At 57.1% G+C, this 56,699-nt stretch carries 50 protein-coding genes and 1 pseudogene (2 of these 51 cut by a window edge); 25 read left to right on the forward strand and 26 right to left on the reverse strand.

Going from position 1 to position 56,699, the window contains the following annotated elements:
• Positions 1-956, forward strand: partial view of a glutathione S-transferase family protein gene (locus tag LZP73_RS15405; RefSeq protein ID WP_234235871.1) — the 3' portion only. 115 nt of this gene lie to the left of the window's left edge; the window shows 956 of its 1,071 coding nt (coding positions 116-1,071); the start codon falls outside the window, past its left edge; the stop codon is at positions 954-956.
• Between the two features lies 1 nt (position 957).
• Positions 958-1,623: a LysE family translocator gene (locus LZP73_RS15410; RefSeq protein WP_234235872.1), complete on the forward strand. Its 666-nt coding sequence runs from the start codon at positions 958-960 to the stop codon at positions 1,621-1,623.
• A gap of 48 nt (positions 1,624-1,671) precedes the next feature.
• Here LZP73_RS15410 and LZP73_RS15415 read toward each other — a convergent pair whose 3' ends face one another.
• Positions 1,672-2,562, reverse strand: a complete 891-nt coding sequence (locus tag LZP73_RS15415; protein WP_234235873.1) for a DMT family transporter — start codon at positions 2,560-2,562, stop codon at positions 1,672-1,674.
• A 186-nt stretch (positions 2,563-2,748) separates the two neighbouring features.
• On the opposite strand from LZP73_RS15415, the gene LZP73_RS15420 reads away from it, so the two are divergent.
• Positions 2,749-3,528 carry an AraC family transcriptional regulator gene (locus LZP73_RS15420; RefSeq protein ID WP_234235874.1) on the forward strand — a complete coding sequence of 260 codons (780 nt, stop codon included), beginning with the start codon at positions 2,749-2,751 and terminating at the stop codon, positions 3,526-3,528.
• 21 nt (positions 3,529-3,549) lie between these two features.
• Here LZP73_RS15420 and LZP73_RS15425 read toward each other — a convergent pair whose 3' ends face one another.
• From LZP73_RS15425 to LZP73_RS15465, 10 genes are all read right to left on the reverse strand, one after another.
• The gene (locus LZP73_RS15425; RefSeq protein ID WP_234235875.1) at positions 3,550-4,044 is read right to left on the reverse strand and encodes a nitrous oxide reductase accessory protein NosL; all 495 of its coding nucleotides are present in this window, start codon (positions 4,042-4,044) and stop codon (positions 3,550-3,552) included.
• Between the two features lie 8 nt (positions 4,045-4,052).
• Positions 4,053-4,871, reverse strand: coding sequence for an ABC transporter permease (locus tag LZP73_RS15430; RefSeq protein WP_234235876.1), 819 nt, complete (start codon positions 4,869-4,871; stop codon positions 4,053-4,055).
• On the reverse strand, positions 4,868-5,842 hold the full coding sequence (locus tag LZP73_RS15435; protein ID WP_234235877.1) for an ABC transporter ATP-binding protein: 975 nt from the start codon (positions 5,840-5,842) through the stop codon (positions 4,868-4,870). The genes LZP73_RS15430 and LZP73_RS15435 overlap by 4 nt, the downstream gene beginning before the upstream one ends.
• Positions 5,843-5,846: 4 nt before the next feature.
• Positions 5,847-7,163, reverse strand: a complete 1,317-nt coding sequence (locus LZP73_RS15440; RefSeq protein ID WP_234235878.1) for a nitrous oxide reductase family maturation protein NosD — start codon at positions 7,161-7,163, stop codon at positions 5,847-5,849.
• Positions 7,164-7,318: 155 nt separating this feature from the next.
• Positions 7,319-9,214 (reverse strand): TAT-dependent nitrous-oxide reductase, encoded by a 1,896-nt coding sequence (gene nosZ / locus LZP73_RS15445; protein WP_234235879.1) that lies wholly within the window; start codon positions 9,212-9,214, stop codon positions 7,319-7,321.
• 101 nt (positions 9,215-9,315) lie between these two features.
• Complete coding sequence (gene nosR / locus LZP73_RS15450; protein ID WP_267960215.1) at positions 9,316-11,409, reverse strand: transcriptional regulator NosR; 2,094 nt, start codon at positions 11,407-11,409, stop codon at positions 9,316-9,318.
• 384 nt (positions 11,410-11,793) lie between these two features.
• Positions 11,794-12,090 (reverse strand): c-type cytochrome, encoded by a 297-nt coding sequence (locus tag LZP73_RS15455; protein WP_234235881.1) that lies wholly within the window; start codon positions 12,088-12,090, stop codon positions 11,794-11,796.
• A 237-nt stretch (positions 12,091-12,327) separates the two neighbouring features.
• Positions 12,328-13,350: a DUF4382 domain-containing protein gene (locus tag LZP73_RS15460; protein WP_234235882.1), complete on the reverse strand. Its 1,023-nt coding sequence runs from the start codon at positions 13,348-13,350 to the stop codon at positions 12,328-12,330.
• Between the two features lie 374 nt (positions 13,351-13,724).
• On the reverse strand, positions 13,725-13,859 hold the full coding sequence (locus tag LZP73_RS21345; RefSeq protein WP_267960214.1) for a hypothetical protein: 135 nt from the start codon (positions 13,857-13,859) through the stop codon (positions 13,725-13,727).
• Between the two features lie 314 nt (positions 13,860-14,173).
• A complete protein-coding gene (locus LZP73_RS15465; RefSeq protein ID WP_234235883.1) occupies positions 14,174-15,100 on the reverse strand; it encodes a LysR family transcriptional regulator in 927 nt (308 codons plus the stop codon).
• A gap of 121 nt (positions 15,101-15,221) precedes the next feature.
• Between LZP73_RS15465 and LZP73_RS15470 the strand changes: the two genes are divergently transcribed.
• The 4 genes from LZP73_RS15470 to LZP73_RS15485 all read left to right on the forward strand — a co-directional run bounded on the left by LZP73_RS15470 (position 15,222) and on the right by LZP73_RS15485 (position 18,804).
• Complete coding sequence (locus LZP73_RS15470; RefSeq protein WP_234235884.1) at positions 15,222-16,280, forward strand: HlyD family secretion protein; 1,059 nt, start codon at positions 15,222-15,224, stop codon at positions 16,278-16,280.
• Between the two features lie 3 nt (positions 16,281-16,283).
• Positions 16,284-17,867: a DHA2 family efflux MFS transporter permease subunit gene (locus LZP73_RS15475; RefSeq protein WP_234235885.1), complete on the forward strand. Its 1,584-nt coding sequence runs from the start codon at positions 16,284-16,286 to the stop codon at positions 17,865-17,867.
• Positions 17,868-18,003: 136 nt separating this feature from the next.
• Positions 18,004-18,477 carry a GNAT family N-acetyltransferase gene (locus LZP73_RS15480; RefSeq protein WP_234235886.1) on the forward strand — a complete coding sequence of 158 codons (474 nt, stop codon included), beginning with the start codon at positions 18,004-18,006 and terminating at the stop codon, positions 18,475-18,477.
• Between the two features lie 9 nt (positions 18,478-18,486).
• Entirely contained in the window at positions 18,487-18,804 is a 318-nt protein-coding gene (locus LZP73_RS15485) for a putative quinol monooxygenase (protein WP_234235887.1), read from the forward strand.
• Positions 18,805-18,917: 113 nt separating this feature from the next.
• Here the strand turns inward: LZP73_RS15485 and LZP73_RS15490 are convergent, their stop codons facing one another.
• Positions 18,918-19,757, reverse strand: a complete 840-nt coding sequence (locus LZP73_RS15490; protein WP_234235888.1) for a mechanosensitive ion channel family protein — start codon at positions 19,755-19,757, stop codon at positions 18,918-18,920.
• A 497-nt stretch (positions 19,758-20,254) separates the two neighbouring features.
• On the opposite strand from LZP73_RS15490, the gene LZP73_RS15495 reads away from it, so the two are divergent.
• Both LZP73_RS15495 and udp read left to right on the forward strand, forming a co-directional pair.
• Positions 20,255-21,430, forward strand: coding sequence for a type III PLP-dependent enzyme (locus LZP73_RS15495; protein ID WP_234235889.1), 1,176 nt, complete (start codon positions 20,255-20,257; stop codon positions 21,428-21,430).
• A 278-nt stretch (positions 21,431-21,708) separates the two neighbouring features.
• On the forward strand, positions 21,709-22,467 hold the full coding sequence (gene udp, locus LZP73_RS15500) for a uridine phosphorylase (RefSeq protein WP_169565632.1): 759 nt from the start codon (positions 21,709-21,711) through the stop codon (positions 22,465-22,467).
• Between the two features lie 62 nt (positions 22,468-22,529).
• Here udp and LZP73_RS15505 read toward each other — a convergent pair whose 3' ends face one another.
• The gene (locus tag LZP73_RS15505; protein ID WP_234235890.1) at positions 22,530-23,282 is read right to left on the reverse strand and encodes an ion channel protein Tsx; all 753 of its coding nucleotides are present in this window, start codon (positions 23,280-23,282) and stop codon (positions 22,530-22,532) included.
• 315 nt (positions 23,283-23,597) lie between these two features.
• On the opposite strand from LZP73_RS15505, the gene LZP73_RS15510 reads away from it, so the two are divergent.
• Genes LZP73_RS15510 through LZP73_RS15520 form a run of 3 tightly spaced genes read left to right on the forward strand, consistent with a single transcriptional unit; the run spans position 23,598 to position 25,946 of the window.
• The gene (locus LZP73_RS15510) at positions 23,598-24,053 is read left to right on the forward strand and encodes an NfeD family protein (protein ID WP_234235891.1); all 456 of its coding nucleotides are present in this window, start codon (positions 23,598-23,600) and stop codon (positions 24,051-24,053) included.
• A gap of 25 nt (positions 24,054-24,078) precedes the next feature.
• Entirely contained in the window at positions 24,079-25,017 is a 939-nt protein-coding gene (locus LZP73_RS15515) for an SPFH domain-containing protein (protein ID WP_234235892.1), read from the forward strand.
• The gene (locus tag LZP73_RS15520) at positions 25,014-25,946 is read left to right on the forward strand and encodes an SPFH domain-containing protein (RefSeq protein WP_169565636.1); all 933 of its coding nucleotides are present in this window, start codon (positions 25,014-25,016) and stop codon (positions 25,944-25,946) included. Before LZP73_RS15515 ends, LZP73_RS15520 begins: the two co-directional genes overlap by 4 nt.
• Before the next feature lie 223 nt (positions 25,947-26,169).
• On the opposite strand, the gene LZP73_RS15525 is transcribed toward LZP73_RS15520, so the two are convergent.
• Positions 26,170-27,099 (reverse strand): LysR substrate-binding domain-containing protein, encoded by a 930-nt coding sequence (locus tag LZP73_RS15525; protein WP_234235893.1) that lies wholly within the window; start codon positions 27,097-27,099, stop codon positions 26,170-26,172.
• Between the two features lie 136 nt (positions 27,100-27,235).
• Between LZP73_RS15525 and LZP73_RS15530 the strand changes: the two genes are divergently transcribed.
• From LZP73_RS15530 to LZP73_RS15540, 3 genes and pseudogenes are all read left to right on the forward strand, one after another.
• A complete protein-coding gene (locus LZP73_RS15530) occupies positions 27,236-28,126 on the forward strand; it encodes a pirin family protein (RefSeq protein WP_234235894.1) in 891 nt (296 codons plus the stop codon).
• 63 nt (positions 28,127-28,189) lie between these two features.
• The gene (ycaC, locus tag LZP73_RS15535) at positions 28,190-28,816 is read left to right on the forward strand and encodes an isochorismate family cysteine hydrolase YcaC (RefSeq protein ID WP_234235895.1); all 627 of its coding nucleotides are present in this window, start codon (positions 28,190-28,192) and stop codon (positions 28,814-28,816) included.
• Positions 28,817-29,022: 206 nt separating this feature from the next.
• Positions 29,023-29,292, forward strand: a pseudogene (locus tag LZP73_RS15540) (leucine-rich repeat domain-containing protein); the annotation flags it as partial.
• Positions 29,293-29,427: 135 nt separating this feature from the next.
• Here the strand turns inward: LZP73_RS15540 and LZP73_RS15545 are convergent.
• On the reverse strand, positions 29,428-32,517 hold the full coding sequence (locus LZP73_RS15545; RefSeq protein ID WP_234235896.1) for a M9 family metallopeptidase: 3,090 nt from the start codon (positions 32,515-32,517) through the stop codon (positions 29,428-29,430).
• A gap of 380 nt (positions 32,518-32,897) precedes the next feature.
• Between LZP73_RS15545 and LZP73_RS15550 the strand changes: the two genes are divergently transcribed.
• A complete protein-coding gene (locus tag LZP73_RS15550; RefSeq protein WP_234235897.1) occupies positions 32,898-33,896 on the forward strand; it encodes an NAD(P)H-quinone oxidoreductase in 999 nt (332 codons plus the stop codon).
• A gap of 296 nt (positions 33,897-34,192) precedes the next feature.
• Complete coding sequence (locus LZP73_RS15555; RefSeq protein ID WP_234235898.1) at positions 34,193-34,597, forward strand: hypothetical protein; 405 nt, start codon at positions 34,193-34,195, stop codon at positions 34,595-34,597.
• A 152-nt stretch (positions 34,598-34,749) separates the two neighbouring features.
• On the opposite strand, the gene LZP73_RS15560 is transcribed toward LZP73_RS15555, so the two are convergent.
• The 6 genes from LZP73_RS15560 to cutA all read right to left on the reverse strand — a co-directional run bounded on the left by LZP73_RS15560 (position 34,750) and on the right by cutA (position 41,771).
• Positions 34,750-35,145: a DUF2391 family protein gene (locus tag LZP73_RS15560; protein WP_234235899.1), complete on the reverse strand. Its 396-nt coding sequence runs from the start codon at positions 35,143-35,145 to the stop codon at positions 34,750-34,752.
• Positions 35,146-35,269: 124 nt separating this feature from the next.
• Complete coding sequence (locus LZP73_RS15565) at positions 35,270-36,301, reverse strand: aldose epimerase family protein (RefSeq protein ID WP_234235900.1); 1,032 nt, start codon at positions 36,299-36,301, stop codon at positions 35,270-35,272.
• A gap of 163 nt (positions 36,302-36,464) precedes the next feature.
• Positions 36,465-37,622, reverse strand: coding sequence for a galactokinase (gene galK, locus LZP73_RS15570; RefSeq protein WP_234235901.1), 1,158 nt, complete (start codon positions 37,620-37,622; stop codon positions 36,465-36,467).
• A 202-nt stretch (positions 37,623-37,824) separates the two neighbouring features.
• Positions 37,825-39,459 (reverse strand): cation:proton antiporter family protein, encoded by a 1,635-nt coding sequence (locus LZP73_RS15575; RefSeq protein WP_234235902.1) that lies wholly within the window; start codon positions 39,457-39,459, stop codon positions 37,825-37,827.
• 144 nt (positions 39,460-39,603) lie between these two features.
• Positions 39,604-41,451, reverse strand: coding sequence for a protein-disulfide reductase DsbD (locus tag LZP73_RS15580; RefSeq protein WP_234235903.1), 1,848 nt, complete (start codon positions 41,449-41,451; stop codon positions 39,604-39,606).
• Positions 41,448-41,771: a divalent-cation tolerance protein CutA gene (gene cutA / locus LZP73_RS15585; protein WP_234235904.1), complete on the reverse strand. Its 324-nt coding sequence runs from the start codon at positions 41,769-41,771 to the stop codon at positions 41,448-41,450. Before cutA ends, LZP73_RS15580 begins: the two co-directional genes overlap by 4 nt.
• Before the next feature lie 232 nt (positions 41,772-42,003).
• Between cutA and LZP73_RS15590 the strand changes: the two genes are divergently transcribed.
• On the forward strand, positions 42,004-42,657 hold the full coding sequence (locus LZP73_RS15590) for an FxsA family protein (RefSeq protein WP_234235905.1): 654 nt from the start codon (positions 42,004-42,006) through the stop codon (positions 42,655-42,657).
• A 120-nt stretch (positions 42,658-42,777) separates the two neighbouring features.
• Here LZP73_RS15590 and LZP73_RS15595 read toward each other — a convergent pair whose 3' ends face one another.
• Complete coding sequence (locus tag LZP73_RS15595; RefSeq protein WP_234235906.1) at positions 42,778-45,870, reverse strand: efflux RND transporter permease subunit; 3,093 nt, start codon at positions 45,868-45,870, stop codon at positions 42,778-42,780.
• 1 nt (position 45,871) lies between these two features.
• Positions 45,872-46,954 carry an efflux RND transporter periplasmic adaptor subunit gene (locus tag LZP73_RS15600; RefSeq protein WP_234235907.1) on the reverse strand — a complete coding sequence of 361 codons (1,083 nt, stop codon included), beginning with the start codon at positions 46,952-46,954 and terminating at the stop codon, positions 45,872-45,874.
• Positions 46,955-47,076: 122 nt separating this feature from the next.
• Between LZP73_RS15600 and LZP73_RS15605 the strand changes: the two genes are divergently transcribed.
• Positions 47,077-47,988 (forward strand): LysR family transcriptional regulator, encoded by a 912-nt coding sequence (locus tag LZP73_RS15605; protein WP_234235908.1) that lies wholly within the window; start codon positions 47,077-47,079, stop codon positions 47,986-47,988.
• 30 nt (positions 47,989-48,018) lie between these two features.
• Here LZP73_RS15605 and LZP73_RS15610 read toward each other — a convergent pair whose 3' ends face one another.
• Positions 48,019-49,371 (reverse strand): MATE family efflux transporter, encoded by a 1,353-nt coding sequence (locus LZP73_RS15610; RefSeq protein WP_234235909.1) that lies wholly within the window; start codon positions 49,369-49,371, stop codon positions 48,019-48,021.
• 223 nt (positions 49,372-49,594) lie between these two features.
• On the opposite strand from LZP73_RS15610, the gene LZP73_RS15615 reads away from it, so the two are divergent.
• The 5 genes from LZP73_RS15615 to LZP73_RS15635 all read left to right on the forward strand — a co-directional run bounded on the left by LZP73_RS15615 (position 49,595) and on the right by LZP73_RS15635 (position 54,618).
• Entirely contained in the window at positions 49,595-49,885 is a 291-nt protein-coding gene (locus tag LZP73_RS15615; RefSeq protein WP_006086113.1) for a co-chaperone GroES, read from the forward strand.
• A 58-nt stretch (positions 49,886-49,943) separates the two neighbouring features.
• Complete coding sequence (groL, locus tag LZP73_RS15620) at positions 49,944-51,584, forward strand: chaperonin GroEL (protein ID WP_234235910.1); 1,641 nt, start codon at positions 49,944-49,946, stop codon at positions 51,582-51,584.
• 500 nt (positions 51,585-52,084) lie between these two features.
• Positions 52,085-52,984, forward strand: a complete 900-nt coding sequence (locus LZP73_RS15625) for a LysR family transcriptional regulator (RefSeq protein WP_234235911.1) — start codon at positions 52,085-52,087, stop codon at positions 52,982-52,984.
• A 104-nt stretch (positions 52,985-53,088) separates the two neighbouring features.
• Complete coding sequence (locus LZP73_RS15630) at positions 53,089-53,592, forward strand: SRPBCC domain-containing protein (RefSeq protein ID WP_234235912.1); 504 nt, start codon at positions 53,089-53,091, stop codon at positions 53,590-53,592.
• 429 nt (positions 53,593-54,021) lie between these two features.
• Positions 54,022-54,618, forward strand: coding sequence for a HEAT repeat domain-containing protein (locus LZP73_RS15635; RefSeq protein WP_234235913.1), 597 nt, complete (start codon positions 54,022-54,024; stop codon positions 54,616-54,618).
• Here the strand turns inward: LZP73_RS15635 and LZP73_RS15640 are convergent.
• Positions 54,521-55,231 carry a transposase gene (locus LZP73_RS15640; protein ID WP_234235914.1) on the reverse strand — a complete coding sequence of 237 codons (711 nt, stop codon included), beginning with the start codon at positions 55,229-55,231 and terminating at the stop codon, positions 54,521-54,523. The genes LZP73_RS15635 and LZP73_RS15640 overlap by 98 nt on opposite strands.
• A gap of 266 nt (positions 55,232-55,497) precedes the next feature.
• Positions 55,498-56,313 (reverse strand): SDR family NAD(P)-dependent oxidoreductase, encoded by an 816-nt coding sequence (locus tag LZP73_RS15645; RefSeq protein ID WP_234235915.1) that lies wholly within the window; start codon positions 56,311-56,313, stop codon positions 55,498-55,500.
• A gap of 98 nt (positions 56,314-56,411) precedes the next feature.
• On the opposite strand from LZP73_RS15645, the gene LZP73_RS15650 reads away from it, so the two are divergent.
• Positions 56,412-56,699: the 5' portion of a MerR family transcriptional regulator gene (locus tag LZP73_RS15650; protein ID WP_234235916.1), read on the forward strand. It continues 81 nt past the right edge of the window; 288 of the gene's 369 nt are visible here — the first part of the coding sequence; its start codon is at positions 56,412-56,414; its stop codon lies off the right edge, out of view.

Here is a 56,699-nt window from a genome sequence, read left to right on the forward strand (position 1 = left end):
CGATCGCCGCGCAAGCCGGCAGATTCCATCTGATCGCCTCCTGGAGCTGTCCCTGGTCACACCGCACCATGCTGCTGCGCACCCTCAAGGGCTTGCAGCAGCATATTCCCTTGCATATCACGGGCGGCAAGCGCGTCGAAGGCTATCCTGCCAACTCGGGCCACAGCTGGCGGGTCCCCGGCAGCAACAGGCAGATAGTGCATCTGCATCAACTCTATCGTCTGAGCGACCCCGCCTATAGCGGGCGGGTTACCGTCCCTGTCCTGTGGGATAGCCAGGAGCAGAGGATAGTGAGCAACGAGTCCGGCATGATCATCCGCGCCTTCGATGCCGTCAGGCTGGACGGGCGGGCATCCACGACGGCATCGCCGCCTGTCGCCCTATCCGCAACCGACTTCAGCCTGGTACCGGCCCGGCTCGTCGCCGAGATAGATGAGTTGAATCTGCGTATCTATCAAAACCTGGCGAATGCCACCTATCGGGCCGGCTTCGCCCAGAGCCAGTCCGCCTATGATGCAGCGGTAGAGAGTGTTTTTTCTACCCTGGATTGGCTGGAGCAGCGCCTGGCCGGTCAGCGTTTCTTGTTGGGTGAGGCTATCACCGAAGCGGACTGGCTGCTGTTTCCTACCCTGGTACGTTTCGATGTCGATTATTTCATCCACAGCCGCTGTTCACGCCGGCGGCTGCTGGAGTATCCCCACCTTTGGGCCTATGCCAGGGATCTCTTCAGTTGGCCTGGGGTAGCGGATACCGTCAGGTTCGAGGCCATACATATGAGCAATGTGGCAGAAAATGCCCTGGTTCCTGCCATGCCGGATGCGGATTGGTCTGCGCCCCACGAGCGCGCCGCGCTGGGGCCGGCCAAGGTCTTCTTAAGATCCGGCGCCGCCGTCAGGGTCGAGCCAGGCTCAGGCGAGCATTCAGGCAGGCGTCGGTGCAGCGGCTGGAGGGAATAGCATGGCGTCACTCATGGCCGCCCTGAGTCTTGTCTGCGTCGCCGCCATCACTCCCGGGCCCAACAATTTCATCGTCATGAATGCCGCCGCCGGGAAGGGCATCAGGGGCGCCTTGCCGGCCATATCCGGGGTGTTGTTGGGGGCATCGCTACTGGGTCTGCTCACCTGGTGTGGGGTGGCGACTCTGCTGGCAAGGCATCCGGCCGTGCAGCAGGGCATCAGCCTGGCGGGCGCCTGCTACCTGTTATGCTTGGCCGGCGGCCTGTTGTTGCGGGCGAATGCGGCGGGCAGCGGGGCCGTGCCCGGCCAGCGGCAAAGCGCCTTGCCGGACTCCTTCCCGGCTATCGCGCTGTTTCAATTTCTCAATCCCAAGTCCCTGGTGCTGCTCACCACCCTGGTGAGCGAGTTGTCCCAGGCGTATTCCGGCCTGGCGGCGCTGGGCATCCTGTTGGCGCTCTTGCTGACTGTCTCTTGTCTCTGCCTGCTGCTCTGGGCAACCCTGGGACAGGTGCTGTCGGCGCACTTGTCTCACCCTGGGAGGCGCTGCCGTTTCGACAGACTGATGGGCTTGCTCCTGGGGTTGCCTGCGCTCTACTTGCTGCTGAGCAACTTGCCTCTGAGTGATTTATGGCTGACCCACAGTGGCGCCTTCTGGCTGGGGCTGTGATCTCTGGCCTTAGCCGCCCGGCACTCACAGTGAGTCTGTGCGGGGATTCTATGCCTGGGTGGCGATGGGTTTGAGCGGCTTGACGGCCCCCTGGCGCTGGGCCAGCATGACTCCCAATAGCACCAGGGTGCCGCCCAGGTAATGGTAATGGCTGAGCCTTTCTCCCAAGCCCAGATGGGCGAGCAAGGCGGTGAGCAGCGGCAGCAGATTGACAAATATCGAAGTCCTGGCGGTGCCCAGGGCTGCTATGGCCTTCATCCAGGCCCAAGGCGCCAGGATGGAGGCGCCTATGGCGGCGAAGGCGATCAGCGGCAATGACTTTGTGTCTATGCCTATGCTGCTGGCACTCCACAGCAGTGGGCTCAATAACAGCACGGCTATACCTATCTGGACGTACACTGACTCCCAGGTGCTCAATGGCAGCGGCCAGCGTTTCAACAGCACCCCATAGAGGGCGTAGATCAGTGCGGCCAGCAGCAAGAGGAGATCGCCCTGGGTGACGCCATGGGTGAGCGTCGCCGGGTGGCCCTGGCTCAGCATGAACACCAGACCGGCGAGCGCGCAGCCGGTCCCCAGGAGGGCCAGCTTAGACAGGCGCTGCCCCAGCAGGGGGACGGCCAGTAACAGGCTGAACAGCGGCACCAGGGAGATGATCAAGGCCATGTTGGTCGCAGTGGTGGTGGTCGCGGCGAAATAGGCCAGGCTCTGGTTGAGCACCATGCCGAGTAGGGCGAGCAGGGTCAGTTTTGCCAGATGTGGGCTTATGGCCCGGCGACGGCGCCATACCTTGAGCGCCATGAAGGGACTCAGCAGCAGCAGGGCGAAGAACCAGCGATAGAAGGAGATGGCTTCCGGGGCTATGATGCCGACGGCGAGTTTGTTGACAATGGTATTGCCGGCCCAGATGACGACGGCCATCAGGGGAAATAGGTAAAACATAGGTTGCCTCAGTGAGTCGACCCGTCCGGGTCATCTGGAACAAAGCTTGTGGATTGAGATTATCTCAGGTCTTATATGATATAAATATCTGTTAACGGACAGTGTCAGTCTGAGGTCGGACATTAATGGCCCGCTCAAAGGCCTCCGCTGCCGCTGTGAATGCCGACCTTGCCCTGGAGTCCCGTTATGGCAAACATCTACCGGCCAACGCCGAGTTCACAGGCCCCAGAGGCCGATGTCTTTTTCAGTCACAGGCTATTCAGCCCCAATACCACAGTGCCCATGCATAGCCATGCCTGGGGGCAGCTGCAGTTGGTCAGTGGCGGTATTCTGGAGCTGGATGTCGAGGGCAAGCGTTATCTGTCGCCGTCCCAATATGCCCTGTGGGTCCCGGCCGGGGTGGTGCACGAGAGCTTCATGCGCCGCAGCATCAACTACTACTCCATGAACATAGTGCCGGAATTGGCCAGGTCTATGCCGGCCGAGACCTGCCTGCTGACTGTGTCGCCCATAATGCATGCCATCATAGCGGATCTGCGGCAGCGGGGGGTGACTGTGCCGCAAACGCCTGAGGATAAGAACCTGGTGAGGGTGCTGCTGGATCAGCTGGCCGGTGCCAGTGTGTCCCGGGCATTTCTGCCGAGCAGCACAGACAAGTTGCTGCAACCCATATTGGCGGCGCTGGAAGCCGCGCCGACCGACAACAAGAGTTTCGGTCAATGGGCGCTGGAGTTGCATACCACAGAGCGCACCCTGGCCCGCCGCTGTAGACAGCTGCTGGGCATGAGCTTTACCGAGCTGCGCCAGCGGCATAAGTTCATCTATTCGCTGCAGTTGTTGCGCCAGGGGGAGTCGATCAAGCAGATCGCCCTGAGCCTGGGCTATAACCAGACTTCCCCCTATATCAGCATGTTCAAGAAATATGCCCAGTGCCCGCCGGAGCAGTATCGCCGTCGCCTGAGTTAGCCCCTGAGTGTGCCGGTTCGACTAGAGCAGCGCCAGGGTGATCTGTTCGAACCGATAAAGCGTGCCGCCATAGGCCTTGGCAAAGGCCTGGGCGCTTGCCTCGTCGCCGAAGCTGGCCAGGGTCTTGCCCATGGCGCCGGTTTTGCTCGAGCCTATGACATACCAGGCGCTGCGGGCATCGATGAAATGGCTGTCCAGCGGCGCTTCCCAGGGGGATTTGCTCATGTCGTGAACATAGATCTCCTTCACCTGATGCCGATATTCGGGATCCAGCAGGAAGGTAAAGAGATCCCGGGTAGAGCAGAACTTCTTCACTGTGTCCGAGGTCTTGGTATAGAGCTCGCCCTTGGGCCCGGGAAAGGTGCCTATGAGCATGCCGCAGAGGTGGCATTCATCCGCGCGCGCCAGGGCCACGGCTTGATTGGGTTGGCTGTCTGCGCTCTGCTCGCCACAGGCAAACAACTGCATGGTCAAGAGGGTCAAGAGTAACAGTTTCAGCGGATACAGTTTTTTCATGCAGGGGCTCACAGGGTTTTACGTTTGAAGATGAGGCTGGCGATTGCCAGTGGGGCCAGGACCCAGGCAAACATGATAAGCAGCAGGGAGGCTGCCGACCAACTGCTGTTGATCGCCACCGCCAGCACACCGTTGACATCTTTGGTGTCCAGTGCCGCCAGGTTGATCAGGCGAAAGAGATCGGCCGGGTTGAACATCATCACCTGCACCAGACTCTGTTGATCCAAACCTTCCTTGATGCCGACCAGCGCCGCCAACAGGGCCAAGTCGAACACCAACACGAAGAAGAACCAGACCACCAGGGCGATGCCGGCGGCCTTGGATTTCTCGTTAACCGACAGGCTGATGACATAGGCTATGCTGGTGAAACAGAGTCCCAGCAGGGTCGCGGTGAGAATGAACAGGCCGAAGGCGGGCAAGAGCCGGCCGATCTCGGCCTGGCCGGTCAGGAGCAATGCCGAGCAGCCGAACCCCAGTATGGTTGCCAAGGTGATGATGGCGCCCTGCCCGAGAAACTTGCCGAGCAGCAGCTGGGTATGGCTGAGCGGGTAGGTCAGCAACAGCAACAGGGTGCCGGATTCCTGCTCGCCGACGAAGCTGTCGTAGCTGAGTAACAGGGCGATCAGAGGGATGAGGAATACCGCCAGGCTGGACAGGCTGGCGATGGTGGATGACAGGGATACCAGCCCCAATTCGCCCGATGCCGCCGAGCCGTAGTAACTCAACCCTATCGAGAGTATGGCGAAGATGGCGGTGATCGAGACCAACCAACGGTTTCTCAGGCCATCCTGGAATTCTTTGATGGCAACTGCAAGCACTGGACTCATTGGGGCTTTACCTCCGCCTGGGATTGGATGTTGGCACTCTGGCCGCCATTGAGGCCGCCGGCGGGCTTGGCTGTGTTGCCTGCCGCCGTGCCAAGATAATGTTGGTAGAGCCGGCCCAGATCGGCCGGCTCCAGCTGGAGATCCCTGAGTTCCGGATAGTCGAGCAGTTGTTTTACCACCGCCAGCTTGTCTTGTTCACTGACCAGCAGGTGTCCCTGGGCCACCAACAATTGGCTGAGGTTGGCATTCGCCTGCAGGGCGCCATTGAGCCCCTGGGTGCGAATGGAGACGGGCAAGTTGGCGTCCCGGCGTAACTGGGCCAGGGTGCCCATGGCAAGGGACTTGCCTCCGGATAAGATCATCGCCCTGTCTATGTGTTGTTCGACCCCGGGCAGCACGTGGGAGCAGAGTATGATGCTGGCGCCATCCCCCTTGAGTTGATCCACGCTCTGATAAAATTCCTGGGTTGCTGTGGGATCCAGCCCCACGGTAGGCTCATCCAGCAGCAGCAATTTGGGATCGCCGAGGAATGCCTGCGCCAGCCCCAGACGTTGGCGCATGCCCTTGGAGTAGGTCTTGACCGGGCGGTTCATGGCCTGGCGCAGGCCCACCTTGTCCAGCAGCTCGCCGACACTGGCCACCTCGACGGCCTTGAGGCGGGCGAAGTAGGTAAGCACTTGCTTGCCCGTGAGTTGATCGTAGAAGCTGACATTTTCCGGTAAATAGCCTATTTGCTTGCGTCCCTGCCAGGCCTGTTTGGATAAGGGATCGACGCCGAACACCTTCGCCTGGCCTTCGCTGGCCTTGATGACTCCGAGGATGATCTTCATCAGGGTGGTCTTGCCGGCGCCATTGTGGCCGAACAGACCCAGGACTTCGCCGGCTTGCAGCTGGAGGTCGATATTGTGCAAGACCCGGGTCTGCTGGTACTGCTTACCCGTGTTGTTGAGTGAGACTATGACTGAGCTCATGGTATTAGTTATGCCCCGCTGTGAGTGCCTCGACCCGAGTCGGGGCGGATATTGGGTTGGGCGCCTGCATGAGAGGGAAGCTGTCCTTGATGCCGGCCGGCTTGAGCAGCGGAAATTGACGCTGGATCCAGCGCAGGATCAGGATGGCCGGGCTGTCGAGCAACACCTTGGCCTCGGGATATTGCCACACAAGCTTGTCTATGCCGTCGTTGGGCTCGAAGGGGGTATCTCCCTTGCCATCCCGGTTGAGATCCCAGCCCAGGTAGTTGCTCCAGAAGTTGCCCTGGCCGTCCTTGCTCCATTCCTGCTCGCGATTGGAGACGTATTTCACCTGCACCGGATTGTTGCTGAAGCTGTTGCCGTAAACCTGGGTATGTTCAGAACCCGCCGTCAGGTGAATGCCAATTTCGGCCGTATCTATGCTGTTGTAGCTTATGGTGTTATAGCCAGAGTTATAGACGAACAGGCCCTTGCCTTCGCGCCCCAGCGCCTTATGCTCGGCCTTGGTCCAGACATGCTTAATCCGGTTGTGGCTTATGGTCGATGAGGTGATGAAGTTCATCAGGAACCCATAGTCTTCGCTGTTGAGGCTGCGATTGCCCGTGACAGTGAGCAGGCGTGAACTCATCAAGGCGTAGCCGGCGCGGATGTCGTAGGCGAAGTTATCCATCACCTTGTTGCTGTGGGAGTACATGTAGTGGACGCCATAGCGTAGGTCATGCATGGTGTTGTTTCGTATTATGTTGTGCTGGCTGGAGATGATGTAGATGCCATCCCGGGTCTGGCTGATATCGTTGCCCGCCACCTCGACGTCCTGCACTGTCGACAGCTGGATGCCGTTGCCCCTGTCTGCGGATCTCAATTCAGGGTTGCCGCGGATCCGGTTATCCAACACCTTGAGTTGCCGGCCTTTCTGCAGCCAGATGCCGAAGCCGTCGCCGCTGAGGCTGTTGTGGCGAATGATGATGTCGCCGGCCTGTTTGTCGGAATAGATGCCGGCATTTTGCGCCGTCAGATCATGGCCCCAGTTGATGATCTTGAGGTTCTCTATGCGTATGTTGGAGCCCAGCAGCAGCAGGGCGTGATCTTGGCCGCCGGCGTTGATGACGGCACTGCCTGGCGTGTCTGTGGTGAGGCTGATGCCGTGGCGAATGACGAAGTTGCCCCTATATTCGCCGGGCGCCAGGCGGATGATGTCCCCGTCCGTCGCCGAGTCGAGCAGGGCCTGCAGCCCGCCATTCGGGGTCGCCTCCAGGGTCTGGGCCAGCGCCAGTGCGGGCAGGCAACAGAGCAGTAACCAAGACAGGCGCAGTGTTAGCATATTAATCAGATGTAGCCCCCTGGCTGTCCGGTTTCAAAAATCATTTGGTCTCGAAAAGTGTTTCAGTGTCAAAGGGTTTGTCGCTCACTATAACAGGTGTAAACCTGAAAAAGTCCGGGTGCCGCCCGAGTCGGCGGGCGGCACCCGGGCCCGGTTTAGGCTTCTACCAGCATACGGCCGCGCATTTCCATGTGCAATGCGTGGCAGAACCAGTTGCAGTAATACCACTGCACGCCCGGCTTATTTGCGATGAAGGTGATGGAAGAGGTGGCCTGAGGGCCAATTTCCATCTGTACCCCATGGTTGGTCATACAGAAACCATGGGTCACGTCTTCCACCTGATCCAGGTTGGTGATCACCACAGTGACCTCGTCGCCCAGCTTGACCTTGAATTCGGACAGGCCGTAGGTGGGGGCGATGGAGGTCATATAGACTGTGACCTTGTTGCCCTTGCGTATGACCTTGTTATCGGCCATCAGGTTGACTCCGTCTTTCTCGGCCATGGCAACCGTCTCGGCGAACATGGGGTCGTCACGGGTCCAGAGTTTCTGCGGCTTGAGCTTGCTGCGGTGCACCATGATGCAGTCATGGGGCTCGGCGAAGGTCGGACCGTCGTGGACCAGCTTCATCTCATCGCCTGAGATGTCGATCAGCTGATCGTTTTCCGGATGCAGTGGGCCCACGGGCAGGAATCTGTCCTTGGAGAACTTACACAGGGCGACCAGCCACTTACCGTCGGCGTCACGGGTCTCACCCTGGGAGGTATGGTTGTGGCCAGGTTGGTAATGCACATCCAGCTTCTGGCGCAGGTAGTTGACCTTCTCGCCCTTGTAGGCCCTGACGGCATCCTTGACATTCCACTTGGCTATCTGGCTGTCGAGGAAGAGTGTGGTATAGGCGTTGCCTTTGTCGTCGAAGGCCGTATGCAAAGGCCCCAGGCCCAGTTCGGGTTCCGCGACTATGGCATCCCTCGGCTGGATCTTGTCGTTGAAGAGCGCGTCCAGTTTCTTGATGGAGATGACAGATACCGTCGGCGACAGCTTGCCGTTGGCAACGAAATATTCGCCATTGGGCGAGGTGTTCAAACCATGGGGCGACTTAGGCACGGGAATGTAGCGGGTGAGCTCCGACCCCTTGCGGCCGTCGAGCACGGGCACATCGTTGCCATTGTAGGTCTTGAACTTGCCGGCCTTCAAGGCGGCTTCACAACGCTCCAGGTTGAAGACCACCACATGATCCCGCTCCGAGGCGATCATGTCCGGCAGTGTCATGCCCATCTCCGAGTTATAGCAGGTGGAGGCGAAGTACTTGCCGTCGTAATCCGCATCCGTGTTGTCCAGGTTACCGTCGACCATCACCTGAAACGCCACTTCCATCTTCTCGGCATCTATGACGTTGAACAGTGAGCGGTAGCTGCTGACATCCTCCAGGCTGCTCTTGCCGTCGTTGTTCATGGGGATCTCGAACTCACCGTTACAGACCAGGTACTTGGTATAAGGCACCTTCTGTACCCTCAGACCATGGATGGCCTGGGCATTGGGTATGGTGATCATCTTGTCTGTCTTCATCACATCGCAACGAATACGGGCCACACGTGAATTGGCCTTGTCGTTGATGAACAGATACTTGCCGTTGTATCTGCCGTCTGTCATCGACATATGGGGGTGATGCGCATCGCCGGTCAGCAGATGGGCACTGTCGCCCTTGATGCGTTTACTCTCGTTGGTCAGGCCCCAGCCGGTGGCGCTGTCGGTGTTGAACACGGGAATGCGCATCAGTTCACGCATCGAAGGGACACCCATGATGCGCACTTCACCCGAATGGCCGCCACTCCAGAAACCATAGTATTCATCCAGCTCACCCGGATGCACCACAGGGCTGTTGGCCGCCTCGGCGGCGTTGGCCTTGGCCATGGTGGCGAACATGGTCGCCGTCATGGGGGCGGCGACGGCGCCGGCGCCCAACAAGGCTGTGCGACCGATAAAGTTGCGGCGTTCCGCACTCTGTAAGCCTGACTTCTTATCCTGACCTGTATCATCATTGTTGTGCATGGCTAACTCTCCGTACTCTGTTGATTTTAGGTATTACTGCTTGGTGTTCTGTGTTTTATCTTTCCCGGGACGCCACAGCGCCGGGTCTTGCTCGACTGCAATCAGTCTGTCACCCGGGTTGGAATGGGATGTTCCTGATAACGGTTTTTCTTGTAGGCCTGCTTCTTCAATGGCGGACACTTCTGGTCATTGAAATAGGTGATCTGGCAATCCAGGCAGTAGTGGCATTCGCGCATGTTGATCACCCCATCCGGGGCTATCGCCTGGATCTCGCATTCCTTGGCACAGGTCTTACATGGGCTGCCGCATTCGGGGCGCCGCTTGAGCCAGTTGAATAGGCGTACGCTGTTGCTGACGGACAATGCCGCCCCAAGGGGGCAGAGGTAGCGGCAAAACGTCTTGCGATTGAACAGGTTCAGCAAGATCAAGAAGAGTGCCCAGGCGATGAAGGGCCACTCGCGATCGAATTTCAGCAGGAAGGTGGTCTTGAACGGCTCTACCTCGGCGAACTGTTCCGCCATCGCCACCGAATCGAGGGAAATACCAAACAGCACCAGGAGAATGAGGTATTTGATCGCCCACAGGCGTTCGTGCACCGCATAGGGCAGTTCGAATTGGGGGATCTTGACATAGCGGGCGAAGGTGTTGACCAGCTCCTGCAGGGCGCCGAAGGGGCATAGCCAGCCACAATAAACCGCCCGGCCCCAGAGCAGCATGGTCACGGCCGCGGCGCACCAGAGGATGAAGATCACGGGATCGAGCAGGAAGAGATCCCAGGAAAAGTCCTTCATCAAGGCATGCAGGAAGGTAAACACATTCACCACAGACAACTGTCCGCCCCAGGCCCAGCCGATGAACACCACAGTGATCACCAGGAAGACATGACGCAAGTTATGCATGAAGCTGGGATGGCGCACCAGTACATCCTGGAAGAAGAGGATCAACAGCAGCACCAAGATCAGGCTGGTGAGCACTATCACCTGGGGCCGTTTGTCATGCCAAATCTGCTGGGTCAGTGTCAGCTCCGGCGCAGGCACTATGGCGGCAGGAGTATCGACATATTTGGCCAACATCTGGTAGTCGCCCTTGAAGCTGGTGAAAATGCTGTCGACGGCCCCTGTCTGACGTCGCACCAGCAGCTCCAGCTGCCAGTTGGCCCCGGGATCGAAGGCCTGTTGCTGGTTAATCCTGAATACCGACATTTCCTGGAAGTGCGGCGCCCCCTGGATGTAGAGGTCAGTGATGCGGTTATGATCCAGATCGCGGAACGAGATGGCATTGTCATTCTGATGTACCTGAATGCGGTCGAAAATGCCGCCACGGACATAACCCGAGCCCTTGAAGGAGTAGCCGTTGCCGAATAAGGCGACCAAGTGTTCGCCCGGCTTGAGGGTCGACATCAACCACAGGTAATCTGCCTCACCGAACAGGTTCTTGCCTATGCTGGGGACGTCGGCCAGGGTGTAATAAATTTCGGCGAAGCTATCCTGTTTCTGTGCCGGCGAGGCGGCATCTATATGTTCGGCCTCTGTGCCGACGAACGCCTTATCTACCGTTTCCCGTGTCAGATAGAGGCGGCGGATGGAGCCGTCGCCCGTGAGTTGTTGCCAGTCGGCGGGGGCGAACAGAGCCGATTTGACCGTGGAGATGGGCTGAATAATGTCGGAAGTGTGTTTGATGATCCCCAGGGACTGGGCCACCTTGGTGGCGGCCTTGGTGATGGCGGTATTCATCACCATCACTGTCACAGTGGCGCCCGACAGGCCATCGACCGCCACATAGCCTTCGTTGGTATTGCCACCCACCTTTAGCCTGTCCTGCACATGCAGGCCCTGGTATTGGCTGATGAAGTCCCAGAGTTTGTATTCGGGAATACCGGCGAGAATGATGGGTTCATGGTGCTCCAGCACCTTGGCATCCAGGTATTGCCCCTGAGGATCTATCGCCACCAGCATGTTGACGGGTTCGCCAGAGTAGGCGGGGATTCTGGCTATGTCATTGGTCTCGAAGGCGTAACCCAGGACTTGCTGATCTTTGTATATGGTCCAAACCGGGATCTCGCCTTGCTTCTCGGAGATCTGGGTGGCGTCGCTGAAGATCTCTTTGATCAAGGGCTCAGGCGCCTTGGGCGGGCTGACAAAGAGGGCGTAACTCGGTGTGCTGACCGCCAGGAGGAGCAGGATTGCAGTGAACAAGCCAAGGAAATAGTGGCATGAGGCGCGGTAGTGAGACACGAAGAAACTCCTGCAGCATTAATTTCACCCTGTGACAAAATGTCGCAGGTCGGAAGTTAATTTGCATTCTACGCGCATGACCTGGTGCATTAATGATTGAGATCAATAAATGCCATGAAAGCTAAATCTATGATAAAAGCCGTAATAATAATGTGGTTATATTGATGGCAATCATATTGAGAATATTCTTGAGGAATAGTGTCGGGGAAAAAGCCTCTGGAAATAAGTGTCGGCCGACGGGCAATTATTGGGAGTCGACAACACAAGGCCATTGAAAGCAGGGCGAAAAGGGCAGCAGCGGGATGAAACCAGACGGGGACTGCCGTCCCCGTCTGGACGGAGGGCTTATTTCAGGCTGGAGTAATAAGCAGCGACGTTGGCCACGTCTTCATCGCTCAGGGTTGCCGCCATTGGCGCCATGGTTGGATCCTGGCGCGAGCCATCCTTGAAGGCTTTCAGTTGTTTTTCAATATAGGCCGCTTTCTGGCCCTTAAGGTTGGGGTACATGGGCATGATTGAAATACCATCTGCGCCATGACAGGCGGCACACATGGCGGTTTTCGCCTTGCCTGCCTCTATGTCTGCTGCTAATGCCGGAATAGATAAGAGAGTGCCTAACAGTATAATTGCCACTTTTTTCATTTTGCGTCCTTAATTATTAGTGCATTGCTGTGTTCAACTTATAAGACTTCATTGGGGAAATCCATAACTGGATATTAAATGTGTCCGATTATTTTGCCTGTGATTAAGATCAAGGATTGTTCACATATAGCAGAATGCCTGTGAGGCGGGCCTTTGCCACAGATATGGCGGAAAAATATAAAGGCACCCAGATGGGTGCCTTTATGTCGGTGCTATCTTCTTGGATAAGCTGGGTTATTAGTTTGCCACGAAGCCTTCGGGGAAGTTGCGCTCTGTGGCTGTGCCATCGCTGACGACGACCGCTTGTTCATCGGCGTGCAGGAAGAAGGCGTTGTCTGTATCCGTTGGGGCATTGACCAGATCCGGATCGTCATTCTGGGCGACGCAGCTGTAGCCCAGGCTGTAAGTCCCGGCCACCACGAAACCAAATTCATAGTCGTGACCTATGACCTGCTGGTTGTCATCCAGCAGCTCGTTGACTCTGGCCGACGCTATGGGAGCAACCTGGGTCCCGAGATCCGCTTCGGGGCGGAAATCGGCCATGTCGGCCAATGCCGTGTCGCCAGGGTATAAGTACACAGCAGGGCTGAAGGTCGACCCCCCGGCAGCCGTTTCGCAGTCTGTCATGGTCTCAGGGCTGATTTGCCCCTTGATGCTACCTACCTCGGCCGTATTCATCAGCTGCACAGCCGTGGGTTTCAAGGTCCAGTAGGCCTTGTTGCCATGGGGGTCCTGCAGTCCTTGGCCAAGATTGAATTCGGCCACGAAGTTGTTGGCTCCCGCTGCCAGGGTGAAACTCTTGTTGAAGAATAAACGGCCCGTTCCCGGTTCGTCGGCGCCGACACCACCACAGGAGCCGTTGCTGTTGGTCACCAGGCCCTGGAGCATGTCATCCTGGGTCAAAACATGGGAGCCGTCGGCGTTGGCTGTCTCGTCATTTTGCATGTAGATGCACATCTGGTACTCACCCACTGGGACTTGCTGGCCATTGACCAGGGTCTCTATGTCGGCACCTTGAAAATCCAGCAGGTTAACTTGCTTCAGCTCGCCATTGCTGGAAACATCGAACGAGAAGGAGCCTGTGCTGTTTTTCAATACTACCTGTTTGAAGGCGATATTCACCTCTTTGGCATCTGCGGGATTATCTGAGACCCCCAGATTGAAGAAGGCCATTTCCGGTGCATTATCTTTGTTACTGCCACCGCAGCCTGCCAACAGGCTTGCCAGTGTCATTGCGATCAGTGTCTTAGAGTAATTCATAACTTACCTCATGTAGCTAACCTAAAAAAAAAAGAAAAAAGGGTTAGTCGTGCATTCCTGGTGTCCTTCTTTATCTCTATGCAACATTATCCTTGTTTGCCGCCAAGCGGCCTCGGCTAGGATAATGTGTCTGAGTGAGTAATTCTAGTCATAGCCTGGGCCTAAGCCAGTCACTGCGTGCCTTTGGCGCGGTTATTCTCCCGGGGAAAGTCACTTATCTCGGTGGAATCCTTGTTGTTTTTGTCAGCATCCTGGCTCAAAAATAACAGGGCCAATGACGCTGTCATTGGCCCTGTGCCATGCATGTCGCTGCCCTATATGCCTAATGCCTTGCCGGAGCGGGTGCTCTTGTGCGCCCGTCGACCGGTTTAGGACTAGCTTTGGCTGCCTTTGGTGGTGTCCAGAAAATCCTTAGCGCCCGAACGGGCATGCTTCGCCGCCCGCTTTTCCTTCGCCGTCATCAAGGGCTTCTTCTTGGCTTCTTTTCTGTTCTTTCGCTCTTTGCTCATGTTGGTGCTCCAGTTCAGGTTTATCTCGGGACTCATGTATGCCTGCGGCAATTCTGTCCCTTTGAATCAACAGCTTTCAATCACAAATCTTCCTATATGCTCTGAATCTGCTTGTTATTCCATCGCATTTCCAGCAGTAAAAAGCTTATCATTTATCGGTACAAAAAATGACCGCTCCTGCTTAGAATAATTATAGCTATCGGCAGCGGTTTGCTGGGTAAATTTGGTATTTAGCCCTCTACAGACCGGGTCATAGGTAACCTAGCCGTTATTTGAAAGTGGTTATACGCAGCTGTTTTTATGGCGGCTGTTTCTCAGCGGGAGATGAAGTCGGGCACTTCCAGTACCTGCTCGCCCCAACGTTTGAACAGTGAGTCATAGAGGAATTCGATGAAGACCTTGTATTTGCGTGGCAGATAGGCGCGTTGGGGGCAACACAGGCTCACCTTGGTCTGCACCATGGGATAGTCTTCCAGCAGCGGCACCAGCAGCCCCTTATCCAGGGCGTCCTGGGCTATGAAGGTCGGCACGGCTGTGATGCCCAAGCCTTCTATGGCCGCCTCCCGCGCCAGGGTGACGTTGTTGACCGTCAGCTGAGACTCTGGCTCCATGACCAGCCACTGCTTGCCATCGAAAATCTTCCAGGTCCCATCTATGTGGGCCGACAGCAACTTGATCGCCTTATGCGAGGCCAAGTCCTGGGGCACCTTGGGAGTGCCGTGGCGGGCCAGGTAGTCCGGGCTCGCCATCAGCGTCTTGTGGTTATTCACCAGGGCATAGCTCTGCAACCTAGAGTCCTGGTTGTCTATGATCTGGAATAACATGTCTATCCCTTCCTCTATCACATCCACCTTGCGATTGGTGAGTTCGGCCTCGATGCTGATATCCGGGTAGACCTGCAGGAATTGGGCGAAGATACGTCCCAGAAATAGCTGCCCCAGCTCTATGGGACAGACTATCCTGAGGTTGCCCCTGATACTCTGCTGGCTGGCGCTGAGCTGGTGCTCGGCGCTCTGCAGGTCTGAGAGTATCTTATTGATGTTATTGTAATAGTTGGAACCTGCTTCTGTGAGTTTGAGTGCGCGAGTGGTGCGGTACAGCAACTGCACCCCTGAGTCGGCTTCCAGTTCGGCCACCTTGCGGCTCACAGTTGCCTTGGTGGTGCCCAGCACCTTGGCGGCGCCGGTAAAACTGCCTTGCTCTACCACTTGGGCGAAGATCTGTACGCGATTGAGATCCATGGGAGGTTACCTGCTTATGGCTTCTATTGTTACAGCTGTGGAACAGTGGGTTGAATTTTAACTATCTAATAAATCTTGTGAGACAGTAGTAGACTATGACTCATTAATCCAGGAGTCAATCATGTCCAAGAGCAAGTTATTTATCACAGCCCCGCTACTGCTGGCCGCCCTGGTTGGCGGCGGTTATTACTGGTGGACTCAGGTGCGTTTCATAGAGACCACGGATAACGCCTACGTCGAAGCCGACATTTCCCATGTCAGCGTCAAGGTGCCCGGCTATGTGGTCATGTCCGGGGTCACAGATAATCAACACGTGCGCAAGGGCGAGTTGCTGGCGCAGCTGGAAGACAGTCAGTTCAGCGCCAAGCTGAGCCAGGCCCAGGCGACTTTGGCCAGTGCCAGGGCCGATCTGCAGACACTGTCGGCCAAGGTGGAGTTGCAGCAGGCGCTGATCAGCCAGGCCGGTGCCGGGGTGCAGGCGGCGCAATCCGACAAGCTCAGGGCGCAGCAGCAGCTGAGCCGCTCGCAAAAACTCAAGGTGAGCAATTACAGTTCCCAGGATAATGTGGATCAACTGCAGGCTGGCTTCGATTCGGCGGCGGCCCGCCTGGACGAGGCCAAGGCGGCACTGGTGGCCAAGCGCCGCGAGTTGGCCGTGTTCGAGGCACAGTTGCCCCAGGCTGAGGCGGATGTGGCGTTGGCCCAGGCGAGTCTGGAACTGGCCAAGATCCAGCTGGATGACACCAGGGTCACGGCGCCTTTCTCCGGCGTCATAGGCAAGCGCGGTGCCATGGTGGGACAATATGTCCAGCCGGGCCAGGCGCTCTACAGTTTGGTTCCGGACGGGGCCGTATGGATCACGGCGAACTTTAAAGAAACCCAGATCCAGCATATGCAGCCTGGACAGACGGTGCAGGTCAGTCTAGATGCGTTTCCCGACAAGACCCTGACAGGGGTCATAGATAGCCTGGCACCCGCGTCCGGAGCCAAATTCAGTCTGCTGCCGGCGGAAAATGCCACGGGCAATTTCACCAAGATAGTGCAGCGTATCCCGGTACGCATACGTCTGGCGCTGTCACAGGAAGAGGTCAGGGTGCTGCCCGGCTTGAGTGCCGTGGTGAAGGTAGATACGGAATCCGTGGCGCTGGAGTCGGCAACGGCTGCCAGGGCGGAACGCTAAGCCATGTCGGCTTCCGTGAGTGCGCTTGCCCCAGAGGCGATCGCCGCCCCCCAAGGCTTCGAGCGCGGCAGTCGTCGCGCCTGGATCGCCGTCTTCGGTGGCCTGATCGGCGCCTTCATGGCGATCCTCGACATACAGATCACCAACGCGTCGATGAAGGAAATTCAGGGCAGCCTGGGGGCGACGCTGGAAGAGGGCAGCTGGATAGCCACAGCCTACCTGGTGGCCGAGATGATCGCCATTCCTCTCTCCGGCTGGCTCAGCAAGGGCTTGTCGGTGCGGCGCTACCTGCTGTGGAACTCGCTGGCCTTCATCTTCGCCTCACTCCTGTGTTCCTTCGCCTGGAACCTGGAGTCGATGATCGCCTTTCGGGCGCTGCAGGGCTTCTTCGGTGGCGCCTTGATCCCCCTGGCGTTCAGGCTGATCCTCGAGTGTCTTCCCGACAATAAGCGTGCCGTCGGCATGGCGCTGTTCGGGGTGACGGCCACCTTCGCCCCTTCCATAGGCCCGACCCTGGGCGGTTGGCTGACGGAGCAGTTCAGCTGGCATTACCTGTTTTACATCAATGTGCCCCCGGGGCTGTTGGTGATGGCCATGTTGGCCTACGGCCTGGAGAAGAAGGCCATAGTCTGGGATAGCCTGAGACGGGTCGACCTGGCCGGGATAGTCACCATGGCGCTGGGCATGGGCTGTCTGGAGGTGGTGCTGGAGGAAGGCAACCGCAAGGACTGGTTCGGCTCGGATCTGATCCGCAACCTGGCGATCGTCGCCGCCGTCAACCTGCTGTTGTTCGTCTGGATCGAACTGCGCAGCCGTGAGCCGCTGGTGAACCTGAGGCTATTGGCTAAGCGGGACTTTGCCATCTCGACCCTGGCGTATTTTCTGCTGGGGATGGCGCTGTTCGGTGCCATCTATCTGATCCCCCTGTATCTGACCCAGGTCCACGATTATAACCCGCTGGAAATTGGCTTGGTCATCATGTGGATGGGCTTTCCCCAGCTGCTGGTCTTGCCCCTGGTGCCCAGGCTGGTGGAGCGTTTCGATCCCCGTTACCTGGCGGCCTTCGGCTTCCTGATGTTCGCCATCAGTTATTATATGAACAGCCATATGACGGCCGACTATGCCGGGCCACAGATGATAGCCTCTCAGGTTGTCAGGGCGCTGGGGCAACCCTTCGTGCTGGTGCCCATAGGCATACTGGCGACCATGCATCTCAAGCCGGAGGAAAATGCCTCGGCGTCGACCGTGTTGAATGTGATGCGCAACCTGGGCGGGGCCTTCGGTATAGCCCTGGTGGCAACCCTGACGGATAACCTGGCCCGTGGCCACCTGGCGCGCATCAAGGAGTCTCTGCCGGCGGTCAGCGCCCAGGCGCAGGACTTCCTGCAACAGCGGGCCGGCATGTTGCAGGCGGCGGGATCCGATCCTTATACCGCGGCGACCCAGGCTAAGATCCTGTTGGGCAAGACCATGACCCAACAGGCCTATATTCAGGCCTACAACGACGTGTTTCTCATCATGGGCGGGGCCCTGTTGATCGCCGTGGTGGCCGTGTTGTCCATCCGCAAGGCCAAACCTTCGGCTTAACTGAGAATCAGGGGATTTCTGGCGCCATGGGTCTTAGGATCTGTGGCGTTTTTTTTGGCTTTTGGTCGGATGTTGGCCATGTTAGACTCGATTTTCTTATCCCATTTTTAGCCGAGCGCAGCGACAGGAGCCCGGGATGTTACAGTGGCATAGCCTGAGATTCGATGAATTGACCAGAGACCAACTCTACGAGCTGCTCAAGCTCAGGGTCGATGTCTTCGTGGTGGAGCAAGCCTGTGCCTATCCAGAGCTGGATGACAAGGACAGGCACCCCCAGACCCTGCACTTGCTGGGGGTCGATGCCGCCGGGCAATTGCTGGCCTATGCGCGCCTGTTGGCGCCCGGCTTGAGCTATCCCCAGGCCAGCATAGGCAGGGTCGCGGTGGCGAAAGCCGGCCGCGGCAGCGGACTGGCGCTGGCGCTGATGCAGCAGGCCATAGCCCTTACCCAGGCGGCTTGGCCGCAACAGGGGATCCAGATAGGGGCCCAGGATTATTTGCGGCATTTTTATCAGAAGTTAGGTTTCATGCCGCATTCGCAGGTGTATCTGGAGGACGGTATTCCCCATCTGGATATGCTCTTAGAGGAAATTCAATCGAGTCAAACATAAGGAAAATGTATGTCGGAATTCAAGCTCAATAATCAACAACTGGTTTGTGTCGCCAGCTTCCTCGCCAGAGAGGGCCAAGAGGCGGCGCTGCTGGCGGCCCTGGCGGAACTGATCCCAGATACCCGCCGCGAAGCCGGCTGCATACGCTATGAGCTTAATGTCAGCCGCGACGAGCCGCGGCGCATTACCTTCGTGGAGAAGTTTGTCGACCTGGCCGCCTTCGAGGCCCATTGTGCCAAGGACGCGATTCAGCATTACTTCCACCACATAATGCCCGAGCTGGTGGAATCCCATCAGGTGGAAACCTACCATCAGGTGATCGTCTAAGCTTAGTCCGGGCAACAAGCCAGGGGTGCCTGGCTTGTTTCATTCAGTGCCGAAGCGTCACTCTCCAATTGAGAGCTTCCCTTATCGAGAGCTTCGCTAACTGAGACAGTCGCTCACCTACGCTCGAGTATGCTGACCTGCTGCAGCGGCCTGGGGATCTCTATGTTGGCCGCTTTCATGGCGCGGATCAGCGCCAGGTTAATCTGGTACTTATCCTGGTAATAGCTCTGGGTCGGCACCCAATACCTGATGCCCATCTCCACGCCGACGCTGTTGAAGTCGTTCACCCCTATCTGGGGCACTTTTTCCCGCGAGACCTGCAGGTTCTGGTTCAGCACTTGCTGGATGAGGGCTATCGCTTGCTCCAGATCGCATTGGTAACTCAGGTTGAAGTGGGTTTCGACCAGCTTGTTTTCGTAGGAGTTATGCAGTATCTCACCGACGATATGCTTGTTGGGTATGCTGATCCGCTCGCCTTCTTCGTTGGTCAGTATGGTCAGCCCCAGGTGTATGTCCTGGACGACCCCTGTCACCCCTTTGACGCTCAGGGTGTTGCCTACTATGAAGGGACGGGTGACTATGATGGTGATGCCGGCGGCATAGTTGGATAGCATGCCCTGCAATGCCAAGCCGGCCCCCAGGGAGGCGGCACCTATGGCGGCCACCATGGGGGTGATGCTGATCCCCAGCTTACCCAGGGCAATGATCCCCACCATGACTATGACCAAGATCCGCACCAGGTTGGTGATGAAATTGCTCAGGGTGATGTCTACCTTATGCTTCTCCAACTGACGGGCGATGAGGCGCGCCGCCTTGCTCGCCAGCCAGAGTCCTATGAGGAAGATGAGGATGGCGCCAATCAGTTGAAAGCTGTACTTCACCAGAAATTCTGTGAGTAGGTTGTAGACGTTCTGCAACTGTTGCAGCTCTTGCTCGAGTCCTGGCTCTGCCATCTCTAGGTCCTTGTATTGAATCAATGACCTAAAGCTTACTTAAAAACGCCCGACTTGATAATCAAAATCTCGGTCACTGTCGCTGTGAATTCTGCCGGACCCGGGCTTACGCCAGTGCCTGCCAACTTAGAATTATTGGATTATAGTTAATAGCATTCGTTGGACCGGCTCTGGGCCTGTTGCCTTGAGCCTGGCTACCTTGACTCAAGCTTAGAGGCTCAGTGGCGTAAGAATCGCGAAAATGCCTTCAAGCAGTGAATTTTATCTCCGGGCAATGGGAGGATATAGGGCGAGACGGGTGACAAGTTCTGTTTATATCCATTTGTATTTAAATGACTATTTTTCAGATTCTTGTTAGTGAATTTCGGGTGAATAAAAAGTTGATTATTGGGAATAAAAATTCGTTGCATCCGGCGTGAAAATGTCGTCTACTGCGCCTGTTTTTTTACGCGCCTGATAATATTGTTCACTCTCGACCTTAAGGAGACACTGGCCAGATGAGCCAATTTCAATCTATTGATGTTGCTGATTATTATGATGCAGATACCTTTAAACGCATCGAGGAATTTGCCAAAGATAAAGCGACCCCTTTTGTGGTGATAGATACCAGTATCATTGCGAAACAATACGATGACATGGTTGATAATTTCCCTTACGCCAGTGTTTATTATGCAGTCAAGGCGAACCCGGCGCCGGAGATCTTGTCCCTGCTGCGGGATAAGGGCTCAAATTTCGACATCGCCTCCATCTATGAACTGGACATGGTCACCAAGATAGGCGTGACCACGGACAGGGTCAGCTATGGCAACACCATCAAGAAGCGTCAGGATGTGCGCGCCTTCTTCGAGCGCGGGGTGCGTATGTTCGCCTCCGACTCGGAAGCGGATCTGCGGATGCTGGCCGAGGAAGCACCGGGCGCCCGCGTCTATGTGCGCATCCTCACCGAGGGCACGGACACCGCCGACTGGCCATTGTCGCGCAAATTCGGTTGCCAGAACGAGATGGCCTACGAGCTGCTGGTGTTGGCCAAGACCCTGGGGCTGGAACCCTATGGCATTTCCTTCCATGTGGGCTCGCAGCAGCGGGACATAGGCGCCTGGGATTCGGCCATAGGCAAGGTGAAGGGCATCTTCGATCGCCTGCGTGACGAGCATGGCATCCAACTCAAGATGATCAACCTGGGTGGGGGCTTCCCGGCCAATTACATAGACAAGACCAATGCCCTGGCCACCTATGCCGAGCAGATCACCCATTTCCTGCAAGAGGATTTCGGTGACGACTTGCCTGAGATCATCCTGGAGCCGGGTCGTTCACTGATCTCCAACGCCGGCGTGCTGGTGTCGGAAGTGGTGTTGATCAGCAAGAAATCCTACACCGCGCTGGAGCGCTGGGTGTTTACCGATGTGGGTAAATTCTCCGGCCTGATAGAAACCATGGATGAGGCGATCAAGTTCCCCATCTATACCGACAGGCAAGGCGAGCTGGATAAGTGCGTCATCGCCGGCCCGACCTGCGACAGTGCCGACATCATGTATGAGCACTACAGCTACGGCCTGCCAAACGATCTGGCCATAGGGGATCGCCTCTACTGGCTGACGGCCGGAGCCTATACCACCACCTATTCGGCGGTATGCTTCAACGGCTTCCCGCCGCTGAAAGACTATTATCTCTAGTCTGTTATCTGGCCAGGACAGAGGGCGCCCATGAGGCGCCCTCTGTATTTTTAGCGCCTGTTAAGGGGTCGGAGCAGACTCTGGGCCCGAGGTTCGCCCTCCATGGCCAACAGCTGCTATCTTCTAGCTAGGCGTAGATGCGGATCTCGTCATTCGGTTACATAAATTATTTACTGGTTGCCGGGAATTCTGTGATCAAGTTAACCTTAGCCGCTTCGGGACTGGGTTAGAGTCTATCGATAAGAATTTTATAATCAAAAAAGAAAGGGGTTTTCACAATGGCCGATGTATTTCATCTGGGTTTAACTAAGGCAATGTTGGATGGCGCCAGCCTGGCGATAGTGCCTGGCGATCCTGAGCGGGTTAAGCGTATTGCCGACTTAATGGACAATGCCACCTTCCTGGCGAGCCATAGAGAGTATACGAGTTACCTGGCGTACCTGGACGGTAAGCCTGTGGTTATCTGCTCTACGGGTATTGGCGGTCCTTCGACTTCTATCGCGGTGGAGGAGTTGGCGCAGCTTGGCGTCAATACCTTCCTGAGGATCGGCACCACGGGCGCGATCCAGCCTCAGGTCAAGGTGGGAGATGTGATAGTGACCCAGGCCTCGGTGCGCCTGGACGGTGCCAGTTTGCACTTCGCTCCCATGGAGTATCCTGCCGTGGCCAACTTCGAATGTACCACTGCCATGGTTGCCGCCTGCCGCGACATGGGCGTAGAACCCCATGTCGGCATCACGGCCTCTTCGGATACCTTCTATCCGGGACAGGAGCGTTACGACACTGTCTCAGGCCGTGTGATCCGACGTTTCGCCGGTTCCATGAAGGAATGGCAGGATCTGGGCGTGCTCAACTATGAGATGGAGTCTGCGACTCTGTTCACCATGTGTGCCTCCCAGGGCTGGCGTGCTGCCTGTGTTGCCGGTGTGATAGTCAACCGTACGCAACAGGAAATTCCCGATGAGGCGGTGATGAAGAAGACAGAGAGCCATGCCGTCTCTATCGTGGTGGCCGCGGCGAGAAAATTGCTGGCCTGAGCCATGCTGTGAGTTAAAAAAGGCGCCTCGGGCGCCTTTTTTGGTTTCAAGCTGCGACGCAGTTAGAAATGGTACTTGGCGATCACCGAGTAGGTATGTTGATCTACGCCCTTCACCCCATATTTGTTCTGCCACAGGTCGTACTCTATGCCGACAAACAGCTTATCCTGCTTGTGGCCACCGAAGATGAGCTGCCCCAGATCGTATTTCAGCTGAGGGTTGAAGTGGAAGTTGCTATGGTAGCCGTCGTCGTCCGTGGCAAATACCCAGTCGGCGAAGCCGTCCAGCACCAGCTTCGAGTTGCCTATGGGAAAGTCGATGCGAAACACAGGGGTGAACTGCCAGCCATCGCTGTGATTGCCGCTGCTCTGGGCATCACGGCGATAGGTGTTGAGGCTGAAGTAGTTGAAATAGGGCAAGGCGAAATCCAGTCCCAGTCCATAGAGCAGGCTATTCACCGGGCCTTCGCCTTCCTCGTAGGTCAGGGCCAGCGAGGCATCCGTGATGGCGCCCCAGGTGATTTTTTTCCCCAGGATCTTGCCGGCACTGAAGCGGGTGGAAAGCTCGCCATAAGTGCTGCTGTCCTGGCCGCCATTGTTGCCATCGAAATAGATGAGATCCTGAAAGGCAAACCAGTCGCCGTATTGCCAGCCACCGGCCGTCTCTAAGGTGAAGCCGGTCTGTTCGTCCGAAGGGGCGAGTTTATAGTCGTCACCATAGAGGCCTGTGATGCTGAAATCTGTCCATTGCACTAAGTTGTCGGCAAAGGCCTGCGGGCTCAACATGAGTGCAAGACAGAGGGCAGTTTTTTTCATTATTATGTCCTTGGTAGAGTAGGGGGCCTGGCAGTTCGAGTGCAACTCTCGCCGCTAACGGGCAAGCAGAGGCGGGTAAGATGGCTGCAAAGGCGCTGAATTCTAACTTTTTTATACCAAGTTGGCATCTTTGCTTTAGTATCTATGTGCCCTGGATCTCCGTCTTTGTTCGTATCCGGGGCAGGGAATCATTTTTCTGACATAATATGTCGATAAAGCATAAGCCGGCTGCTATAGTGCTATTGCGTGAGTGCCAGTGCGGCTAGTGCGAGAGTCCGACAGGCTGCCACCGCAGCCAGCTAAGGAGGGAATAGGATGTTCACAGATTCGGTTATGACCTGGGCCGCCCTTGGGGCTGTCCTCATGTTGGCGGAGCTTATCCTTCCCGGGGGAATAGTCGTCCTGCTCGGCGCCGCCTGTATTCTGGTTGCCGGCGCCCTTGGCCTCGGCTTGGTGACGGGCCTGGCCCAGAGCCTGACCCTCTGGTTTATCGCCTCCATCGTCTTGCTGCTGGCTTTCAGGCAGCTGACCCAGAAGCTGGTTGGCGGTGATGCCCATGTGGGCAACACGGATGAGGAGCTGGACATCTTCAACCAGCTGGCGCTGGTCAAAGAGGCCATAGGCCCGGGGGAAAAATCCGGCAGGGTCGAATTTCACGGGGTGGAGTGGCCGGCCTTGGGGGACGGCAGCGAGATCCCCGTCGGCGCCAGCGTCAGAGTCATATGTCGGGAAAATATTGCCTTGGTGGTCGAGCCGGTCCAGGGCGAATAATCTTAAGTTAATAAGGAAGGAATCCATGTTTATTTTTACTCTGGTCGTACTCTTCGTCCTGTTTATCCTCTACAAACTGATGCTGATAGTCCCCATGCGCGAGGTCCATGTGATCGAACGCCTGGGCAAGTTCCGCACCGTGCTCTATCCCGGGTTTCATTTTCTGATCCCCTTCTTCGATAGGGTGGCCTATCGCCACGATACCCGTGAACAGGTGCTGGACGTGCCGCCCCAGAGCTGTATCTCCAAAGACAACACCCAGCTGGAAGTGGATGGCCTGGTGTACCTCAAGGTGATGGACGGCAAGCTCGCCAGCTATGGGATTGAAAACTACCGCAAGGCGGCGGTGAACCTGGCCCAGACCACAATGAGATCCGAGATAGGCAAGCTGTCCCTGACCGAGACCTTCTCCGAGCGCGACAGCCTCAACGAGTCGATAGTGCGCGAGATAGACAAGGCATCAGATCCCTGGGGCATCAAGGTATTGCGTTACGAGATCAAGAACATCACCCCATCGCGGCATGTGATCCACACCCTGGAGAAGCAGATGGAGGCCGAGCGCCGCAAACGCGCCGAGATCACCCTGGCCAACGCCGAGAAGGCGGCGATGATCAACATGTCCGAAGGCGAGCGCCAGGAGGCGATCAACCTGTCCGAGGGCCAGAAACAGAAACGCATCAACGAGGCCAAGGGGACAGGCCAGGAGATCGCCATAGTCGCTCGGGCCAAGGCCGAAGGCATGGGGATGATCTCCCAGGCGCTGGCCTTCAATGGCGGCACGGATGCGATGAACATGTTGCTCAAGGAGCAGTTCATAGGTCAGGTGGGTAAGATATTGCAACAGGCCGAAGTGTCTGTGGTGCCTGCCGAAATGGCCAAGCTGGAAGGCTTCTTCGAGGGCATGGAGCAAGTGACTCAGGCCGTCGGCGCCAATGTTCAAACCGAAAAGGGAGCACGTTCATGATCAACGGAATAGACACAGACCTGATAGTCATGGCGATCTGGGGACTGATCTTCGCCATCTTCATCATCAAGTTATTCAAATCCATCTGCCTGGTGCCGACCAAGTCGGCCTACATAGTCGAGCGTCTCGGCAAGTACCATAAGACCCTGGATGCCGGCTTCCATGCGCTGATCCCCTTCGTCGACAATGTGGCTTATGTGCATGATCTCAAAGAGGAGACCATAGATGTGCCGCCCCAGGAGTGTTTCTCCAGCGACGAAGTGAATGTCGAGGTCGACGGCGTCATCTACATCTCTGTGATGGATCCCGTCAAGGCCAGCTATGGCATCACAGACTATCGCTACGCCGCGATTCAGCTGGCGCAGACCACGACAAGATCTGTGATAGGCACCCTGGATCTGGATCGCACCTTCGAGGAGCGGGATCTGATCTCGGCCAAGGTGGTGGAAGTGCTGGATCAGGCCGGTGCCCTGTGGGGCATAAGGGTGCACAGGTACGAGATCAAGAACATTACCCCGCCGGAAACCGTCAAGAACGCCATGGAGATGCAGGTCAATGCCGAGCGGGAACGCCGCGCCCTGTTGGCCAAGAGCGAGGGCGATAAGCAGAGCAAGATCAACCGCTCCGAGGGGGTGAAGGCGGAAACCATCAATCGCTCCGAGGGGGAAATGCAGCGCCGCATCAACGAGGCCGAGGGTAAGGCCGAGGAGATACTCACCCTGGCACGGGCCACCGCCGAATCCATAGAACGCCTGGCCGAGGTGATCGCCGCTCCCGGCGGTCACAACGCGTTGCGGATGCAGCTGGGCGAGCAATACATGCGGCAGCTCGATGGCCTGAGCCACAACAGCAGCCGCATAGTGCTGCCGGGCAACATGGTCAACTTCGACTATTGGATGGATAGCATAGGCTTGAAGGAAAAGGCTTGAAGGAAAAGGCGTGAAAGCCAAGGCAGCCTCGGCTTAAGCCCATGTAGCGGCTCCTTCAACAGAGGCGTCATGCCCCAAAAAAGGCCCCGATGAAACGGGGCTTTTTTTTTTGCCTGCAACAGGGCGGTTGCCGGCCGCCGGCGCGCAATTCAGTCCGCTGGCAAGAGCTTGTTTCACCACATGAATTTCACCACCTTAGCTTCAGCACATGAGTTTCAGCAGCTTAGCCCGTCTGTCGCAAGCCGATATCGGCCAGGCTCAGGCGACTGCATTCGGCGGCGAGGAAGTCGAGCAGCGACCTGACCTTGGGCAGCAGGCAGCGGCGGGAGGGGTAGATGGCGTGCAGTATGCCACTGCGGGGCACCCATAGAGGCAGCACCTCGACCAAGCGCCCGGCCAGCAAGTCCTGATGCACTATCAAGGCGGGCAGCGAGGCGATGCCGACCCCTTGTAAGGCGGCGGCCTGCAGGCCGACCATGTCGTTGACTATCAACCTGGGCTCATGGCGCCACTGCACAGTGGCGCCTGCCGGGCCCTCCAGCTGCCAGATCCCTTGTTGGCTGGCGCCATCCAGCCCCAGGCTGGGCAACTGCGCCAGATCCTCAGGGACTTGGGGGGCCGGGATGCCCTGCAGCAATCCTGGATGGCAGACCAGTTTCTGTGGGCTCTCGGCCAGTACCTTCATCACCAAATCCGTGTCTTCCAGCGGCGGGAAACGCACCCTGAGCGCCAGATCCAGTCCCTCCGCCAGCACATCGACATTGCGGTTGGTGACATCCAATTGCATCTGGATCTTGGGGTTATCCACCATGAAGCGCGCCAACATGTCGCCCAGGCTGGAGTAGAGCAGCGCCGGCGGACAGCTCAGGCGGATCAGTCCCTGGGGCTCGGTTTGATTCATGTCGATTACCGCCTGGGCGGCCTGGGCTTCGACCAACATGGCCTGGCAGTGGCTGAAGTATTCCTTGCCTATGTCAGTGACTATGAATTGGCGCGAGGAACGTTGAATGAGACGTACCCCCAGGCGCTCCTCGAGCAGCGCGACCCGGCGGCTGAGTTTGGACTTGGGCAGGTTCAGGGCGCGGCTGGCGGGAGAAAAACCATTGTGCAGCACTACCTGCACGTAAAAGTAGAGATCGTTTAAGTCTTGCATGTTTGTCATTCAGCTTCTGTCGTTCTATTGGTGGAACGCTAAGTGTAGATATTACCGTCTACCCAAGCCAGCGTTGCGAAACTATGCTCATAGACAAGATCAGTATTGCGCTGCCAGCAGTGCGTTGGAGAAACAGATGAAACAGATGAAACAGATTATCGGTGTTTATAACAGCCCGGCACAACATTGGGTCGGCGACGGCTTTCCTGTGCGCTCCCTGTTCAGCTACAGCGAGTTAGGCGAAGCGCTGAGCCCCTTTCTGTTGCTGGACCATGCCGGTCCCCATGAGTTCGGTCCTACCAGCCACAGACGCGGCGTGGGTCAGCATCCCCATCGCGGCTTCGAAACTGTGACTATAGTGTATGACGGTGAGGTGGAACACAGAGACTCGACCGGCGCCGGCGGCATCATAGGCCCGGGCGATGTGCAGTGGATGACGGCGGGTGCCGGCATCTTGCATGAGGAGTTTCATTCCGGCCACTACGCCAAGACGGGCGGGCCATTCGAGATGGCGCAGTTATGGGTCAACTTGCCCGCCGAGCACAAGCTGGCCAAACCCGGTTACCAGGGCATAGTGGATAAGGAGATCCCTGCGGTGGCGCTGGCGGACGACGCGGGTGTGGTCAGGGTGATTGCCGGGGAATACCTGGGCAATAGGGGGCCGGCGCACACCTTCTCGGCCATGGACGTCTGGGATCTGCGTCTCAATGCCGACAAGACACTGGACTTCAGTCTGCCGGCGGGGCGCACCCTGGCCGTGGTGGTGCTCGCGGGGGAGGTCGAGGTCTCGGATGGCGATAAAGCCGCTGGCAAGCCAATTGCCAAGGCGCAGATGGCGGTATTGACCCGCGAAGGCGAGGCGGTATCCCTGAGTGCCAAGGCGGACAGCAAGTTGCTGATCCTCAGCGGTGAGCCGCTGGACGAGCCCATAGTCGGCTATGGTCCCTTCGTGATGAATACCCATGAGCAGATAGCGCAGGCGATACAGGACTTCAACAACGGCCGCTTCGGCGCCATGCCGCGTTAGCCCCAGGCAGATGAAACATCAGGGATGGCTTTGCCATCCCGCCACAGCAAAAAGGAGCTTCACATGAGCAAGCCATACGTACGTTTAGATAAAGATCAGGCCGCGGTACTCTTGGTCGATCACCAGGCGGGTTTACTGTCGTTGGTGCGTGATATCGATCCCGATAAGTTTAAGAATAACGTCCTGGCACTGGCCGATCTGGCCAAGTACTTCAAGTTACCCACCATATTGACCACCAGCTTCGAGAATGGCCCCAACGGCCCCCTGGTTCCCGAGCTGAAGGAGACATTTCCCGAGGTGCCCTATATCGCCAGGCCCGGGCAGATCAATGCCTGGGACAATGAAGACTTTCTTCAGGCGGTGAAAGCCACAGGCAAGAAACAGTTGATCATTGCGGGTGTGGTGACCGAGGTCTGTGTGGCGTTTCCTGCATTGTCGGCACTGGCAGAAGGTTATGATGTCTTTGTGGTCACGGACGCTTCGGGAACCTTCAACGAGGTCACCCGTGATGCCGCCTGGCGCCGGATGGAACAGGCGGGGGCGCAGATGGTGAGCTGGTTCGGGGTTGCCTGTGAGCTGCACCGAGATTGGCGCAACGATATCGAAGGCTTGGGGGCTCTGTTCTCCAACCACATTCCCGACTATCGCAACCTGATAACCAGTTACACCGCTTTGACCTCGGGTAAGTGATAGCGACCTGGCTCGGGCCCAGGTCGACTCATCCGGCAGAGCATGCTGAGCCATGCTCTGCTCCTGTCCTATATTCCCAGTCCTGCCCCTGTGGTTCTCGGCTGATGCCACTCGTGGCTATGGCTTTCTGGGGCGGGCGGCTGGCATCTGCGCCCGGCAGGCATTACCATAGCCGCGATTTTAACGGCGAATAGATGGATGGTGGTTTGCAAACCTTAGCGCAGCTCAGAGCCGGCCGGTTAGGCCGGGTGACACGATTACAACTGGCGGAAAATTTAACCGAATTCCCCCGTGAAATTTTCAGCCTGGCCGATTCCCTCGAAGTGCTGGATCTGTCCAACAATGGCTTGAGCAGTTTGCCCGACGATTTCGATCGTTTGCAGCGGCTTAAGATACTGTTTCTGTCGAATAACAAGTTCGAACAGGTACCCAGGGTGCTGGGGAAATGCCCCAAGCTGGAGATGATAGCTTTCAAGGAGGCTTCTATGCCCTGGCCGACAGGCTGCAACAGGCCTAGCCGCCAGCCGACATAAAATAAGCCCCGGGTTGTCAACGACAACGCGGGGCTTGTTTTTGCTGTTGAATCCAGGAGGTCCAGATTCTACGCCAGGTTATTGCAGTATGGCCTGCACGGCGACGCCGCTGCTCTGGGGCTCGCTCTGCACCGTGATGTAGTACCAGCCCTCGCTCGGATTGGCCACGCTGAAGGATTCCCTGGTGCTGCCCTGAGTGACTGAGGCCGCTTCATAGCTCTGGGCGTTGGCCCAGTTGCTGCCGCCATAGAGGCTGACATCGCCGCTGCCGTGATCCGATGCTATCTTCAGTTGGCTAGTGCCTGCCGGCACCCATAGGCTGTAGTAGTCTATGCCATCGGCGGCGCAGACCGCCTGGCCCGACACCAACTGGCCACTGCTGACCGGGCTCTGGCCGGCACAGGCGTCGACCATGCCGGCGGTTCCGCCTTGGGTCACAGTCAGGCTGACACCGCTGAACTCTGTGTCCGTATCCACTGTGATATAGCGCCAGCCGCGGTTGGCCGTGACCTGCAGTGACTCCTGGTTGCCCTGGTGCACACTGCTGGCCTGGGCGTTGTCCTTGCTGGCCCAGTTGTCTGCGTTGAAGTAGATGTTGGCATCGCCGCTGCCCCCCAGGGTATTGATGCTTATGGGGGTGTTATCTTCTTCGACCCAGAGGTAGAAGCTATTCTTGCCGCCGGCAATACACTCGCTCCGGGCCAGGGTCAGCTTGCCATAGTCCAGCGTCGGGGCACCGCAATCGCCGCCATTGTTGCCCCCGCCCTGGGCCGGATCGGGATCCGCGGTCAGCTCTGTGGTGCTGACCAGCATGTCGACGCCACCGAAGTCGCCCTCTAGGGTGATGTAATGCCAGTATTCATCCGGGTTCAGGCTGACCTTGATGACCTCATAGTTGCCATTGCCTATGCCGGCACCCTGGTTCTGTTCCCCGTTGGCCCAGCCGCGGGAGTCGTAGTAGATGTCGGCATCGCCCCAACCGCCGCCTATCTTGATCCATATGTCCTGTGCCGAGTGATCTGTATTGGCGAAGCTGAAGCTGGCCCGGCCCTGCTGTGCGTCTATGCACTCCATCGGCGTCTCCAGCTTCAGGCTGGCCGAAGGGCTGTAACGGTAGGCTTCATCCGTGACCTCGCAGGGGGAATAGTCTGTGCTGGTGGTAGGTTCAGGACCGGACCAGTTGCCCTCGGTGCCGCTCGCCTGGGCGTCGCTATCGCTCGGGCCCTTATCCACTATGCCATTGTCGGCGCTGCTTAAGCCGCTGCTGAGCCAGCCAAGCCACTCGTTGTCGTAGCGGCTGCCTATGCCGTCGATCAGGGCCTGATATTCAGTGTATTGATCATGTCTCAGGTAGTTGAGGATCTGGCGCACGTCGTCCATGTGGCGCTCGAACATGAAGCGCACCGCCAGGTAGCCCCAGCGATAGATGCGGTCCTGGCCCGAGTCATAGTTATTCTTGAATATGGTCGACAGGCTAAACTCGCGGGTTTCCCCCAATGCTATGGCGCGGGTGTTGGCATCCCGGTAGGAGATGTATTCCGCCAGGCCCTCGATCCACCAGATGGTGTCGGCCGAAGTGCCGCGGCCAAAGTCGCCGGAGAGATTGTAACGCCCATCCAGGTAGTGCACATATTCGTGTTGCAGGTTCCAGATGTGGAAGTCAGGCGAGCGCCACTCTGCCTCATAGGCGATGAAGCGGGCCTGGTTTTTCAGGCTGGCGGGAGAGCCCTCCAGGTACATGCCGCCGTTGTCGGTATTGATGCCGAAGAAGCTGCCGGCGAAGGACTTATAGTCCGACGAGCTGTTGAAAATTACCAGCTCCAGATCGTCGTTGTTGTCGTTGGCGACCGGAATATGATTGGTTTCCAGCTTGCTGTGGAAATAACTTTCCTGGCTGGTCAGCACGTCACAGGCCCAGCCGGCCTGATCCCGGTACAGATCCTGGGCACGCATCTTGAGGGTGTCGGAACATTTCCAGTTGAAGCTCAGGGTATCGGCCTCCAACTGGGCCTTGAAGCCACATAGGCTGTATTGATCGCAGTGGGCGCGATCATAATAGTCGGCCATTTCGGCGGCGGCCAGCCATAACACCTTGCTGGCGTCCGTCTTGCTGGTGCTGTTGAGCACGCCTTTGACCAACTCGGCGACCCTGTCATGCATGGCTTCTATGTAGTAGAGGCGGGAGAGCTCCCTGACCGAGTTGACCAGCAGATACTCGGTATTGGTGCCAAGCAGCTGGCGGTTATTCGCCTGGAAATTGTTGAGTGCATCCAGGATGCGCTGATCCGTGGCGAACAGCGCCTGCAATTCATCGTCCCACTGGGCGCGGAACAGGGTGGTGAACACTGCGTTGGCGGCGGCGCTCATGCCGGCGTTGGCTTGCCAGGCGGCATCATAGTCGGTGAGCACCTTGATGCTGATGTCGTTGAAGGCGGCGCCCAGGTTGGCTGAGTCCACCAGGATCAGCGTCTCCTTGAGCACGCTGGCGTTGCTATCCGAGACTGTCCAGATATTGCCGTTGGCAAACAGCGCCGTGAGTGCCGTCTGGATATCTGTCTTGACCGCGCCGCCGTAGGCCGGCACATCGTCCGGGTTGTAGAACTGCACAAACAGGGCCGCCCGCAGGAAGGTGACCAGCGACTCTATGCCCGTGGTGTCGACCCCTGTATAGCCGGCCGCCCGGTCGCGGATCGCAACGGCGACACTGAGCATGTTAGCCTCGGTAAAGGTGAGCCTGGCGTCGTTGCCCTTGATGTTGAACAGCGCCCCGACACACTCAGGGGTGGCTTGGCTCAGGGCCGTGACCAGTGCCTGACCCGACTGGCCGATGAAACTGCTGCAGTCCTGGCTGACGTTCAGCGCCAGCGGCGTCATTCGGCTGTTGGGCTGGCTCGACTCTGTGGGTCTGCTCGGCTCGTTGGGGGAGGCGAGCAGCTTGCTGTCATGCTTGCTGTCATTCTTGCTGTTATTCTTGCTGTCATAGTGGGCTCGGCTCGCGGCCGCAGGCGCGTTTGCCGCGGTTCTGCTCAAGGCCGCCTGTGGCGCTCTTTGGGATAAGGGCGCCTTAGTTGCCGGTTGAGATGCGGGTGTCTGTGAGGGGTAGCCGGCGGCCATAGAGGCTGTGCTCATGGCCAGGCTGAGTGCTGCAACCAGGGTGGTGTGTTTCATATTAGCTCCATTTTTATTTTGTCTGCCAGGCAGATTTTCCTTTGGTGTTACCGGGTGCTTGCGCGCATTCGACCTGAGAAGGCGGTGCGAATGTCACAAGTGAGAAACAATATAGCAACGAATATATAATATACAATATAAATAGTTTGTTTTTTAACCGTATCTGCGCGTATAAATGAACGCGGCATCCATTCAATATATTGATTATCTTGTGTTTATAGCTATCGCTGTCGGCTTTTTATTGTGTATGCGTTCAGGCTGGATACAGCTTTTTGATCTACCCCAGGTCGCCATGGGGTACACTCAAGGGCGATGAAATTGCTGTCGATGGCGCCTCCATCAACAGCCCTACCCAGACGCCAATAGGATGGAGTACTGCCATGCCAGATTTACCCAAGGATTATGCCCATATCGCCTTTAGCCAGCCGGGAGCCCCGGAGGTGATGCATCTGTCCCGTTCCCCCCTGCCGCTGCCGGCCGCGGGCCAGGTGTTGATCCGGGTGGCTGCCGCCGGGGTCAATGGCCCTGATATCAAGCAGAGGGTGGGCGTCTATCCACCGCCGGCGGATGCATCCCCGATACTTGGGCTGGAGGTCGCGGGAGAGATCTGTGCCCTGGGTGAGGGGGTGAATGAGTGGCAGTTGGGGGACTCTGTGTGCGCCCTGGTGCCGGGGGGCGGTTATGGTGAATATGTGCTGACCCATGCCAGTCACTGTCTGCCTGTACCCGAGGGGATGAGCCTGGTCGAGGCGGCGGCCTTGCCCGAGACCTTTTTCACCGTCTGGGGCAACCTGTTCATGCGCGCCGGCCTCAAGCCGGGGGAAAGCGTCTTGGTCCATGGCGGCTCGGGCGGCATAGGCAGCACGGCAATCCAATTGGCCCATGCCTTGGGTGCCAGGGTGATAGCCACCACGGGCAGCGACGATAAAGTCGACTATTGTCGCGGCCTGGGGGCGGATGAGGTGCTCAATTACCGCAGCGGGAACTTTGTCGAGCCGGTACTGGCCCTGACTCGGGGGCAGGGGGTGGACGTGGTGTTCGACATCGCCGGCGGCGATTTCATCAACCTCAATCTGCAGGCATTGGCTATGGATGGCCGCATGGTGTCTGTGGCTATGCAGCGCGGCGCCAAGGCGGAGGTGGAGATTTTCCGGCTGATGGCCAAACGCATTCGCTGGACCGGCTCGACCCTCAGGCCCCAGAGCGTGGCCGCCAAGGCGGCGATTGCCGGCGAGCTGAGGGAGAAAGTCTGGCCGTTGTTGGCCGAAGGCAAGCTGACGCCGCATATCTTTGCCACCTTCCCGCTCGCCGACGCGGCCAAGGCCCATGCCCTGATGGAGACGGGAAGCCACAGGGGCAAGTTGGTGCTCACTGTGTGAGCCGCCGGGTCGTCCCCCTGTGGGTGGAATAATCGCCGGGAAAACTTGATGCGCTGCTTTTTTCGACTAAAGTCGGTAGTGACTGAGATGTTTGTCGGGCGCAGGTGAAAATTAATCGGTAATTAGGAAAAAATTCATAAATTTTGGCATTGATTATCGGCAATTTTCTGTAAAAATACCCGGATGAAATCGCCGCTTGAATGAGGGCGGCTTCAGCGGATACGAGTGAGCGAGGCTTCGCTGATTCAAAATGAGAAACTCCTAGTGTATGTGTTGATTTAAGGGTATTGGCATATATGTATAACACAGCAAAGAAACAGCTTTGGTTTGGCGAACTGAGAACCTCCAAGGGTAACACCATAGTGGTTCACGACAACCAACTGCCTGACGCCGCGACTGGCCGTATCTATCTGTACAACACGGACAGAGATACGATAGTCGAGTATGTGGAAGATATCGTTAAAGTAAATCTGTACGATTTGGATGAGGCCGGTGTAAAGGCGGCGGAAGCTAAATTCGGCGCTGCCTGGAAAGAGGCTCGCGCCCAGTTCATGGCAAAACACCAGACACGTGTCGAGCTGAACAATGTCAAGGAAGCCGCTCCGGTGCGCAAGGCCAAGCCTGAGGTTGAACCTGAGGTGGAGTCCGAGAGCATGGGCGCAGATTTCGATGATGATTGGGCGGACGATTTTGACGATTAAGGCTTAGTGTCGGCACCAGGTAGGCGAAAACCGCGCCGCGGTGGCAACCTGGTGTGGCAGTGCGAGGCGACTTCTACCCTGAAATGCTAGCGCTGAAGTCGCTCTGCCTGCATGACAGTCTGCCCGGTCAGCGGGGAATAAGTCGGTGCCGATTATTCCTTGTCGAAGCTGTCGACTATGATGGCGCCCATTGAGGCCGGCATGGCGATGAGCAAGATACGTTTGATTGCCACCCAAGTGTCTGTCAATAAAGGTAATTTATCCAGTGCTAACAGCACTATCCCCACCACCACCAAGGTCAGGCAGTAGGCCGCGGCAATTCTGAAGGCAAACACCCAGACCCGCTTGGCCACATTCGCCTGAAACACGCTCTGATAGGCGAACAGGGTGATAAACCCCAGCGACAGCAGTACCACCAGCAGGAGATTCAGCGGCGGCAGGCTGGCCGACATTTTCCAGGCTTCCTCCGAAAAGGCCACAGGCACAGACAGGGCGAAGGCGCCGATACTGATTTGACCTATATCCTCGGCATTAAACTTCAGATCCATCAGTCAATTCCCTCCCATTCCCCGAGCGCCGGCACTCCCGCCTGGCTTGAACCCCATAGGCTCGACATCGGGCTTGAGCCGCAGGATCTTCTCCTGCCTCGGCCGGCGAGCGTGGCGCCGGCATTCAGGCGTCGGTGTCGAATTGGTAGCGGCTGATATGATGATAAAGCTCGCCCGGCTCGACCCAGGCATTGCCCAGCAAGTCGGCTTGATTCGGCGAATCGGGCAACATCTGCGGCTCTATGCATACCGCCTGATGTTGTTGCAAGACCTCCTGCTGGCGCCCCAGGGTGCCTTGCAGGAAATTGGCGCCATAGAGTTGCACCCCGGGCTGATTGGTGTACAGGCTCAGGGCGCGACCGCTGACCGGACTGCTCAGGCGGCCGAAGCGTTTGAGCTCGGCTTGCGGATTATCCATCAGATAGCAGTGATCATAGCCCTGGGTCTCGGCCAGCATGGCATCGGCCAGGCCGGCGCCCAGTGGGGTCGGCCGGCGCAGATCCAGCACTGAGTCATCGACCCTCTCTATGCCTGTCGGTATGCCGACCTCATTCATGCTCAGGTAGCGCTGCGCATCTAGCTGCAGCCAATGGCCGTGATTGCTGTCGCTGCCATCGAGATTGAAATAGCTGTGTTGGGTCAGGCTGATGGGACAGGCCTTGTCGACCGAGGCCAGGATTTCGACGTAGAGGTTATTGCCGGCCAGGCGGTAATCCAGCTGCACTGTGCAATTGCCGGGAAAGCCCATGTCGCCATCCGGGCTCTGCAGTGTCAGGCGGACGCCGTCGCTGAGGGGACCCAGGTGCCAGAGCTTACGGTTGAAGCCTTCGCTGCCGCCATGGAGGCAATTGCTGGCCTGATTCACGTCCAGTTGATACTGCTCGCCATGGTGCTGCATGCGGCCGTTGGCGATGCGATTGCAGTAGCGGCCGGCGATGGCGCCCAGATGGGCATCCTGGGTGAGGTAATCCTCTGCGCTGTCACACCCCAATACCAGGTTGGCGCGGTTGCCGTCCCTGTCAGGTGCCCACAAGGAACGTATTATGCCGCCCAGGCTCAATACCTCGAGTGCCAGAATGCCATTGTCTATCCTGACGCGCTCTATTTGACCGCCACGGGGATCTGTCCAAGGTTCGAGCACACTGAAGCGTACCATGCCATCATTTCCTTTTGAGCCGGGATGGCGCGCATGCTACGCGCCATTGAAGTTATGTTATTGCCACCTGTTATCCCACTTTTCCCCAAAGAATGCCAGGCGAAATGTCGGCTATAGTGATTAACATCAAACTGTTAGCCGGAGATAAACTCGGATCCCTGGGCTAGTCGTCTATCCTGCCGGCGCCGCCGCTGGCCGAGCAGAGGAAGACGGTGGCTTCGGGTCCGCCTGGCCCGGGCGCTGCCTGTTCCACCTCGGTCACCACTGCCTCGGTCAATTCATGATCCACCAGGGCTATGATGCAGGCGCCTAGGCCGGCATCCGTCAGGCGCACGCCGCCGCGCTCGCCTATGACTGCCGCGACTGTCTCCACCAGCTGCTCCAACTGCGGCAAGCTGATGTCGAAATTGTCACGCATGGACGCATGTGACTCGGCCATCAGCTGTCCCAATCTGGCGATATTGCCCTGTTCCAGCGCCCGGGCCGCGGCCTGGGTGCGCAGGTTTTCGTCTATCACATGCCTGGCTCTGCGGTAGAGCAGAGGTGTCAGGGTATCCCTGGCCCGCTCCAGCCGGGCCGAGTCCAGGTGACGCAGGGCATCGAGCTCAAAGTGTTCGGCTACCTCTTGGCATTGGGTGCGCCGCAGCCGGTACTCGGATTCGGCCAGGCCATGGGCCGGATCTGCGAGTATCACTATCAGGCTGAGGTGCTCGGGAATGGCGATGGCCTCGCTGTCGAGATCCAAACAGTCTATCAGCAGGGCATGATCCGTCTCCCCCAGGGCGCTGCTCATCTGATCTACTATGCCGCAGGCCTGGCCGACATAGCGGCTCTCGCCTCGCTGGGCCAGCTGCGCCACCGCCAAGGGCGACAGATGAAGTTGACTGGTGTCGTTGATGGCGGTGCCGAAGGCGATTTCCAATGCCGCCGAGGACGACAGTCCGGCACCGAGCGGGACGTTGCCGACGATGGCGATGTCCAGCCCCTTGGCCGTCAAGCCGGACAAGGCCATGGCAGAGGTGAAGCCCTTGAGGTAATTGACCCAGGCATCGTCTGGCGCCATCTCGCCTTCCTGGCCGAAGCGCCACTCCTTGAGCTTGCCGGGAAAGGCTTCGGCGACGGCGCGAAAGAGATCATCGTCACGGCGCTTCACTGCTATCACAGTATGAAAGTTGATCGCCGCCGACAGCACCAGGCCATCGTTGTAATCCGTGTGTTCACCTATCAGGTTAACGCGTCCCGGCGCCTGATAAAAATCATCCGCTTTGGTGCCAAAGGTCTGGACGAATAGCTTGGTGGCGCGCTGGGCAGGGTTTGACATGCGTGAGAGGCTTCCAAAATGAGACTGAAAATGTCGGGGCTATTTTGGCTTTATATCATGACTGCAGCGCCCCTGTAACTGAGATTTTTATCCCGACCGGAACCCTGGGCTGGGGGGCCAAGGCGGCCCTGGCCTCGGCCTCTCGAATTCGCCGCAGCTGTTAGCCGTTGGCACTTATCAGTTAGCCGTTGGCACTTATCAGTTAGCTGTTGGCACTTGCCACCGGCTTGGGCGCCGCCAGGGTCTCGACTTCGGCCTCGGGATGCAGCAGCTCATGGATCACATGATCGACGAAACCGGCACCGGCGGCATCGTACAGGTTATAGACGCTGTGGACCCCTGAGTCCCGCAGCGACTGGGCGTCGTCGCTGTATTGGACTATGGCGCTGAGCTTGCCCTGATAGTCGAGCCTCTTCAGTTGTTCGACGGCGAACAGGTTACCCGCGTGATGGGGCATGGCCAGCAGCACCAGCTCCAGATTTGGCGCCTTGTCGAGTTTCTCCCAGAAGTCGCTGTCGGCGGCGTCGCCCTGGACCACGTTGCGCCCCTTGGCCCTGTGGCTGTCGACCAGATCCTGCTTATGTTCTATGCCGAGGATCTCACCGCCGGCTCTGCTGCTCAGTTCATCATAGGCCCCTGTGCCTATGCGGCCCATGCCGAGGATGAGAAAGCGCGGATCCCCCAGCTGAATGCGCCTGTCTTCCGGGTGCAGCGGATGGCGCTCGAGTCGGGTGAGCCAGTGTTGGTACTTCTGGTAAATATTGCCCACGGCGGCATTGAATGGCGCCGCCAGCAGGAAGCTGATGCTCAGTGCCACCGCGATGATCACCAGCCAGTGCGGCGCCAACCAGCCCCTGCTGGTGGCGACTGCGGCGACGATCAGGCCAAACTCGCTGTAATTGCCCAGGTTGAAACCGGCCAGCATCGAGGTACGGGACCTCAGTCTGAAGCGGGTCAGCAGGTAGACGAACAGGAGTATCTTCAGCGGCAGCAGCATCACCAGGATCCCCGCCAGGCCTATGTCGGCCAGGGTCGGCAGGCCGTTGAGCCCTATGGTGAGGAAGAAGGCCACCAGGAAGAGTTCCTTGAAATAGAACAGGGATTTGGCCAGTTCCGAGGACTTCTTATGCCCGGCGAGGAGTATGCCTATGGCCAGGGCGCCGAGATCCGGTTTCAGGCCGACGGCCTCGAATAACCAGGCGCCCACCACCAGCGCCATCACCAGGCCGAAGAGTACCAGCAACTCGCCGTGACCGACACGATCGAATACCTTGTAAATCAATGGCCTGAGCAGGGGTAGCAGCAAGAGGCCGGCGGCCCAGACGGAAGGGAACTGGCCCTTGGAGATGGTGAGAAACAGCACGGCAAAGATGTCCTGCATGATCAATATGCCTATGGCCACCCTGCCATAGAGGGATTGCATGTCGCCCTTGTCTTCGAGCACCTTGACCGCGAAGACTGTGCTGGAAAAACTCAGGGCGAAGGCCACCAGGGTCAATTGTTCCAGCCCAAGCCGGGTCAGCTGACTCAGCCCCAGCAGCCCAAGGAGTTTCAGCACGGGCACCAGAAATAGCATGGACAGCAGCAGATGCACACTGGAGCCGGCCCAGACTTCGGCCTTGAACAGGCTGCGGATATCCAGCTTCAGTCCTATGGCGAACAGCAGCAGCGTCACCCCCAGGCTGGCCAGTTGCTGTAACAGCGGCAGGCTTTGGGCTTCTATGCCGAAGACGAACAGCACGAAGCCGGCGGCCAGATAGCCTATCAGTGGCGGCAGGCCTATCCGGCTGACGAGCAGGCCGCAGATGAGAGTGATGATGAGGATCGCAGGTTCCATGGGGCACCGAATGGCAGGGGAAGGGATGAGGCCATTCTATAAGAAATCGGCGTGCTTAAGATGAAAAAAAAAGCGAACTCGATAAAAAAGTTCACTTTTTCTTATTGTTAGCGACAGGCAAGGCTGTCGCCGGCGCTTGGCACTTTATTGTTGCAGCAGGTGATCCAGGTGGGTGGCGAAGTCGTCCGGCCCCATGAAGCCTGTGACCCTGAGATCCAGGCGTTGCTCGCCGCGGGTATCGAACAGCAGCAGGGTCGGCAACCCCAGCACCTGGAAGGCCTCCAACAGCTCGACATCTATGGCATCGCTGTCGGTCACGTCCGCCTGCAGCAAGACCAATTGATCCATGCGCTGCATCACCTGGGGTGCCTTGAAGGTAATGGCTTCGAATTCTTTGCAGGCCACGCACCAGTCGGCATACAGGTCGAGCATCACAGGCTTGCCTTGGGCCGCCGCCGTCGCCAGTTCCTGCTTGAGATCCGCCAGCGACTTGATCCGCTTGAAGCCGTGGCTCTGCTGGCTCTGGCCCTGGGCCGTCCTGGACTCGAAGCCCAGGCCATGCATCAGCGCCTGCAAACCATAGGAGAAGCTCGCCAGCAGACTCAGCAGCAAGAGCACCGAGCGGGTGGTTTGCTTCCAGTTAAATTCGCTGAGCTTGTTCTGGTGCATCAGATAGCCAACCAGGACTATGGCCCACAGCGACCAGAGCAGATCCGACACCAGTCCGGACCAGATGCGCCCCAGCATCATGATGGACACGGCGAGCAGCAGGAAACCGAATATTGTCTTGACCACGTCCATCCAGCGACCGGCCTTGGGCAATAACTTGCCACCCGAGGTGCCCATGATCAGCAAAGGCAAGCCCATGCCCATGCTCAGCACATACAGGGCGAGGAAGCCCAGCAGGAGATCCCCCGTCTGGGCGACATAGATGAGTGCGCCGGACAGGGGCGCCGTGGTGCAGGGCGAAGCCACCAGCCCAGAGATCACTCCCATGAGGAACACCCCCAGCAGCTGGCCGCCCTTCTGTTGGTTGGCGGCCGAGTTCAGCCGCTCCTGCCAGGAGGAGGGCAGCTTGAGATCGTACAGGCCGAACATCGACAGGCTGAGCACCATGAATAGCAGGGCCAGCAGCACCAGCACCACTGGATGTTGCAGCGCCGCCTGGTATTTCATCCCCGCCGAGGCCACCACCAGTCCCAGCAGCGAATAGGTGATCGCCATCCCCTGGACATAGGCCATGGACAGGCTGAAGGCCTTGGCGGTGGACAGTTTCTGCCCCTGGCCCACTATGATGCCGGACAATATGGGGTACATGGGGAAGACACAGGGGGTCAATGCCAGGCCGATCCCCAGGCCGAAGAAGGCCAGCAGGGTGAGCCAGAGACTGCCGCTGGACAGCATCTGGTTAAGCCTGTCCTGCTCGGTCACAGGGGCGGATGTCGCGCCGGCCCTGGACTCAGAGGCTTGGGTTTCTGGGGCCTGGGTTTTCGGGAGCTGGGCGCCCGCGGTCCCTGAGTCGGCAGGCTGAGCCGCCTTGGGCTCGAAACGGGTCAGCGCCAGGGTGCGTTTGGTCGGCGGATAACATAGCTTGCCTTCGGCGCAGCCCATGAAGGTGACAGTGAGGCTGGCGTCGTCGGCCGCCTGTTGCAGGGTCAGCGGCATATCCACATAGGTGTAATAGACCTGCTGCTCGCCAAAATACTCATCCTCATGGACGCTGCCTTCGGGCAAGACTATCTCTGCCAGGGTCGCGTTATGGGTCTCGAATTTGAGCTTGTCCTTGTACATGTAATAGCCGTCGGCTATCACCCAGCTGAGTTTGAGCCGATTGCCTTGCTGTTCAAAATCCAGATCGAAGGCCTGTTCGACCGGCAACAGCTCGGGCTCGGCGCCGAGGAAATTCTTGCCGGCACCGAAGATGCCATCGCCATGGGCCAGGGGGGTTAGCAGGAGTAACGAGCTCAGGAGTAAGTTAAGTAGGTTCTTCATCTTAGTGTCGTTTCTTTTATCCAATCTAAATAGGCCGGCAGCCCATGGGATACGGGCAGGGCAATCAACTCTGGTACCTGGTAGGGATGCAGCTCAAGCACGAGTCGCTCCAGTTCGGCATAGCGGCCGGCGGCACACTTGATCTGCAGGCCCGCCTCCCGGCTCTCGCACAGCTCGCCCTGCCAATGATAGACAGAGGTCAGCCCGGGTGAGATCTGCACGCAGGCGGCAACACCCGCCTGCACCAGGGCCTTGGCCAAGGCGTTCGCCTGCTCTGTATCCGGGCAAGTGGTCAGGACCAACAAAAATTCTGTTTGCATTTGGCTATCATCTTTCCAGCGTGCTTGGCTGCCATGGGCGCCGGAAAATACTGCCCAGCGCCCAAGCAAATTAAGTTAAGCTACTTTACGTGTTTTAATTCTTGTGTGCATCAAGACTTAGCTAAAATAGTGAATCCCGTTGGGTTTCTCTGGCCAGTCAGGTTTACGGACTCGCCTTAGTAGACCCGTCTAGGGGCAATAGAGTTTCACCCGCAAACGAAATGAGGCCAACATGTTGCTGATCCTATTCTTACTCCTGGTATTGCTGCCGGTGATCGAGCTGTCTGTGCTGATCCGGGTCGGGGAAGTGCTCGGCAGCTGGACCACGATAGCCCTGGTGCTGCTCACCGCCCTAGTGGGGGTGTCTCTGGTGCGCAGCCAGGGGCTGCATACCCTGATGCAGGTGCAGCAAAAATTGGCCAGGGGAGAGGTCCCGGGGCAGGAAATTGTCGAGGGCATGATGCTGGCGCTGGCCGGGGTCTTGCTGCTGATCCCAGGCTTTGTGACCGACTTCATCGGCCTGCTGCTCCTGACTCCCTTGAGCCGGGTTCCCATCGCCCGCTACCTCTATAAGCGCTTGCAACTCAAGGTGATTGCCGGTGATCCCTTCTTCGGCGGCTTGGGGCCGCGGCCCTCTTCGCACGGCAACAGGAATGGCCATGGTCAGGATGAGCCTGGCCGGCGAGGCACCACGTTGGAGGGGGATTATGAACATAAGCCAGAGACGGATGCCCAGCTGGGACAGGATGCGCCCAAGCCAAAGTCTGAACCCAAGTCCGAGTCTGAGCCAAAGCCTGAACCCAAGTCCGAGCCAAAGTCCGATTCTGAGCCCAAGCCCAAGCCCAAGCAGGGCCAAGCGGACGAAGACAGGCCCCCTAAGCAGTAGGGTCGCACCGGGCGCAGGGTCAAGCGGGGAGAGAGTTGGCTGTCGAGTTCGGGAAGCTGGGTGAAAGTGCCGGCCAGGGGACTGGCCGGCGTTGCCGGGAAGCAAGGTGAAGCGAATAGCTTAAGGTTTTTCCTGGGTGCGCTCCTCCTTAAGGCCGGTGATCTTGAAGGCCAAGCTGTAGAGAACCGGCAGGACGATCAGCGTCAGCAGTGAGGCGAACCCCAGGCCGAAGATGATGGTGATCGCCATCGAGCCGAAGAAGGCGTCGGAGATCAGCGGGATCATCCCCAGCATGGTGGTGATCGCCGCCATCATCACGGGTCTTACCCGGCTGACACAGGAGTCCACCAGGGCGGCATAGGCAGGCTTGCCTTCACTGAGTTCCAGGTTTATCTGATCCACCAGCACTATGCCGTTCTTGATCACCATCCCGGACAGGCTCAGCAGCCCCAGCAGCGCCATGAAGCTGAAGGGAGCATCGAACAGCAGCAGACCCGCAGATACCCCTATCAGCGCCAGCGGCACCGTCAGCCAGATCACCAGAGGTTGGCGCACCGAGTTGAACAGGAACACAGTGATCAGGAACATCACCAGATAGCCCATGGGAATGGAGCTGAATACCGCGGCCTGTGCCTCGCCTGCTGTCTCGTACTCGCCGCCCCATTCCAGGCTGTAGCCCGCCGGCAGGCTGATGGCCTCGACCTTGGCCTTGACCTTTCTCAGCACTGAATCTGCGGTCTCGTTCGACCCCAGCTTGGGATCGGCCATCACGGTCAGGGTGCGCTTGCGGTCGCGGCGCATCACCAGCGGGTTTTCCCATTCTGTGCTGAAGTCACTCACCAGCTGGGACACGGGCACGAAGCCGGCGTGTTCGCTGCTCCAGATCTGCAGTTGCCACAGGTTGTCGGCCTGCAGCCGCTCGTCGGCCGGCGCCCTGGCTATGATGGGCAGCGAGTGGCTGGCCTCGCGGTAGAGGCCGACCTGTTTGCCGCTGAAATTGACCAGCAGCGCCTGATCCAGATCTTGTTTGCTGATGCCGCTCTCTCTTGCCCTGGCGGTCTGGAGTTGCGGCCGGATCAGGGCCACCTGGTTGCGCCAGTTGTGGCGTACACCATCCATGCTGGGTTCGGCATTGAACACGGCTTCGGCCTGGGCGCCCAGGGATCTCAATACCTTGGGATCATCGCCGTAGAAGCGGGCCTCTATCTTGGCCGCAGGTGAGGGGCCGTTTTCCATGTTCTTGAATCTGTACTGGGCCTGGGGATAGTGCTGCTTCAGGAAGCGCTCGAGTTGCGGCATATAGGCCTTGAGCGAGTCCAGATCCCGCATCTCCACTATCAGTTGCGCAAACGCCGGGTAGCCTTTCTCCGGCTGGTAGGGTAAGACGAAACGCTGGGCCCCCTGGCCTATCACTGTGGTGATATGCTTCAGGCCAAGGTCTTGCTTGCCGTTTTCGCTCAGCAGCGCGGCTTCTATCTCGGCGCTGAAGCGCTCTGTTGCCTTGATATCCGTGCCTTCCGGCATCCAGACATCGACGAAGAAGATGGGGGTGTTCGACGCAGGGAAGAACACATTCTTGATGTGACCGAAGCCGACCACGGCCGACACCAGCATGGCCAGCACCAGCAGCAGGCTCGCCAGGCGAAAGCGCAGCGCAAACCTCAGGCAGCTGCTGTACAAGCCGAAGAACCAGCCCTGATAGGGATCGGCGGCCTCATCCTCCAGTGGCGCCGCATCCTTGAACAGCAGGTGGCAGAAGAAGGGCGTGAGTGTGATGGCCGTTATCCAGCTGATAAACAGGGAGATCATCAATACCTGGAACAGGGAGCGACAGAACTCGCCGGCGGCATTCTGCGACAGGCCTATGGGCGCGAAGGCGATGATGGCGATCACCGTCGCCCCCAGCAGCGGCCATTGGGTCTGGGCCACTATCTGGCTGGCGGCTTCGAGGCGGCTCTTGCCGCGGCGCAGGCCTATGAGTATGCCTTCGGTGACCACTATGGCGTTATCGACCAGCATACCCAGGGCTATGATAAGCGCCCCCAGGGAGATCAGCTGCAGGTCGATACCCAGAATCTTCATCACTATGAAGGTGCCCAGTATGGTCAGCAGCAGTATCAGGCCCATCAGCAGGCCGGATCTCAGCCCCATGAACAGCAACAATACGGCGATGACGATGGCGATGGATTCCAGCAAATTGACCAGGAAGCCGCTGACAGTGTCATCGACCGCCAGGCTTTGGTTGTAGACGGTATCCAGGGTCATGCCCAGCGGCCGCTCCGACTCGAGCTCGGCCAGACGCTCCTCTATCTTGCTGCCCACCTCGACCACATTCACCCCGCTGGAGAAGGAGATCCCCAGCGACAGGGCCGACTGCCCCTGGTTGTGATACAGCACATTCGGGGTCTCGTCGTACACTTTTTCTATGTGGGCGATATCCCCCAGGTGGATCAGCTCTGTGCTGCCCTGTGGGCTGACAATCAGGCGCGCCAGCTCCTGCACGCTGCCGAACTCTCCCGTGGGATGGATGCGGATGCGGTTGTCGCCAACCACTATGCTGCCGGCGTTGGAGACCACGTTTTGATTGTTGATCAGGCCATAGATGTAGCTCTGATCCAGCCCCAGCGCCGAGAGCTTTTGCTGGGATATTTCAATCGCTACCTGCTCTGTCACCTTGCCGGCGACCGAGACCTTCTTGACCCCTGGTACCAGCACGAGTTCACGGCGCAGGTAGTCGGCATAGTTGCTCAGCTCGCGGTTGCTGTAATCTGCGCCCGAGAGGTTAAGCAAGATCCCGTAAACATCGCCGAAGTCGTCCAGCACCTTGGGTGTGGCCGTGCCCGACGGCAATTGTCCGGCTGTGTCATTCACCTTGCGGCGCACTTCGTCCCACACCTGTGGCAGGCCGTGTTTGTCGTAACTGTCCTTGATCTCTATGCGTATCTGCGACAGGCCGGCGCTGTTGATCGAGGTGATATGCTTGATGCCGTCCAGCTGCTGCAGGGCATCCTCCAGCGGCAGTGTGACTTCCTCTTCCACCTGCTCCGGCGAGGCGCCGGGGTAAGCCGTGACGACCAGGGCTTCCTTGATGGTAAATTCCGGGAATTCCAGCTGCCCCAGGCCGGTGAAGGCGATGCTGCCACCGAGCAGCAACAGCAGGGCAAACATCCAGCTGATGACTTTATGGCGAATCGAATATTCAGCAAGATTCATCTCAGACTCCACGCTGCCAATGCAATGGCTTGACCTTCATGCCTTCGCTGAGCTGGTTCACTCCGGCGCTGACTATCTCATCCCCCTGGCTCAGGCCGCTGAGGACTTCTATGCCCTGGGTGTTGACCCGTCCCAGGGTGACGGGCACTGGGGTCACCAGCCCCGAGTCGGCCTGGTAGCGCCACACCTGGACCAGCCCATCCAGGTCGCGCTTGTCTATGGCACTCACTGGCACTATGGCGGCGGTTTTGCCGGCCTGGGTGGCGTCAAGCCTGAGGGTCAGTTCGGCGCTCATGCCGGGCAACAGCTGGAAGGCCTCGGGCTGCGGCAGCGAGAACACCACCTCATAGGCCTGGGTGCCTGGGGTTATCTGGGTGGAGTATTCCTTGAAGCTGGCCTTGAACTTGTGGCCGGGAAAGGCGCTGAAGCTGACGCTGGCATCCAGATCTGCCGGGGCCGTGACTCGTTTCAGGCCGGCGATCAGCGTCTCAGGTACCTGAATGCTCACATCCAGCAGGCGGTTATTCTGCAGTGTCAGCACCGCCTGATTGGGCTGCACCTGCTGGTGGTTATCCACCAGACGTTTGGCGATTGTGCCGCCGAAGGGCGCGGTCAGTCGGGTGTAGCTCAGCTGATCGCGCGCAGCCGCCAGGGCCGCCTTGGCGGCTTTCAACTGGGCCTGGGTGCTGTCAAATTCGGCCTGGGAAATCAGTTTGCGCTTGAGCAGCGCCACCTTGCGCTGATAATCCGCGGCCAGGAGTTCATGCTCCGCCTCGCGGGTCATCAGGTTATTGCGGGCATCCCTGTCATCGAGTCTGGCGAGCAGACTCCCCTCTGTGACCTGTTGGCCTTCCAGCAGCGCGAGTTCGGTCAACTGCCCGGAGATCCGGAACGACAGCTCGGCGCGGCTGTTGGCCGTCACGCTGGCCGGGAAGCTGCGGTAGTCCTTGGCGACGAGATTGTCGACGGCGAATAATTTCACCGGACGGATCACCGGCGCTTGCACGGCACTCTCGGCCTGCATACAGCCGGCAACGAGCAGGGGCAGGGTGAGTGCGAGTGGGAGTATAAAGGCAGATCTCATCGGCGCTATTCCTTGGTAAAGGTTAAAAATTTATCAGGCGCGAAGATAACAGCTTAATGAGTTGCATTAAATGGGATTGTTTGGAATCATAAGTTCCATTATTTGGGATTGTTGGTGAAGAAATGAAAACCGAAGATCTGGCCCTGTTCCACCGCATAGTCGAGACCGGCAGCCTGGTTGCCGCCGCCGATCTGCTTAACCTGCCCAAGTCCACTGTGAGCCGTCGTTTGCAGACCCTGGAAGAGGAGTTGAAGGTCAAGCTATTCCATCGCCAGAGCCGGGCCATGAGCCTGACATCGGCCGGGAGTCATTTCTACCAGAGATCCCAGGGGATCCTGGCACAGCTGGATGAAACCCTGATAGAGATGACCGAAGACGATGCCGAGCTCAGCGGCCATCTGCGGATCCAGATGTTTCCCCTGCCCGAGAACAGCATTCTGAACCATCTGATCTTCCGCTTCATGAGCCTGCATCCCAGGCTGACGGTGGAGGTGATAGACAGCACCGAAGTGGTCGACATGGTCAAACACAATCTGGATGTGGCGTTTCTCATCGAGCACTCCATCGAGGCCCAGGATCTGGTGGCCAGGCCAGTGCTGACCACTGCGCTGGGTTTCTTCGCCAGCCCGGATTATTTGTCCAGGATGGGCGAGCCTCGAACCCTGGCGGAAATAGCCGAACACAATGTGGCCCTGTATCGCCTGGTCAACGGCAGGGTGTTCAACGAAGTGGAGGTAGGTACAGGGCCGGACACGATCAAGGTTGCGGTTCAGGGTAACTTCTGCACCAACAACCTGATATTGGCACGTGAGTTTGCCCTGCAGGGCAAGGGCATAGCCTATCTGCCGATGGAAATGTGTCGCGAATACGAGGCCGGGGGGCAACTGCGGCAGCTGCTGTCGAACTACGAGCCCCATGTGGGCGAGTGCTTCCTTGTGTATCCGTCGCGGCGTTTCGTCAGCCTGGCCTGTCGGCGTTTCATCGATTTCATCTTGCAGGAACTGACCCCGGATGACCTGCCCACGCCGATGTAAAGCGCCCACTGCTGCGATTATGGCAGCCGGCTAGGCCAGGGCGGCGACCTTGGGGGACTCGCTGATGCGGGTCGCCAGCACATAACAGGCCAGCCCCATGAAGATGTTGGTGATCGGCAGCGCCAGCAACAAGCCCTTGACCCCGCCTATGTAGGAGCCCAATGCCGCCAGCGGCAACATGATCAGCAGCAGGCGGCAGAGGTTGATCACCAGCGAGCTCATGGGCCTGTGGTAGGCGTTGAGGGCGGTGGCCACTATGATCACCACTCCCAGCGGCCCATAGGCACAGGGCAACACCAGCAGATAGAAACTCAGCCACTCTATGACCAGGGGATCGCTGCTGAACAGCTGCGCCAGTTGGGTGGCGAACAGGGCTATGGGCAGGTAGAGCAGGCTCTGGAATAGCAGGACAAATTTCAGCGCCATCAAGAGTGCCTGCTTGGCCCGTTCCGCCTGATTGGCGCCCAGGTTCTGGGCGATGAAAGGCATCAGGCTGGACGACAGCGCCATCACCACTATCAGCAGCACGGACTCCAGCCGGGTACCGGCACCGAAGGCCGCCACAGCGCCATGATCTATCCGCGCCAGCATGGCCATCAATACCGCGTTGGCCAGGGGGTTGATCAGGTTCATCAGGGCCGCCGGCTGGGCTATGTGCGCCAGCCGGTGCCAGTTATGCTTCAGCCTCGCCAGTGTGACCCCGGCGAAGGTCAGCATCTTGTGTTTGATGGCCAGCAGATAGCCGCACAGCGACAGGGCCAGCAGCCAGGAGACCAGGGTCGCTATCGCCGCCCCCTGAATTTCCAGCCGAGGGAAGGGCCCCAGGCCGAAGATCAGCAGGGGATCCAGTATGAGGTTGATCAGCGCCGCCAGCGCCATTATGGTCGCCGGTGAGCGGGTATCGCCGGTGGATCTCAGCCCCTGGATACCGACCATGAGCAACACCAGCAGGGGCGCACCCAGATACCAGAAGCTCATGTATTCCTGGATCAGCGGCAAGCTGCCTTGGTTGGCGCCGAGCAGACCGAACAGCGGCCTTATGCAGAGGCTGCCCAGTAGCGACAGCAGACTCACCAACAGGAGGGTCAGCAGCAGGGCATCATGGAGGAAGACCCTCGCCTGGGCGGCTTGGCCGGCCCCTATCAGGCGCCCCAGATTCGCCGATACCCCGGCACCTATGCCTATGGCTATGCTGGAGATCACTAAGGTCACGGGAAAGGTGAAGCTGATGGCCGCCAGCGACTGGGTCCCCAGCCGACTGATAAAAAAAGTGTCGACCAGGCTGGAGCCCAAGAGGGTGATGATGCCTATCAGGTTGGGGAGGCTCATGTTGAGCAGTACACGACCTATTGGCGCACTGAGCAGCCCGTGTCTGTCTTTCATGGGGACCTGTCTCTCTAGCAAAAAATGCCTGTTGTTGAACTGGGGCCGAATTCTAGCAGGATTGCGCCGGCTTTAAAAATTCGGGGTAAAAAAATGCAATTTTTTTACCTCCGGCCCTTGGAACCTGCAACCCCTATCCCCATATAGCTAACATCAAAGGTAAAACCTTTTTATTGTAAGTCGCCTCGTTTCTTGGGCATCACATCATTAGGAGAGTTTATAGATGAATATTCGTCCATTACATGACCGCGTAATAGTTAAGCGCCTCGAAGTTGAATCCACTTCGGCCGGTGGCATAGTGCTGACCGGCAGCGCCGCCGAGAAATCGACTCGCGGTGAGATCCTGGCCGTAGGCAATGGCCGCATCCTGGAGAATGGCACAGTCAAGCCACTGGATGTCAAAGTGGGCGACGTAGTGATCTTCAACGAAGGTTATGGCGTGAAGAAAGAAAAAATTGACGGTCAGGAAGTACTGATCCTGTCAGAAGCTGACCTGATGGCGGTAGTAGGTTAAGCCTGCGCACATCGAACAAACTTCCAATTAAAGTCAACTATTTAAAGGATAAATAAACATGGCAGCTAAAGAAGTCGTATTCGGCAATGACGCCCGCGTGAGAATGCTCGCCGGCGTGAACGTTCTGGCCAACGCAGTTAAAGTGACCCTGGGCCCCAAAGGCCGTAACGTGGTATTGGACAAGAGCTTCGGCTCACCGCTGATCACCAAAGACGGTGTGTCTGTTGCCAAAGAAATCGAATTGACCGACAAGTTCGAGAACATGGGCGCCCAGATGGTCAAGGAAGTCGCTTCCAAGGCCAACGACGCCGCCGGTGACGGTACCACAACCGCCACAGTACTGGCCCAGGCCATAGTAGTGGAAGGCCTGAAGGCCGTTGCCGCCGGCATGAACCCCATGGATCTGAAGCGCGGCATAGACAAGGCGGTTATCGCCGCAGTCGCCGAGCTGAAAAACCTGTCCCAGGACTGCTCAGATTCCAAGGCCATAGCCCAGGTAGGTACCATCTCCGCCAACTCTGACGAGTCTATCGGTGAAATCATCGCCACCGCCATGGAAAAAGTCGGTAAAGAAGGGGTGATCACAGTCGAAGAAGGCCAGGCGCTGGAAAACGAACTGGACGTGGTAGAAGGCATGCAGTTCGATCGCGGTTACCTGTCACCTTACTTCATCAACAAGCCGGAAACCGGCAGCGTTGAGCTGGACAGCCCTTACATACTCCTGGTTGACAAGAAGATCTCCAACATACGCGAGCTGCTGCCTATCCTCGAAGGTCTGGCGAAAACCGGCAAGCCACTGTTGATCGTTGCCGAAGACGTCGAAGGCGAAGCCCTGGCGACCCTGGTGGTCAACAACATGCGCGGCATAGTCAAGGTTGCCGCTGTTAAGGCACCGGGTTTCGGTGACCGTCGCAAGGCCATGCTGCAGGATATCGCTATCCTCACCGGCGGCACAGTGATCGCCGAAGAGATAGGTCTGGAATTGGAGAAAGCGACCCTGGAAGATCTGGGTACCGCCAAGCGTGTGGTCATCACCAAAGACAACAGCACCATCATCGACGGTAACGGCGAACACGCCCAGATCACCGCTCGCGTCAGCCAGATCAAGCAACAGGTCGAAGAGTCCACCTCAGACTACGACAAGGAAAAACTCCAGGAACGCATGGCCAAGCTGGCCGGCGGTGTGGCGGTTATCAAGGTCGGTGCCGCTACCGAAGTGGAAATGAAAGAGAAGAAAGCCCGTGTCGAAGATGCGCTGCATGCGACCCGTGCCGCAGTCGAAGAAGGCGTGGTTCCTGGCGGCGGTGTTGCCCTGGTGCGCGTCGCTTCCAAGATTGCCGATATCGAAGTGCTGAACGAAGATCAGAAGCACGGTGTGGTCATAGCACTGCGCGCCATGGAAGCGCCACTGCGTCAGATAGCCACCAACGCGGGTGAAGAAGCCTCGGTCGTTGCCAACACAGTCAAGAACGGCAGCGGTAACTATGGTTACAACGCGGGCAACGACACCTACGGCGACATGCTGGAAATGGGTATCCTGGATCCAACCAAGGTGACCCGCAGCGCGCTGCAGTTCGCGGCCTCGATCGCCGGTCTGATGATCACCACAGAAGCCATGGTGGGTGAAGTGCCACAGGAAGCGGCTGCCCCTGATATGGGCGGCATGGGTGGTATGGGTGGAATGGGCGGCATGATGTGATAACTCACATCATTTGACCGACGCCTAACGGCTCAAAACAAAACCCCGGTTCGCCGGGGTTTTGTTTATTCGCGTTACAGGAAAAGGCCCGCGCATCGAACGCGGGCCTTTTCCATTTCTGGGTGTTTCTGCCGGGGGCAGGGGAATGGTTTGGGTTTGGAATGGCTTCCAGCTTTAGGTGCTATTAATCACCTGCGGTGGGCTTTCGCACAGGCACCCCAATGACACGCTGTGAATACGTCCCTGTACGCTCAACGGCGACGTCCTGTCGCCGATGGTCACTGGTGCGCCTGTGCTGGGAGTGGGTGCAAAACTTTGGCTTGGGGTGTTATTTGTGGCTAAACAAAACAGATCTGATTCAATTAATTTAAGCTTTGATTTGACCAAAGACGCGGCATTGCCGTCAAAGGTGTCGGTATTATTGATCGTTGTGTCATATAATTTTTCAGGCTGTTCAGGGTATTTCTGATCCTGAAAATATGCGCAGGCCAGAGTGAGCTATGAACAACCTGAATCGACTCGATCTCAATTTACTCAAAACCTTTGATGTACTGATGGATGAGCGCAGTGTCTCAAGAGCAGCGCTGCGATTATCAATTACTCAACCGGCGGTTAGCGGCATGTTAAACCGCCTGCGTGACGGATTTGGTGATCCCTTATTTATCCGGGCTCAACATGGCATGGTGCCAACCGAACGGGCGTTGCAGTTGTCGCAACCGGTGAAGCGTATTTTGCGCGAGCTGGATAATCTGGTTCAGCCTCAGGAGTTTCTGCCAGAAGAGGCAGACTTTACGATTGCGCTTGCAGGAACTGATTACTCACTTTCCACCATTATTGTGCCCTTGATTGAAAAGCTCAGCATCCTGGCTCCGAATATAAAGGTAGCCGCCGAATTTATTCGGGACGAGCTGGTTTATACGCGCATGGAAAGAGGGGATCTTGATATTGCATTTATGACCCCGGAAACGGCTCCTGAAGGTTTGCATGGACGCTCATTATTTAGTGAGCGTTATGTGTGTGTTTTATCAGAGACTCATCCATTAGCGTCATATGATGCGCTGTCGGTCGAGCAATTCTGCAGTGCTGATCATGCGATTGTCTCTTATCAGGGCGGTGCATTTTCCGGCGCTACGGATAGCATTCTCGACGAATCAGGCTATCGACGCCGGGTAACCGTTTCGGTTCCGAGTTTTCTGGTGTTGGTAGAACTTCTGAAACGAAGTCGGTTGCTGGCCGTAGTGCCTGAACGTTTGCTTGCAGATGTATCCGGCATCAAGGCTGTTGAATTGCCCTTTGTGGTGCCGGGATTCACCAAATATATGGTGTGGCACGAGCGCACCCATGCCAATCCGGCTCAGCAGTGGGTACGCAATCTGATAACTGAGAGTTTTCAGTTATAAGGCGGTGTAATAACTGCTATCAGCAATGGTCATTAGCGCCTCTGATACGGGATCCTTAGTATTACTCCCTGACGAGTTAACTCAATTCCCGTTAAGGAGATATCATGACTGACATTCAATGGCCCGAAGGTTTTGTTCCTGGTTTTACAGACAATTTCTGCTCTAACGAAGTGATCGCAACTGGTCTTTCTGTTGAGGACATTTGGCCACTGCTGAGCATCCCTGCTAATTGGCCAACCTATTACAAGAACTCTGCCAATACTCGATTTTACGACAACAAAGGGCCTCAGCTGGCTTTGGGTGATCGTTTCTATTTCGAGACGTTTGGCTTTCCGGTGGAATCGGAAGTGGTGGAGTATGTGGCCCCAGTAAACGGTCAGCCAGCGCGATTAGCCTGGCATGGGTGGTCTGGTGAAGGTGAACAAAGACTGGACGTGCACCATGCCTGGATTGTGGAGGAACTACCCGCCAACCGGGTTCGAATACTGACTCAGGAAACCCAGAACGGAAATCCGGCCAAAGAATTGGCTAAAACCCTGCCAAACCCAATGATTAATGGTCATCAGGAATGGTTGGATGGTCTGCTTGCTGCGGCTAAAAGCCAGTAAAGAGGGTGATGCTGATCCCTTTGTGTGAATAAAAGGGAGCAGAGCCGTTTTAATCCACAGGCACTCAGTAACGCGTCGCCTCTTAATTTTAAATCAGCCATCCTTGGCTAGGCGCCCCCGAACTTTCAACGGCGACAAATGCATCCATGCATAAGAGCCAGTTCGTCATCTGCCGGACAGGAGTCCCAATGCCGCGAAGGGCAGGACGCCCGCGAGCGGCCCTGGCTCACGTTCGCCGCATATCGCTTCGCGATGCTCCCCCTGTCGCCGATGGCCACTGGTGCGCCTGTGCTGGGAGTGGGTGTCTTCCTTTGGCTTCAGGTGTTAGAGGCTTGCTTTACTTAAGCTTGAGTACAGATTAGAGCTGAATTATCTTGTTGTTTCACAATGGATAGCTGAACCGGTTTGAGTTGTTTTAATAAGGACATTATGGGAATTACGAAAGCGATTTTTCTGCCGCTGTTGTGTGCGTTTGTGGTGCCAGTGTTGCCGGTTTGGTCTGCTGAGGATGCGACATGCTCCACAGCTGAGGTATGTTCGATAAAAGCACAGCTGCAAACACACCCTGATTACTTGCTTCTCAGAGATCTGGCTAGAAAAGGTCCCATGGGACGTGAAGCTGGTTCTCTGGTAACGGAATTGTTGGAGCATCCTGACTGGGTTCTCAGAGAGAATGCAGCCAGAGCACTTGGTTTTATTGACTATCCAGAGGCAATACCCAATTTAGGCAAGCTACTTAATAATTCATCCAATGCTGTATTAAGTTTGATAGCCGCTGAATCACTTGGTCGTATCGGAGACGGGCGTGCGATAGAGTTTCTTGAGCCAGTTGCAGAATCGCATTGGTTCCCGGCAGTGAGAAATGCAGCGAAAACAGCGATATTCAACATTGAAAATAATCGAATAAAAGGGGTCAGAGCCGTTTTATTTAATGTTCAGCCTTGGGATGCTTCCGCCAGCCCAACTGGCGACCCCTTTTCCCTGCATCCAAGCGTTTGCCCGTTAGCGCTACTATATCGTCGATGAAACGCTCGTTTCCCAATGCCAGGCCTTTGTTCGCTGCCTTGCGGATATCGTCCAAAAGCCGGACGTCGACATGACTTTTGAATAGTGCGCGGTACTGCTCTTGCCGTTTTGCCTCGTTATCCCCCAGCGTCAGGTACAACCTGTGGGGCGACAGTAGCTCGCTATTTCTACCCAGGCCATTGCATTGGTAACTCGACCAGCTGTAATCGGCAGGATCCGCCACCATACCCGCCCTGACCGGGTTCAATTCAATGTAACGGTAAAGTTGAAAAAGATAGCGGTCTTCTTGTACCAGACAGGAACGGAAACGCCCCTCCCATAAGGTGCCAGAACGATGATACCGCTTATTGAAATACATCACATACATCCGTCCCAGCGCCTGCATCATCTGCGAAATCCCGGTGCTGTTGACCGGCGTGCACAATAAATGGACGTGATTGGTCATCAGTACCCAAGCATGGATGTTCACCCCATACTTTTTGCTATAGTCCTTTAGCCAAGCCAGATAAGCCTTCATATCTTCTTCATTGGCAAAGATCACCTGCCGGTTATTGCCTCGCTGGATCACATGCACTGGCACGTCAGCGATCGATATCCTTGGCTTTCTCGGCATTTTTCAATCCCTGAAACGTTAAATGGCCCACAGCAAGCAGCATAGACCATTCGAATAAATGGGGTCAGAGCCGTTTTATTTCGAATAAATGGGGTCAGAGCCGTTTTATTTAATGTTCAGCCTTGGGATGCTTCCGCCAGCCCTACTGGCGGCCCCTTTTCCCTGCATCCAAGCGTTTGCTCGTTAGCGCTACTATATCGTCGATGAAACGCTCGTTTCCTAATGCCAGGCCTTTGTTTGTTGTTAAAGAGTGATATCGCAGATATTTATGACTCTAGCCCCTTGTTTGAATGAACATTTGGCCTCAGCATTTTCTCTGCGATAATTAACAAACGCCTGCGTGTTACAAATCTTTGTAGTTGCCCGAGTAGCCAGTTATTGCAGCCAGTGATGATGTAATTGCGATTTTTGTCTAGGGCATTTAGGGCAATACTTACCACGGCATCAGCCGACATTCTTTTGCCAACCGATGCCTCTTTAGCATTAACTACGTCGAAAAATGCCGTTTCCGTTGATCCTGGACACAGTGCCAAGACATGCACTCCGCGCTGTCTATTTTCAGCCCATAGTGCTTCGGAGAAGGCGAGGAGAAAGGCTTTAGTCGCACCATATATTGCCATATATGGATCTGGTTGCATTCCAGCGGTTGAAGCTACATTTATCACTGCGCCGTTGCCGCGCTTCAGCATCGCAGGGAGTAGCGCATGCGTCAGTTCTATCGGTACTAGGCAGTTAATGTAAACCTCTTCTTTTTGTCGTTTGAGTGAAATCTCATCGAAGACACCATAGGTGGCAAACCCGGCGTTGTTAATCAATAAATCAGGTGAAAGTGTCGCTTCATCAAGCTTTGCTACAATCTTGTTGCAAGCGTCAGCTTCTCCCAAATCCTGAATGATGATCATTGTCGTAATACTGTGTTTTTTTGTTAGCCTGTCAGCTAATGCTTCAAGTTTGGCCTGCGAGCGTGCGACTAAAATAAGTGATACGCCGCGAGCCGCAAGCTGTTCGGAAAAGGTGAGTCCTATTCCTGATGAAGCTCCGGTGATCAGCGCTATTTTTCCTGTGTAGTCAAAAGGTTTCATGCCTGTTTATCCTCTTTGGTATTATGTTTACAACAGGATAAACCGAGGACTTAGGTCCACGGTCAAGGGATTTTTGGCTCTACTTTTGAGAGGTTGAAATGCTAATTGGTGAATTATGTGCAAGAGCCGGATTACCCAAGGACACAGTGCGTTACTACGAACGTCAAGGTTTGCTTGATAAAATTCCGCAGCCCAACCTTAGTAATAACTATAAAGTCTATTCTGCAGTAGATTTACAGCGATTGAAGATGATTAAGCATGCCAAAATGCTTGGTTTTACGCTTAGTGAAATCGCAGATGTATTAACTGTGTGGATCGAGGACGAATTCAGTGTTGAGCAAAAACGTGCATGTCTCGAGCGTAAATTAGTACAAATTGAAGAGAAA

It is taken from the genome of Shewanella sp. AS16, from assembly GCF_021412365.1.
Taxonomy (GTDB): Bacteria; Pseudomonadota; Gammaproteobacteria; order Enterobacterales; family Shewanellaceae; genus Shewanella; species Shewanella salipaludis.

Bases quoted from the DNA above. Each gene is read 5' to 3' on its own strand.
- LZP73_RS15550 (WP_234235897.1), top strand. From the start codon at position 32,898: ATGCCAGATTTACCCAAGGATTATGCCCATATCGCCTTTAGCCAGCCG.
- LZP73_RS15560 (WP_234235899.1), bottom strand. From the start codon at position 35,145: ATGGATCTGAAGTTTAATGCCGAGGATATAGGTCAAATCAGTATCGGC.
- LZP73_RS15625 (WP_234235911.1), top strand. From the start codon at position 52,085: ATGAACAACCTGAATCGACTCGATCTCAATTTACTCAAAACCTTTGAT.
- LZP73_RS15460 (WP_234235882.1), bottom strand. From the start codon at position 13,350: ATGAATTACTCTAAGACACTGATCGCAATGACACTGGCAAGCCTGTTG.
- LZP73_RS15555 (WP_234235898.1), top strand. From the start codon at position 34,193: ATGTATAACACAGCAAAGAAACAGCTTTGGTTTGGCGAACTGAGAACC.
- nosZ (WP_234235879.1), bottom strand. From the start codon at position 9,214: ATGCACAACAATGATGATACAGGTCAGGATAAGAAGTCAGGCTTACAG.
- LZP73_RS15505 (WP_234235890.1), bottom strand. From the start codon at position 23,282: ATGAAAAAAACTGCCCTCTGTCTTGCACTCATGTTGAGCCCGCAGGCC.
- ycaC (WP_234235895.1), top strand. From the start codon at position 28,190: ATGAGCAAGCCATACGTACGTTTAGATAAAGATCAGGCCGCGGTACTC.
- LZP73_RS15415 (WP_234235873.1), bottom strand. From the start codon at position 2,562: ATGTTTTACCTATTTCCCCTGATGGCCGTCGTCATCTGGGCCGGCAAT.
- LZP73_RS15520 (WP_169565636.1), top strand. From the start codon at position 25,014: ATGATCAACGGAATAGACACAGACCTGATAGTCATGGCGATCTGGGGA.
- LZP73_RS15525 (WP_234235893.1), bottom strand. From the start codon at position 27,099: ATGCAAGACTTAAACGATCTCTACTTTTACGTGCAGGTAGTGCTGCAC.
- LZP73_RS15485 (WP_234235887.1), top strand. From the start codon at position 18,487: ATGTCGGAATTCAAGCTCAATAATCAACAACTGGTTTGTGTCGCCAGC.
- LZP73_RS15630 (WP_234235912.1), top strand. From the start codon at position 53,089: ATGACTGACATTCAATGGCCCGAAGGTTTTGTTCCTGGTTTTACAGAC.
- groL (WP_234235910.1), top strand. From the start codon at position 49,944: ATGGCAGCTAAAGAAGTCGTATTCGGCAATGACGCCCGCGTGAGAATG.
- cutA (WP_234235904.1), bottom strand. From the start codon at position 41,771: ATGCAAACAGAATTTTTGTTGGTCCTGACCACTTGCCCGGATACAGAG.
- LZP73_RS15470 (WP_234235884.1), top strand. From the start codon at position 15,222: ATGTCCAAGAGCAAGTTATTTATCACAGCCCCGCTACTGCTGGCCGCC.
- LZP73_RS15575 (WP_234235902.1), bottom strand. From the start codon at position 39,459: ATGGAACCTGCGATCCTCATCATCACTCTCATCTGCGGCCTGCTCGTC.
- LZP73_RS15515 (WP_234235892.1), top strand. From the start codon at position 24,079: ATGTTTATTTTTACTCTGGTCGTACTCTTCGTCCTGTTTATCCTCTAC.
- LZP73_RS15545 (WP_234235896.1), bottom strand. From the start codon at position 32,517: ATGAAACACACCACCCTGGTTGCAGCACTCAGCCTGGCCATGAGCACA.
- LZP73_RS15645 (WP_234235915.1), bottom strand. From the start codon at position 56,313: ATGAAACCTTTTGACTACACAGGAAAAATAGCGCTGATCACCGGAGCT.
- LZP73_RS15600 (WP_234235907.1), bottom strand. From the start codon at position 46,954: ATGAGATCTGCCTTTATACTCCCACTCGCACTCACCCTGCCCCTGCTC.
- LZP73_RS21345 (WP_267960214.1), bottom strand. From the start codon at position 13,859: ATGAGCAAAGAGCGAAAGAACAGAAAAGAAGCCAAGAAGAAGCCCTTG.
- udp (WP_169565632.1), top strand. From the start codon at position 21,709: ATGGCCGATGTATTTCATCTGGGTTTAACTAAGGCAATGTTGGATGGC.
- LZP73_RS15410 (WP_234235872.1), top strand. From the start codon at position 958: ATGGCGTCACTCATGGCCGCCCTGAGTCTTGTCTGCGTCGCCGCCATC.
- LZP73_RS15530 (WP_234235894.1), top strand. From the start codon at position 27,236: ATGAAACAGATGAAACAGATTATCGGTGTTTATAACAGCCCGGCACAA.
- LZP73_RS15635 (WP_234235913.1), top strand. From the start codon at position 54,022: ATGGGAATTACGAAAGCGATTTTTCTGCCGCTGTTGTGTGCGTTTGTG.
- LZP73_RS15610 (WP_234235909.1), bottom strand. From the start codon at position 49,371: ATGAAAGACAGACACGGGCTGCTCAGTGCGCCAATAGGTCGTGTACTG.
- LZP73_RS15510 (WP_234235891.1), top strand. From the start codon at position 23,598: ATGTTCACAGATTCGGTTATGACCTGGGCCGCCCTTGGGGCTGTCCTC.
- LZP73_RS15465 (WP_234235883.1), bottom strand. From the start codon at position 15,100: ATGGATCTCAATCGCGTACAGATCTTCGCCCAAGTGGTAGAGCAAGGC.
- LZP73_RS15640 (WP_234235914.1), bottom strand. From the start codon at position 55,231: ATGCCGAGAAAGCCAAGGATATCGATCGCTGACGTGCCAGTGCATGTG.
- LZP73_RS15565 (WP_234235900.1), bottom strand. From the start codon at position 36,301: ATGGTACGCTTCAGTGTGCTCGAACCTTGGACAGATCCCCGTGGCGGT.
- LZP73_RS15435 (WP_234235877.1), bottom strand. From the start codon at position 5,842: ATGAGCTCAGTCATAGTCTCACTCAACAACACGGGTAAGCAGTACCAG.
- LZP73_RS15425 (WP_234235875.1), bottom strand. From the start codon at position 4,044: ATGAAAAAACTGTATCCGCTGAAACTGTTACTCTTGACCCTCTTGACC.
- LZP73_RS15455 (WP_234235881.1), bottom strand. From the start codon at position 12,090: ATGAAAAAAGTGGCAATTATACTGTTAGGCACTCTCTTATCTATTCCG.
- LZP73_RS15580 (WP_234235903.1), bottom strand. From the start codon at position 41,451: ATGAAGAACCTACTTAACTTACTCCTGAGCTCGTTACTCCTGCTAACC.
- LZP73_RS15495 (WP_234235889.1), top strand. From the start codon at position 20,255: ATGAGCCAATTTCAATCTATTGATGTTGCTGATTATTATGATGCAGAT.
- LZP73_RS15595 (WP_234235906.1), bottom strand. From the start codon at position 45,870: ATGAATCTTGCTGAATATTCGATTCGCCATAAAGTCATCAGCTGGATG.
- LZP73_RS15615 (WP_006086113.1), top strand. From the start codon at position 49,595: ATGAATATTCGTCCATTACATGACCGCGTAATAGTTAAGCGCCTCGAA.
- LZP73_RS15440 (WP_234235878.1), bottom strand. From the start codon at position 7,163: ATGCTAACACTGCGCCTGTCTTGGTTACTGCTCTGTTGCCTGCCCGCA.
- LZP73_RS15430 (WP_234235876.1), bottom strand. From the start codon at position 4,871: ATGAGTCCAGTGCTTGCAGTTGCCATCAAAGAATTCCAGGATGGCCTG.
- LZP73_RS15490 (WP_234235888.1), bottom strand. From the start codon at position 19,757: ATGGCAGAGCCAGGACTCGAGCAAGAGCTGCAACAGTTGCAGAACGTC.
- LZP73_RS15480 (WP_234235886.1), top strand. From the start codon at position 18,004: ATGTTACAGTGGCATAGCCTGAGATTCGATGAATTGACCAGAGACCAA.
- LZP73_RS15420 (WP_234235874.1), top strand. From the start codon at position 2,749: ATGGCAAACATCTACCGGCCAACGCCGAGTTCACAGGCCCCAGAGGCC.
- LZP73_RS15605 (WP_234235908.1), top strand. From the start codon at position 47,077: ATGAAAACCGAAGATCTGGCCCTGTTCCACCGCATAGTCGAGACCGGC.
- galK (WP_234235901.1), bottom strand. From the start codon at position 37,622: ATGTCAAACCCTGCCCAGCGCGCCACCAAGCTATTCGTCCAGACCTTT.
- LZP73_RS15475 (WP_234235885.1), top strand. From the start codon at position 16,284: ATGTCGGCTTCCGTGAGTGCGCTTGCCCCAGAGGCGATCGCCGCCCCC.
- LZP73_RS15590 (WP_234235905.1), top strand. From the start codon at position 42,004: ATGTTGCTGATCCTATTCTTACTCCTGGTATTGCTGCCGGTGATCGAG.